Genomic DNA, 57,017 nt, shown 5'->3' on the forward strand with positions numbered 1-57,017 from the left:
CGACTACAAGCCCTACGAGCAGATCCTTCAGGACTCCTTTGACCGCGTGTGCAAGCGGTGGGGGATTGGGCCGACCGAGGGCGCCGGCGCAGAGTTCGCCGAGGCTGTACGCGGCTGGGTTGCCCACGAGGACGTGCCGGCCCCGCTGAAGCTCATGGGCGACAACTACAAGCTGGTGGCACTGTCCAACGCAGACGACAGCTTCCTGGACATCAGCATCCCCAAGCTCGGGGCAGACTTCCACGCCGTGTTGACCGCCGAGCAGGCCCAGGCCTACAAGCCGCGCTACCAGGCCTTCGAGTACATGCTGGACACTTTGAACGCCAAGCCCGAGGACTTCCTGCACGTCGCCTCGCACACACGCTACGACATGCATCCGATGCACGACATGGGCTTCCGGAACCTCATTGTGCTGGACCGTGGCTATGACCCCATTACGGAGGGCTACGACTACACCACCGTGAAGTCCCTGGACGAGATCAACAGGAACCTCGGTCTCTAAACCCGGTTCCTGGGGCGAAGCGGGCATGGCACCTGTCCGACTCCGTCATCGGATTCGAAGCCGCTCCCCCGCCCACGGCCGCTCCGCCGTGGGCGGGGACACCCGCCTCTTCCGCTTGATCTACCGCGGCAACCCCGACTACTACCCCATCCTCGCCCGGCCCCAACGCCTCAACTAACCACAGCCAGGTCTCCTGACTTCTCCTTCAATTCTTGAAAGGATGAGATGAGTCCCTCCTTTGACCCCACGACAATTCACACCGGTCAGGCCCAGGGTATTGGGGCCACGGACCCCGCCCAAGTACCCTTGGCCGTCAGTAGCTACTCTGCTTTTATCGACGCCGTCGCATCAGAGAGTGGTCTCCTGGCAGAGCAGTCTCAGCTCGCTGACTCAACTGTCCTGGAGCTCCTTGAACAGTCCTACGGCCTCAAGGGGACGCTTGTCCGGATTCCCACCGAGAAGGACGAGACTTTCCGCCTCCGGGACGGAGAAGAAACCTATCTGGTGAAGGTGTCCCCACCGGATGAGGATCCGGTGATCGTCCACCTTCAGACGGCGTGCATGGAGCATCTGGAGCGGACCGCCCCTGAACTTCCGGTCCAGCGTCTTGTCAGGAGCCTCGGCGGAGATCCGCAGGTCCTCATCCCGGCCCCTGGTGGACACTTTGATCGGGTACTTCGGGTGATGCGCTTCATGGCTGGAGAATTGCTGGCCACCCACGAGGCCTCGGCCGGTCAGCTTCAGTTGGTCGGCTCAAGCCTTGCCCGTCTGGGCCTTGCTTTGCAGGACTTCGATCATCCCCGTGCCGACCGTTTGCTCCTGTGGGACCTGAAGCACTTTCACCGGATGCGGCCGCTTCTTGACCATGTCGATGAGCAGCAAAAACGCTCCCTGGCCGAAGGCATTTTCGACCGGTTCGACGAGAAAGTCGTTCCGCTTCTCGACATTCTGACCTGCCAGGTCGTCCACGGAGATTTCAGCCCGTTCAATGTCATTGTCAACCCGGACAGGCCGGACTACGTGACCGGGATCATCGACTTCGGAGACGTCGTTCGGACTCCCGTGATCTTCGACCTCAGCGTCACCATGGCCAACCTTCTAGGAGCAGTCCCGGCCAGCCCCTGGGAGCGCGCACTTCAGGTCATGGAGGGCTACCGAAGTATCCGTCCGCTGCCGAACCAGGAGTTGGAGGCTCTGATCATCTCAGCGCAGGCCCGACTGCTCCTGCGGGCCCTGATCACGCAGTGGCGGGCAAGCCAGCTGCCGCAAAGGCGCGATTATCTGCTCTCCCACTCCAAGCCTGACTGGGACCGGCTCGCCTCCACAGCCGCCGCCCCTGCACCAAGACTTCCTTTCACATCCTGAACCAGACTCACAGCCTTCAAGGAGAAACCATGGACACTTCCCAAATCCGCAGGCCATCGCGTGCAATGATCAATGGCTTTGATCCCAACCGCCTCAATGAACTCCCAAACCAGATGCAGAAGAACATCCGGCGCCGGGACAAGAGCCTCGGACCCGGCTACCGGCTCTTCTATGACACGCCCCTGGAAATCGTCCGCGGCAAGGGCGTGACGTTGTTTGACCGCAATGGAAACGACTATCTCGACGTTTACAACAACGTCCCCTCTGTCGGGCACGCCCACCCGAAGGTCATCGCCGCCGTCCACGAACAGATGCAGACGCTGAACACCAACACCCGTTATGTCCAGGAATCCATCCTCGATTACTCCGAGCAGCTCCTTTCCACGTTCCCTGCCGAGCTGGGCCACGTCATGTTCACCTGCACCGGATCCGAAGCCAACGACCTCGCCATGCGCGTCGCCAAATACGCCACCGGAAACCAGGGCATCATCGTCACCTCCGGCGCGTACCACGGACTAACAACCGAAGTAGCGTCCTTCTCACCCTCCCTGGGCATCGGCGTGCCCCTGGGCGCGAACGTCCGGGTCATCGACGCCCCGGACTCCCTGCGATACCCATTGGATCAAGGGTCCCTGGAGGAACATCTGCGGAACCAGGTCCGTGCCGCCATCGCCGACCTTCACCGGCACGGCATCGGAGTGGCGGCGTTCATCGCCGACAGCATCTTCTCCTCCGACGGTGTCTTCGCCGGCCCTCCTGGCTTCCTGCGTCCCATCGTTGAGGAAATCCATGCTGTGGGCGGCCTGTACATCGCCGATGAAGTCCAGCCGGGCTTCGGCCGCACCGGTGAGGAATGGTGGGGCTTCCAACGCCACGGAATCGTCCCGGACATCGTGACCATCGGCAAACCCATGGGTAACGGCATCCCCGTCGCGGCAGCAATCTTCAAACCCGAACTGCTCGTGGAATTCGGAAAGAACATCCGCTACTTCAACACCTTCGGCGGAAACTCAGTAGCCATCGCCGCTGCCCAGGCCGTCCTGGACGTGATCCGCGAGGAATCGCTCATAGACAACGCCCTCAAGGTAGGCGGAAAGATCATCACTGGACTCAGGGACCTCACTCAGGGTCTGGACCAGGTTGCAGAAGTCCGCGGAAGCGGATTCTTTATCGGTGTCGACCTCGTCACGGACCAATCCACGCTCTCACCCGACGGGGAAGCCGCCGCTGGCATCGTGAATGCCCTCCGGCAGGACCGGATCCTCATCTCGGCATGCGGCGCCCAGGGCAATGTCCTGAAACTCCGCCCCCCAATGCCGTTCTCCAGCGATGATGCCGATCGCCTGCTCGAAGCACTGGGCCATGCCTTCAAGGCACTGCGCTAGGCCGAATGGGCCCGGGGGAATCCTGTTGAACAAGCTCACTCATTCTGCGGATTACACCCGCTGAAACGATTTGAAGGATTGCACCATGAAGACCAGAAACAAAATCCAGACGGCGACTGCGGGACTTGCTGTCCTGCTTGCCCTCACCGCCTGTGGCGGTACGGCAACAGGCACTCCGGCGACGGATATCCCGAAGACGCAGAACACCCGTGACATCTCAGAAGGCGTCCAACCGGATGCCGACGCGGTGGCGCTGCTGCCCGGGTCCTATAAAGCCAGGGGTGAGCTGACGGTCGCGATGGATCTGAGTTCCCCGCCGATGACGTTCCTGGCCGAGGACAACACCACCCCCATCGGCGTGAACCCGGACCTCGCCCGCCTGGTAGCCAAAAAGCTGGGGCTGAAGCTGAAGTTCGAGAACACGGCGTTCGACACGATCATTCCCGGCATTGACGGTGGCCGGTACGACTTCACGGCCACTACGATGTCCGCCACCGAGGAGCGGCTCAAGGTCCTGGACATGATCAACTACCTTAAGGGCGGCTCGGCCGTGGCGGTAGCCAAGGGCAACCCGCTCAATCTGACCAACGACACCCTCTGCGGCAAGAACATTGGCGTGACCAAGGGCTCCACCCAGCAGCTGAAGCACCTGCCGAACGTCTCGAAGTGGACCTGTGAGGAAAAGGGCCAGCCGGCCATCAACGCCATCACGCTGCCCAACGTCCAGGAGGCACTGACGCAGCTGGACTCCAAGCGGATCGACGGCGTCTTCTACGACGCCAGCGCCTTGGCCTGGGCCAACGAACAGCAGCCCAACCACTTCACCGTCCTGCAGCCGAGGATGGATACCCGCACGAACACCAACGTCGCCATGGGGCTGAAGAAAGGATCACCGCTGACGCCGGCCCTGCAGAAGGCGATCCAGTCCGTGCTGGAAACCCCGGAATACAAGAAGTCCCTGGAGTACTGGGGCCTGGGCGAATCAGCCATCACCGAGGCCACGATCCGCTAGGACCAGTGGGCGCGCCGACGCCCCAATTGAACCGTACGCCCGGCAGTTTGTTGCCCTGCCGGGCGTACCGCCCGTTGGCCGGAACCGGCGATCGCCGACGAACGCGCAACGAAAGAAGACCAGTAACCCCATCAACGACTACCGGGACAGCCCCTCACGTCCCGGTTTAGGTCGGAACTCTCAATAAGGTTGTGCTATGAGCAGCATCCCCACGGCACGTGACTACACTAAGGCTTCTGTCCTTGATGCGGTCCTTTCAGAGGCGCCCTTGACGCGCACCAGGCTGATCGAATTGACACGTTTGAGTCAGGCGACGGTGTCCCGGAAGGTGGATGAGCTTCTTTTTGACGGTTTCCTCGTTGAGCAGGGAGTCGATGCCGTTGTGCGCCGTGGCCGGCCCTCCACCTATCTGGATGTCCCCGGCACGGCGGGGCACATCGTCGGTATCTCTTTCGGGACGCGAACCACGTGCGTCCTCGTAACTGACCTGAGAGGTCGCGAGATCAGGCACACCATTGTTCCCAGCCTCGAGGGGGGCGATGTTGGAACCACTGCCGAGTGGCTGGTGGACTTGATTGTGGAGACCAGTGATTCCGCAGAGGGACCGTTGCGCCAAATCGTCGCCGCGTTGCCCGGCCGTGTCCCGAATGGCACCAACTGGTCCGGGACACCAGAATCAAGGAAGATTTTCCTGGCTTCACGTCTCCAGAGTGCCATTGAAGAACGGTTGAATGCTCCCGTGACCGTTGAGAGCGATGCCAACGCATCCTTACGGGGGATCCTGAAGGATGATGCGAGCATAGGAAATGCCGCTTTGTTCATGCTCAGTACGGTGCTGAGCTTCGCTGGTTGTACTGATCATGAGATCGCCAAAGGGCGGAGCCCTGCCTTCGGTGATCTGGGTGGTGTTCTCTTCTCCGGCGTCGGCAACGAGACCCTCGACGGACTGTTGAGCACAACGGGCCTCCTCCGATTCGCCCAAGGACGGGGACTGGACCTGGAAGGCATCGAAGCCCTGTGGTCACAGCCGCAGGAAATGGCGTCCCGCGCGGAAGTGGTGGAGGCATTTACGACGGCGATCGTGACGGCAGTCGGTGCCGTTGCCGTTACGCTGGACCCGGAGTCCGTCTATTTTGTGGGTCGCCTGAGTCCGATCGTGGACGAAGTCCTTCCCGAGGCGCGCAGGCGACTGACACAAAGCCTTCCCACCGTCCCGGAGATCAGGGTCGTGCCCCAAGTGATCGGACTATCGGTGGCCCGGGGAGCGGCGCAGGCCGGACTGGCCCTGGCTCAGTCCCGGCTCCGTGAATCGATGCTCGAGGCCCGTAGCGAGGGCCAAAGCCTGTAGCAGGTGACATCTGTCCTTCAGCCCGCCACCCTTCAGCCGGCGCGCGGCCCGGTTCGGGCGGTTGACCTCCAACACCTTCATCCCTGCGCCGCTCAGGATCCTGGCGAGTTCCACCCCCATAGGAGCCTGTTCCCTCGACACCCACGGCTGTGACTGCGCCGTAGTCCGGACCTTGAGCCGGCGGACAGATCGTCGGTTAGACAGTGCCGCGAGGTACGTCAGCTTTTTGCTGGGCCACCCCGGCTCAAGACCTTTTCCAGTATTTCAGCCTTTTTTGGAGCAGGACTTGATCCGCATCACATTATCTATATGATTAACAAGATTCCTATATGATTTTGGCGCCGACTTCTTCGGCGTCTTCCCTCCCGCCGGTGCCCCAGGCACCCGAAGCCATGTTCACGTCGAAGGAGACCGCATGACTGCGCTCGGAAGCAAGACCGCCACCAAATCATCCCCCACACCACCGCGCCTGATGACCCGGAAACGCTGGGTCATCATCTGGCTCGCCTTCATCGGACTCAGCATCAACTACCTTGACCGTTCAAGCCTGAGCGTCGCCCTGCCGTTCATGGGCAAGGACTTCGAGCTCACCGCCACGCAGCAGGGTCTCATCTTTGCCGCCTTCTTCTGGGCCTACGACTTCTGCCAACTCGCCGCGGGCTGGTACGTGGACAAGGTGGGACCGCGCCGCTCATTCTCGCTGGCCGCTGTATGGTGGTCCGTCTTCACCATGGTGACCGCCGCCGCGACGAATTTCTGGTCGCTGTTCGCCGCACGGTTCCTCCTCGGCGTCGGTGAAAGCCCGGCCCCCAGCACCGCAGCCAAGGTGGTTGCCACCTGGTTCCCGGTCCGGGAACGGGCCTTCGCCACCAGCATCTGGGACTCCGGCTCGAGGGTCGGCGCGGTCATCGCACTGCCCATCGTCACCCTGATCGTTGCCCTCACCTCCTGGCACGCGGTCTTCATCATCATCGGCATTGCCGGCATCATCTGGGCCGCGGTGTGGTGGAAGGTGTACCGCAGCCCGCAGGAACACCCGGGGGCCAATGCCGCCGAGGTGGCCTACATCGAGGAAGGCGGCGCCCGCGGTGAGGGAAGCGACGATGCAAACGCAGCAAAGCTGCCATGGCGTGCACTTTTCAAGTACCGCACCATCCTCAGCATGATGTTTGGCTTCTTCTGCCTGAACAGCGCCATCTACTTCTTCATCACCTTCTTCCCGAGCTACCTCGTCAAGGAACGCGGCTTCGACCTCCTCAAGCTCGGCATGTTCGGGGCGATTCCGGGCATCTGCGCCGTGCTCTGCGGCTGGCTCGGCGGCTACCTGGCCGACCGCGCAGTCCGGGCCGGAGTATCCGTTACCAAGGTCCGCAAGACCGCCATTGCCGGCGGGCTGATTGGCGGTTCGGTCATCATGTTCGCCGCACTGGTTCCCGAAGCATGGATGGCCCTGGCGCTGCTGTCCGTGGCGTATTCGAGCCTCACCGTTGCCGCCACCGGCATCTGGTCACTGCCGGCCGACGTCGCACCCAGCTCCCGGCACGTGGGCTCCATTGGCGGCCTGCAGAACTTCGCCTCCAACTTGGCCGGCATTTTCACCCCGATCCTGATCGGCGTGCTGGTGGACCAGACCGGATCGTTCGTGGCGCCGCTGGCCGTCATCGGCGCCGTGTCCCTGATCGGTGCCGCCAACTACCTGTTCGTCCTGGGCAAGGTGGAACCCCTGAAGGTGAAGGAGCCTGTGCCGGCGTCCTGACGCGGCAACCGCCAACAGGGCATTAGGAGTCAACAGGGACGCAGCACAACAAAGCGAAGGCCGCCATCCGGGTCATCCGGATGGCGGCCTTCGCGCGCTGGCGCCTTGAGTAGTTGCGCCCGTTACAGCTCCACCGTGCCGCTTTCGCCGACGCTCATGCGGCTGTGGGTGACCTTGGACTTTACCCACTGCAGCACCGTGGCGGCAGTGCCACCGGGGCTTGCCCAGTATTCCGCGGAGTCCGAGTCGACGCGCAGCAGGACCACCTCGGGGGTGTCGGGCCCGTCCGGGAACCACGCCTCCACCGCCTGGTTCCACAGTTCGCGGATCTTCGACCGGTCCCGGACCACTTCCGCGGTTCCGGCGACGGACACCCATTCCGTGCCCTTGCCGAAGGACACGTTGACCCGCGGGTCCGCGCCGATGTGCGCCACCTGGGAGGTTCCCTCCCCGGTGAAGAACCACATGTCGCCGTCGTCCTTCACATCCTGGACGGCCAGCGGCCGGCTGACCAACGCGCCTTTTTCGTTGATGGTGGTGAACATCCCGATGCGGGAATCGTTGATGATGTCCGTGACTTTGCTGATGTTGGCGGTTTCCGGCATGCTGTCACCTCGTTCTGTTCAAGACGTTCTGTTGTCATTCTGTTCAGCGCGGGAAATCTTCCCCTCGGACCACCCTATTGATAAGTGTGCTTACTTTCTACCCCGCTGCGCTACAGGCCGCGGGCCAGTACCTGCCCTTTGAAAAACTCAGGACGGATCCTGGCCATCACCAGCATGGCCACCACGCCGAGCAGGATCACGCCCATGCCCAGCACAAACACCATGCCGACGCCTCCCACGGACGATCCCGAGCCGTACTCCGGGTCCATGGAGTCGTAGGCCGTCTTGACGAACATGACCAGCAGGATGACCCCGCCGAGCAGCGGTGCCAGGAACTTGAAGAAGAAGGCCCTGGCGTTGCTGAAGGCCACTGCCCTGAAGAACCAGACGCAGGCCAGCGCCGTGATGCCGTAATAGAAGCAGATCATCATGCCCAGCGCCGTGATGGTGTCCCAGAGGGCGTTCTCCGACGTGGTCCGGGTGATGACGTAGAACCCGGCCGCGGCGGCAGCCGCTGCCACCGTGGCGTAGCTCGGCGATTTGAACGCCGGGCTGACCCTGCCGAACCCCGCTGGCAGCGCCTTGTAGTGCCCCATCGCCAGCAGCGTGCGTGCCGGCGAGACAAACGTGGACTGCAGGGAGGCGGCCGAGCTGCTGAGGATGGCCAGCGACATCAGGATGGCGAACGGACCCATCACCGGTCCCGCCAGGACGGCGAAGATACTGGACTGGTTCTCAGGGTTCCCGGCGCCCAGTCCGGTCTCACCCACGCCGGCGAAGGCCAGGGTTGCCAGGGCGACGAGCATGTAGATGGCCACGATCACGACGACGGTCACGGTCGCCGCGCGGCCCGGCGTCTTCTCCGGATTCCTGGTTTCCTCGTTCATCGTCAGGGTCACGTCCCAGCCCCAGTAGATAAAGATCGAGAGCGAGACTCCGGCCGCGAACGAGGAGAACGAGTCCACGGCGAACGGGTTGAACCAGTCGGGCGAGATGGCTGTGGCGTCGAACGCCGAGCCGCTTGCCACATGGACGAACGCGGACACGGCGAACCAGCCCAGCACGAGCAGCTGGAAGCCCACCAGGACATACTGGACGCCTTTGGTGGTTTCCATGCCCCGGTAAGAAACCCAGCACGCAGCGGCGATGAACACCAGGGTGGTGGCGATGTTCAGCGGCAGGTTGGCGGCGAGCTGCGCAAGTTCGGGGTTGCCAAAAAGCTGCGCCAGCATGAGGTAGAAAAAGTCGACGGCGACCGCCGCGAGGTTGGACAGCACGATGATCGTGGCGGCGATCAGCCCCCAGCCGCCCATCCAGCCGACCCACGGGCCGAAGGCGCGCGTCGCCCACGTGAAGGAGGTTCCGGCGTCGGGCATGGCGTTGTTGAGTTCGCGGTACCCCAGCGCCACGAGCAGCATGGGGATGAACCCCACCAGGAAAATGGCCGGCAGGTGCACGCCCACTTCGGAGACCGTAGGCCCGAGTGCCGCGGTCAGCGTGTACGCCGGCGCGATGCACGAAACGCCGATCACCACCGCCCCGAGCAGCCCTACGGAACCGGCCTTCAGGCCCTTTTCACTGAGTTTCTTGTGCGGATCCTGGGCGACAGCGGCCTTGGTGCTCATGGGATGCCTCTCCGGTAGTTCATTCGCCGTTGAATGGGATGGGGGCGGCCGCGTCAGCCGACGGCGGCAGTAGCGGGGGCCAGCGCACGCTCGCCGGCCCCTTCGGTTCCGGCCGCTTTGGTTCCGGCTTCTTCGGTGCCGGCTGCCGAGGTGATGCGGGCAGCGGTGGCCTGCCCCATGCGGACCGCGCCGTCCACATGCTGGTAGCCCTCGGCGGCGAGGTCGGAGGAGCACCAGTAGATGGGCCCCACGGGTGCGTGCTGGTCCTTGCCGTAGCGGTGCAGGCCGCCGAGGTCGTAGCTGGAGGCATACGCGCCGCGGGTCCACTCCTCTGAGCCCCAGTCGGATTCGTAGTAGACCTCCGGCTCCAGGGCCTTGTCACCCAGGAAGCCCGCGATGGATTCCAGGATGGCCCGCTTGCGTGACTCTGCATCCAGCTCGAAGACGGCGTCGGCTTTTTCGTCCGAGACGAAGCCCACCAGCGTGCCGCGGGAGTCGCCGAAGTTGGTGTTGTCATAGACCTCCTGGACCAGGGAGCCGGCACCGAAGCCAGTCCCCGACAGCCCGTCCTCGCGCCAGAACGGCGTGCTGTACACGGCGTGCACCTTGATGACCAGGCCCAGTGACTGGTGCTGGTGCATCTGGTGCTGGCGGCGCGGCAGCGGCGGGTTGAAGGAGACCCGGGAGTACAGGTTGGGCGGAACGGCCATGATCACGAAGCGGGCGTTGACGGTGGCGCGCTCGGACACGGCGGTGACGCGGTAGCCATCTCCGCCGTCGGCCGCCGGCTCCCAGCCGATGGTGCGCACAGGGCTGCTGAGTATCACGTCCTCCCCCAGCTCCGCTGCCTGCAGCAGGGAGACCTGCTGCATCCCGCCAATAACCCGCTTGTCCAGGATGAAGTCCTCGTCCGTCAGGTGGGTGAAGGATCCGGCGGAGGCAGCCATCAGCACAGCCTGCAGCGCGGAGAAGGCGTGGGCGGGCTTGGTGAGCATGCCGCCTGCGATGAACAGGCCGATGTTGTTGCAGGCTTCCTCGTCGCTTGAATGCCGGCGGAGCCAGTGGTGGAACGAAATGGTGTCCAGCTCGCGGGCCTTCGGGTGGGCCCAGGGCTCTGTGGGGCCGGCTTCGGCGGCGAGCGTGTCCAGCAGGCCGATGAGCTTGTCCATTTCCGCAGCGGTTTCCGCGCTGACGGGAAAGGAGTCGCCTGTATAGCGGACGGGCGTGCCGTCGGCGCCGATGTAGACGGACTCGCCCTCCCGGTAGCGGGAGTAGGTTTCCAGGCCCAACTCGTCCAGGAGCGCCAGCAGGGCGGTCTGGTCCGGCGAGACCCACTGTCCGCCGATTTCCAGGGTGGCGCCGTCCACGGTGTCGGTCCAGGTCCGGCCGCCCACGCGGTCGCGGGCCTCGAGCACGGCGACCGTGAGGCCGGCCTTCTTCAGTTCACGGGCCGCCGTGAGCCCGGAGGGGCCGGCGCCCACGATCACGACGTCGCGGTCAAGATTCAGCATGATGTCCTTTCTCTGTGGCCGCGGGTGATGCGCACCACTAAATGAATGCTATTCATTTATGAGAAACTATAGCCGGTCGGTCCGCGGACGGGAAGGGGCTGATGGAATACTGATGAAGACACCGCCTGCAGAAAGGCCAGCCATGCCGGCACCACCCGCCCCGGGAAGCACCGCCACGGGAGAGACTGCCGTGGAAGACCTTGCCCGGCGCCGCGTCGGACGGCCAGTCGGCGGGGTACTCGACAAGTCCCGCATCACCCGCGCCGCGCTCGAACTCGTCGAAAAAAAGGGCTATGACGGCCTCACCATGGCCGCGCTGGCCCGCGCACTGAACGTCGCGCCGTCGGCGCTGTATAACCATGTGAAATCCAAACGCGACGTGCTGCTCCTGGTCGAGGACCACCTCGCAGCACTGGTGGACTTGTCAGCCTTCGATGCCGAACCGTGGGAGGAGGCCGTGCGGAAGTGGGCGTGGAGCTACCGCGACGTGTTTTCCCGTCACACCCCGCTGATCCCGGTCATCGCAGTGCTGCCCGTAACGGACGCCCCGCAGACCCTGGCGATGTACGAGACCGTGAGCGCGGGGTTCCGCGACGCCGGCTTCCCCGAGGAGCGGATCGTCTCCTCCATCGTGGCCCTGGAATCGTTCATTTTCGGTTCGGCCTATGACGTCACCGCACCGGCGGACATCTTCGACCCCGGATCCATGGCCGAGGCGACGCCGAGTTTTACCGCCGCCGTGCGCAGCCTGGCCGAGCAGGGCCATGAGCGGCCGGCCGACGTCGCATTCACCCTGGGTCTCGAGGCGCTGATCTCGGGGCTCGGAGCGCTGCGGAACCAGGTCCACCAGCACTAATGCCCTTGGAGGCACCCACCATGTCAGATTCCGAGCTCGAAGCATTGCGGGAACAAGCGGCCCGCGGGGACGTCGACGCCGTCGGCGAACTGATCGAACGTGCAGCGGAGCGCGAAGACTTCGAAGAACTGCGGCGCCTTGCTGACGGCGGCAGCAGGGACGCTGCGGACCAGCTAGTTGAACTCGCCAGCGAAAAGTCCGACCTGGATGAGCTGAAGCGGCTTGCAGCCAACGGCAACAGCGATGCAGCCGAGGTTCTCGCAGAACTCACCGGCGAAGACTCCACAGACGAGGACGAATGACGCCGAGGCACGGAACGAAACCCTGCGAAGGAGCGGCGTGGACACCCGGAAACTCAAGTACTTTCTTGCCGTAGTCGACCACGACGGCTTCAACCGCGCAGCAGAACATCTGCTCATCGCCCAGCCGTCCCTCTCCCAGACCATCGCTAGCCTGGAGAAGGAGCTCGGTGTCCCGCTGTTCCACCGCATCGGCCGGCGTGCCGTGCTCAGCGAAGCCGGCAGGGAACTCGTAGGCCCCGCCCGCCTGGTGATGCGGGACCTCGACGCCGCACAGTCGGCGGTGCTGGCGCTCCGTGGCGTGCGCAGCGGCAGGCTGGACATCACCACCATGCCCTCCCCCGGCATCGAGCCGCTGACCTCGATGATCGCTGGCTTCACCCGCGACCACCCCTCTGTCCGGCTCAACATCAGTGCCGCGTTCACACCCGAGGAAGTGATCGAATCCGTCCGCAGCGGCAGCACCGAGATCGGACTGGCAGGTTCTTCCAGCGCGATGAAGGTTCCCGGCGTCCAGGTCCTGGAGCTGGAGCGCCAGCCGCTGATCCTGATCGTGAACCCGCACGCCGACACCTTCGGCACCGGGTCAGCGATCCAGCGGGCGGACCTGGGAGGCCACCGGCTGATCGCCAGCCAGCGCGGCTCCCTGATGCGCTGGCTGGTGGACGATGCCCTGGCCCGCGGCGTCAACACCGAAATCGTGGTTGAAGTGGCCCACCGGACCTCGATTCTTCCGCTGGTCTTGGCGGGTGTGGGCCACGCAGTCATGCCTTCCTCCTGGGCGCCGACAGCCCAGAAGGCCGGGCTCCGGACATTGCTCATTGAGCCCGTCTCCTATCTGCACGTGGCCATCCTGAGCCGGAAGGAAGACCTGACGCCGGCAGCCCGGGCATTCCTTGCCGTCGCGGCGCTGCACGCCGCCAAGGGCAAACCCGACGCAGCTGACACATAGGCTGAGCCTATTTGCCGTATCGGATCTTGGTCTTGGACGGGTCCGGGCGCTGTGCCCTCTACTTGAAGAGGAAGGGCAGTGTGACGCTGCTAGCAGACTCAACGAGGAGGTAGGCACATGAGCGCCACCCAGAAATTCACGATCGCATCAATCCCCGCAGACGGCGTCGGCAAAGAGGTCGTCTCCGCAGGCCGCCGCGTCCTGGACGCCCTGGCCGAGAACTCCGGCGGCAAGTTCTCCTTCGAGTGGACCGAGTTCCCCTGGGGCTGCGGCTACTTCGAAAAGACCGGCCAGATGATGGACCCCGAGGGCCTGGAGACCCTGAAGGACTTCGACGCCATCTACTTCGGCGCCGTCGGCTGGGAAAACGTCCCCGACCACATCAGCCTCTGGGGCCTGCGCCTGAACATCACCCAGAACTTCGACCAGTGGGCCAACATCCGCCCGGTCAAGTTCCTCCCGGGTATCCAGTCGCCGCTCCGCAAGGCCGACAACACCGAGCTCGACTGGGTGGTTGTCCGCGAAAACAGCGAAGGCGAATACGCCGGCCTCGGCGGCCGGAACCTCAGCGGCCGCGGCCCGGGCAACGAAGTCGCCCTGCAGACCGCACTGTTCACCGAGAAGGGCTGCGAACGCATCATGCGCTTCGCCTTCGACCTGGCCCGGACCCGCACGGTCAAGAAGGTCTCCTCCGTGACCAAGTCCAACGCCCAGCAGTACGGCATGGTCCTCTGGGACGAAACCTTCCAGCGCGTAGCCCTGGATTACCCGGACGTGGCAACCGAAAGCGTCCTGGTCGACGCGATGAGCGCGAAGTTCATCCTCAAGCCCGAGGACCTCTCCGTCGTCGTCGCCTCGAATCTGAACGCCGACATCCTTTCGGACCTGGGCTCGGCCCTCGCTGGAAGCCTGGGCCTGGCAGCCAGCGCCAACCTCAACCCGGAGCGCCGCTTCCCGTCCATGTTCGAACCGGTCCACGGCTCCGCTCCGGACATTGCGGGCCAGGGCATCAGCAACCCGATCGGTGCGATCGCCAGCGCCGCCCTGATGTTGGACCATTTCGGCCTGCATGAGGAAGCCCGCCGTGTGGAGGCCGCCATCGAGCAGACCACCGCCGCCGGCCACCTGACCCGCGACGTCGGCGGCGATGCAAACACCGACGACGTCACGGACGCCATCATCAAGGCCCTCACGCTGACCCTGGCCGCCGTCTGACACCGCCCCGCCAACCAAACGTCCGACGGCGGTCGCCCGCCGCCGTCGGACGTCGCCCTGTACTCATAAGCGGCGTCCCGAGGGCCCCGACACGAGCTTGCGAGTGTTGGGAAGGGACCTCCGCGCACTCCAGAGACATTCCACAACGAGGTAGGAATCATGGATCACATCACCACCGCCGGGGCGGCAGCTAGCACCCCGGCCCGCAAAACGCCTTTGTACCGGCAGCTGTATTTCTGGGTACTGACCGCCATCGTCATCGGCATTCTCGTCGGCTGGCTCGCGCCAAGTGTCGGCATCGCCATGGAACCCATCGGAACCACCTTCGTTGATGCGATGAAGATGCTCATCGGCCCCATCGTGTTCCTCACGATCGTGGGCGGCATCGCCAGCGTGGCGGACCTCAAGAAGGTCGGCATGACCGGGCTGAAAGCGCTGACGTACTTCCAGGTCGGCACCATCCTGGCCATGATCTTCGGCCTTGTCGCCATCAACATCTTCCGACTGGGCGACGGCGTCAACGCCGACGCGGACAGCATCGAAACTTCCGAGTCCGCGGCAAAACTGATCGACGCCGGAGCAAACCAGGAATGGTGGCAGTTCCTCACCAAGGTCATCCCTGAAAGCATGGTTGCCCCCTTCGCTGAGGGCAACATCCTGCAGATCATCTTCATCGCCGTCATCTTCGGCATCGCTCTGAACGCCATGGGCAAGGTCGGCGCCCCCGTCCTCGACGGCGTGCAGCGCCTCACCGGTGTGATGTTCAAGATCCTCAGTTTCATCATGAAGGCCGCCCCGATCGGCGCTTTCGGCGCCATGGCCTACGCCGTGGGCAAGTTCGGCGTCTCATCCCTGACCAGCATGGGTGGACTCATCGCCCTGTTCTACATCACTTCCATCCTCTTCGTGGTGATCGTGCTCGGCTCCATCATGCTCTTCCTGAAGCTGAACATCTTCACGATGATCCGCCACCTCAAAGAGGAATACATGCTCATCCTCGGCACCTCCACCGCCGAACCGGCCCTGCCCGGCCTGATGCGCAAGCTCGAGCACGCCGGCGTCAAGAAAGAGACCGTCGGCCTGGTTGTCCCCACCGGCTACAGCTTCAACCTCGACGGGGCCGCCATCTACCTCTCCCTTGCCGCCCTCTACATCGCCCAGGCCACCAACACGGACCTGACCCTGGGCGAGCAGCTGGGCCTGCTCGCCGTCATGCTGCTTACCTCCAAGGGCGCAGCAGGCGTCGCCGGCGGTGGCTTCATCGCCCTGACGGCCACGCTGACCACCATCGGCACCATCCCGGCGGCCGGCATCATGCTCATCTTCGGCATCGACAAGTTCATGTCAGAGTGCCGGGCCCTGGTGAACTTCACCGGCAACGCGGTGGCCACGCTGTTCATCGCTTGGTGGGACCGAACCCTGGACGCGGACCGCGCCCGCCGCGTCTTCGCCGGCGAAACCGTTGAGCCGATGCCCAGTGAGGACCCGATCCATCTCAACGAGGTCACGGACATCGACGACGACCTGGCGGAATACGGCCACCACGCCCGTAGGGAAATCAGCCCCAAGCACGACGCGACCGCAGCTGATGCCGGGCACTCCCGGGGCCGCACTCCCGCCTACTCGGAAACCCTCTGACATGCACAACACAGCCGCCCCGAAAACCGTGCGGACCCTCATCGCACCCGACAAATTCAAAGGCAGCCTCACCGCCGGCGAGGTGGCGGCCGCATTGGCCGCGGGGCTCCGCTCCGCAGCCGGTTCCACCGGCCGGGCCGGCGCGGTCCAGTGCGAACTGCTTCCGCTGGCAGACGGGGGTGACGGCAGCGTCGATGCCGCCGTCGCCTCCGGGTTCACCCGGCTAAGCTGCACGGTCGCGGGGCCCACGGGCCAGCACGTCCAGGCAGTCATCGCGTTCGACGGCGACACGGCCGTCGTCGAGGTCGCCAACACCTGCGGCCTCGGGCTCCTCCCGGACGGAAGGCTGCAGCCGCTGAGCGCGTCCAGCCGCGGCTTCGGCGAAGCCATCCTGTTCGCCCTCAGCCTGAAGCCGGCCAGGATCGTCATGGCGCTGGGCGGCAGCGCCAGCACCGACGGCGGCATGGGAATGCTGACCGCCCTGGGTTACAGCTTCCGCGACGCCGGCGGCCGGCAGCTTTACGGCAGCGGCAGTGCCCTGGCGCAGATCCACTCCATCCACCGGACTGACCTTCCGGAACTGGCCGACACGGAACTCATTGTTGCCAGCGACGTCCACAACCCGCTGCTCGGCGCACAGGGGGCACCGGCGGTCTTCGGACCGCAAAAGGGAGCCGGCCCGGAGGACATCGCGGGCCTCGACGAGGGCCTGGAGCACTTCGTTGCCAAGATGGCGGAGGCCGGCTTCGCCGACGCGGCGGCGCTGGCAGGACACGACGGCGCCGGAAGCGCCGGCGGCATCGGCTACGCCTGCCTGCTCCTCGGCGCCAGGCAGGTCTCCGGTGCGGACTACTTCCTGGATTTGCTGGGCTTCAACGCCCGCAAAGACAGCTGCGACGTCGTCATCACCGGCGAAGGCAGCATCGACGAACAGACGCTGTCCGGGAAGCTGCCCGCCGCCGTCGCCCGCCGGTCAGGACGCCGCCCGATCATCGCCGTCGCCGGACGCTCCCTGCTCCCCAGGGAGCGGTGGTCCGAGATATCTCTGACCCGGGTCTACACGCTGGCCGAATACACGGACCAGGACTCGTCGAAGGACTCCCAACTCTCCGCCGCGCTGCTGCGCAGGATCGGACGCGACATCGGAACAAGCCTTCTTGTAGCCGGCTAATCAGCTGCCGCAGGACCATTGCCGACCCGACGGCACACTGCCATTCTTGGTGCATCCGCACTCCCGACCGCGAACAAGAGGACGAGACCATGCCGCTCTACCTGTCGAAGTTCAGCTACACACCGGAGACCTGGGCGAGGCTGGTCAGCAAGCCCGAGGACCGGAGGAAGGCCGCACAGGAATACATCGAATCCGTCGGCGGGAAACTCCACGGATTCTGGTACGCCTTTGGCACCCACGACGGCTACAACTTGTGGGAGGCCCCCGACAACGTCTCCATGGCCGCGGTTGCGGTGGCCATCAGCGGAGGCGGCGCATTGAGCTCAATGGAAACGACCGTACTTCTGAGCGTGGACGAAACCCTGGAAGCCCTCCAGAAAGCCGGCCAGATCAAGTACCGGGTTCCTGGCACGGCCCCTGACGCATAGGTCGCCGGTCCCTCGGCCAATGACGAATAAGGCGCCCATCCTGTGCAGATGGGGGCCTTATTCCATTGCCTTCGGGTTGGGGACCGCTATCCGAGCAGGGTAGTGATGAGGCGCAGGGAGGACGCGATGATGGTGATGAGCCCGATGACACCGAACAGGTTGTGCCACCATCTGTTGCGGAGGCTTCCCATGAGGGAAGCCTTGTTGGCCATAATGACGATCAGGACGCCCAGCATGGGGGCGATGAGCACGGTCAGGGACTGGGCGATGACGATCAGCCCGACGGGTGAGGACTGGAACGCAAGGGTGATCAGCAGCCCAAACGCCAGGATGACGCCGGTGAAAATGCGGGCGGTCGGTGATCCTGCTTTGGCCCCGCGGCCGAGGGCGTCGGAGAACATGGTGCCGCCAGCGGTTGCGTTCGCGATCATGGACGAAAAGGCGGCGCCTGAGAGGCCCAGGGCGAAGAGCATGGAGCCCACAGGCCCTGCGAGCGGCGCGAAGACGGAGGCGAGAGCATTGATTGTCCCGGCCTCCGCGCCCGTCTTGCCGAGCACGGCGGCGGCCACCATGATGACAAGGGCGGTCATGATGCCTGGTGCGACAATGCCTGGGATCGTGTCGACGAGCGTGATGTCGCGGTAGTCGGCGCGGGTGCGGCGGTTTTCCTTGATGCCGTAGGAGGTGTAGAAGGCGGCGTTGATGGAGAAGTTGGTTCCGACCAGCGCCACGATGAGGATTTCGCTTCCGGCCGGCAACTGCGGGACCATGCCTTCCATGGACCGGTACCAGTCGGGCTGGGCGACGACAGCGCTGGCAACGAACGCGACGGCCATGAGCGCGACGATTACCAACAGGGCTTTCTCGACAATGCCGTAGACGTTGCGGAAAGCCAGGACGAAGGCGACCGCGGCGGTGCAGACGACGGTCCAGAGGACCGGGGAGCCGCCGAAAACCAGCGACAGGCCAAGGCCGGATCCGACGGCGTTGCCGACGGAGAACATCAGGGTGATTCCAAAGACACCGAATCCGGCCAGAACTCCCACCCATTTGCCCAGGTGATCCTTGATGGACGTGATCAGGGAGGTGGGCGTGGCGATGCCCAGCCGTACGCTCATGTCGGTGAAGAAGATCATGAGAATTGTGGATACGGCAATGACCCAGACGAGGGTGTAGTCATATCGGCTGCCAGCCTGCACCGCGGTGGTGAGGTTGCCGGGTCCGAACTGCCAGGCTCCGACCACGAAGGCCGGCCCCATGAGCGCGAGGTAACCAAGGAACGTCCGGCGTTTGGTCGGTGCGGCCGGAACGGGGCTGCTTTCGTGGGTGACTGTCTGTCCTCGGTGAGCGTGCGGGGAGGCGATGGTCTTGTTTGGCTCGCTCATGGCGAGTCCTCCTTCTACAGCGTCGCCGCTGTGGGTCGTCGTTGACCTAATTGGAGAATAAGGCATTGGGTAAGGGTGGCGGGCGGGGGCCCGCCACCCTTGAGGGATCCGGAGATCAGGCGGGTACGGTTACGCTGCCCAGGTTGGCGGACTTGAGTGCCAGCGCGATTTCGTCGCCGGCACCCTCAGCAAGCGGAAGCAGCGGCGGGCGGACGGTGGCGTGTTCCAGGATGCCGCGGGCGACGAGGCCTTCCTTGAGGGCGACGGTGCCTTCCATGTGGGACCCGCGGTGGTACACATTTTTCGTCACGGGCAGCAGGCGGTCATGGATGGCGCGGGCGGCGGCGTAGTCCTTGGCCTTGCCGGCCGCGATCAGCTCCACGAGCGGTTCGGGGGCGAGTCCGCCGTAGCCGACGAGTGCACCGTCCACGTCAAACATGGTGTGCAGCAGGTATTCATCGTGGCAGGTCAGGATCTGCAGGTCCGGGAAGGTGGCCCGCAGGACGGGGATTTCAGTGTCCCAGCGCTTCATGTTGCGGACGCCGTTCTTGGTTGCGAACACGCCCTCCTGGCCGGCGATGTCCAACTGGGTTTCCAGGTCGTAGGTGGCCTTGGTGGCATCCGGGTACTGGAAAAGGATCAGCGGCAAGCCGGACGTTTCATAGATTTCCTTGTAGCGGGTCTGGGGTGCGCCCTTCTGGTATCCGAACCGGAGCCAGCCATGGGAGGGGTAGACCAACCCGGCCTCTGCGCCAGCCTCGACCGCGCGCTTGGCTTCCAGGGCCGCGACCGTGTTTCCTTCACCGGTGATGCCGGCGATGATCGGGATCTCGCCGTTGACCGCGTTCTTGAACTCACGGATGACGAGTACCTGCTCATCCTGGGTCAGGAACGTCCCTTCCCCGGCGTGCCCCAGGACCACCAGGCCCTTGACGCCGTCGACGCTGGCCAGCCAGCCTCCGAGGCGGTGGATGGCGTCAACGTCGACGCTGCCGTCCCGGTTGAACGGCGTTACAGGTGCGGGAACCAGCCCGCGGAGGTCGATGGTCATAAGAGCTTCCTCTGTCTTGTTGTCCGAAGTCCCGCTAGGATGTGAGAACGTTTGCGGGAACGTTTTCATTCTGCGATGTGCTCCACCTCACTGTCAAGGGCTGCTTCCGCATGAGGAGGAAATAGAGTGTCTAGTAGGACAATCCCGAACAGGAGAACTCACATGGAACCGGCTGCCCCAGGCTCGAGCGTCACCCTGAGGGACGTTGCTGCGGCCAGCGGGGTGAGTCTTTCCACGGCCAGCCGCGCTTTGGACGAACGGGGCACCGCATCGCGCTCAGCTGCCGCGGCGCACGTCCGCAAAGTGGCCGAGGAACTCGGATACCGCCGCAACTCGTTCGCGTCCAGCCTGCGCAGGGGCGAAACACGGACCCTCGGAGTGCTCGTCCCGCGGCTCAGCGACACGGTGATGGCCCTGATGTTCGAGGAGCTCGAACGCGCCGCCTCGGACCGGGGCTACTTCGCCATGGTTGCCACCAGCGGCGATGATCCTGAAGATGAACGGCGATCCGCAGAGACGCTGCTGGACCGCAATGTGGACGGACTCATCATGGCCACGGCCCGCCTCGACGACGAGCTCCCCCGCCGCTTGCGCGAACGGGGTGTGGCGCACGCGCTGGTGCTGCGCACGGACGGGGTCAGCCCCTCCGCGCTGGGCGACGACGAGGTCGGCGGATACCTGGCCGTCCGGCACCTCATAGATTTGGGCCACCGCGACATTGCTGTGGTGACGGGCCCGTCCTTCACGTCCACGGGAATTTCCAGGCTCGCAGGTGCCCGCAGAGCCTTGGACGAAGCGGGCATTCTGCTGCCGGACGAATGGCAGCTGGCCGTCGGCTACGGCATAGAAAACGGGTTCTCCGCGGGGGAATCCCTGCTGGGCGGCAGCACCGGAAGGCGCCCCAGTGCTGTGTTCGCCGCCAACGACAATCTGGCCATGGGCCTCATCGCAGCGGCCCACCGCTTCCACGTCACTGTCGGAGCAGACCTGGCCCTGGTCGGCTATAACGACATACCCCTCTCGTCCCGGCTCTCAACCCCCCTGACGTCGGTGCACGTGCCTCTGGACCAGATCGCCGGCAACGCGATCGACCTCATCGTGAACCCGGGCAAGGAACCAAGAATCCGGAAATCCATGCCAACACTCATCCCGCGCGAATCGAGTGGCTCCCCCAGGCACTCCTCCACCCCGGAGCACGCATAGACCGGAGCAGCAAGGGCCGCGGCACCATTTGACCTCTCCTGCGGACACGGCGCCGGGCATAGGGTGCCGCAAGGTTTCTGTAGGGCGGCGCTGCCACACTATGGGCATCTGGCCGGAACGGTGAACTTCCGAATGGCTCGGCCAGTCTGCCGGCCTGGCACCGCTCTCCCCAAGGCGATGCCGGGACCGGCAGGTCCTTGTCCGCCCCTGCGGGCGGACAAGGAAACGGGGGTTAGTCTCCGTACCACCTGAGCACGCGCAGCGCCCTGAGGGTGTTCCACCTGCTTGGGTGTCCGTCGCCGTCCTCCATCGCGAAATGGACCCGTCCAGGGTGGGTGTTCTCCAGCAGCCAGGTGCCATCGGGCTGCCGCCTGGAACGGAGCACGCCGATCGCCTCATTCACGCGATCGTCGGGGGGACCGCCGGCTGAACGGAAATACTCGAGCCCGCGGAGCACGTCGTAGAACCAGCGGGTCGGGTGGGAAAAGTGCAGCCAGTCCCCGTTGATCACGTCGCCGGTGGATTTCCTGCGGAGCAGTCCGCGTTCAAGCAGGTACTCCTCGCCGCGTTTCCTGGCCGCAGTAGCAGCCGGTGAGCCGCCCGTCGCGCGTTCGTGCTCCAACAGCCCCTCGAGCACGTTGATGGTGGTCCCGAAGGACGACCGCGTGGAGCCGTTTTCCGCCTCACAGTTCCAGCCGCCGTCGGTCAGTTGATCCCCGAGCAGGTGCGACACCACGCCGTCGACGTCGTGTCCGAAATAGGCTCCGAGGGTGACGGCCATGCCGTTGATGCACGGCTCCACCTCCCCTTCGAAGAAGGGTTGGTCCCCCTCCTCCCACCGGCTGTTCTCCCGGACGAGCGCCACGGCGCGGCGGGCCTGCTCGCTGCGGGGGTCCAGTCCGAATTCACGCAGGAGCAGCAGGCTGTAGGTCGTCGCGGTCCACGGTTGGCCCGGCTCAGCCTCGTCGTACGGCGACGGGTAGTACGTGCCGCCGTCCCATTGCCCGTCCCCACCCTGCAGCGCGAGCAGGCGGGCGCCCCAACCCTCGCTGGCGACGCGGGCGCGTTCTGCGGACACCTCCTCCGGCGGTGCGTCCGTCAGGTCCCGCAGCACCTGCCAGCGGATCGAAGGGTCAGAATCGAGCAGCCAGTCCAGGACCTCCATCCCCTCAAAGTACACCTGACGTGCTTAGAGCCCCAGGCGTCAGGAGAACCGCCCCGGCCGGAACGTGGCCAGCATCGGGTGCCTGTTGCCGGTCAGGATCTCCCCCGCGAGCAGTTCGCCGGCGATGAGCCCCAGGGTAGCGCCGGAATGGGTGAAGGCGACGAAGCAGCCCGGCACCTGGCCCAGTTCGCCGAAGACCGGCTCGCCGTCGCCGGGGATCGGCTTGTACCCGATCTTCCACGACGCCGGCTTCAGCTCGGGGTTTCCGGCGATGAGCTTGGATGCTTCGTCGGCAAGTTCTTGGACAACGTCATCCGGGATGCTGAACGTGCCGTCCGCGTGCTCGGTGATGCGCCCTTCGTACCAGTCGTGGTCCAGCGCAAAGGTGCTGCCCGGGTTGGGCCGCACGGCGGCACGCGGCGTGTTCATCACGGCCCGCACGTCATGGGCCACCGGCTTGGTCACCACCAGCATGGACACGGGGGAACCGTTCGGGATCTCCACTCCCAGGGGCGCGACGACGGCGGGCGTCGCCGCTCCGCAGGCCACGAGCACGGAGTCGGCGTCATACGTCTCCCCCGCCTCCGTCTCGACGCCGACGGCCCGGCCGCCGTCAAGCACCACGGAGGCCTTGCCGGTGTTCAGCACCAGCCGGCCGCCGCGGCTGTGGAACTCCTCCATCAGGAATTCCACGAGGTCCGGCAGGCTGACCCAGCCCTCACCCGGGTTGAAGATGGCATTCTCCGGAACGGCCCCCGCGTCGATTCCGGGCGTCAGCGCGGCGATCTCGTCCGGTGCCAGCAGCTTGGAGTCGTAGCCGACGGACTTCTCGTACGCGTGGCGGGCCTCGGTGACCTCCCGCTGGCCAGCAGCGTTCCACATCAACCCGCCGCCGAACTGCAGCCACTCCCGGCTGGGATCAGCCGCGAAGAGGGTGCGGTACCGGTCCACTCCTGCAAGGCGGAGCTGGTGGTACGGCATGGAGCGCTCTCCGGCGGAGTTGAGCCAGGAGAGCGATCGGCCGGTGGCCTCGCTGGCCAGGCCGCGCTCCGTCAGCAGCGTCACGGACGCGCCTTCGCGGAGCAGGTGGACAGCGGTGGAGACGCCCAGGATGCCGCCGCCGATGATGGCGACGTGCTTGGTGGCGGTGGAGGACATGAGTTCTCCCTTTCTGTGGATTGTGGACACGATTGATGAGGACGCGCAGCCGCGTCCGGAAAATAGGGCCGCCGGAAATACGGCGGCCGGCGCCGCAAATACTGGGTCAGCTACGCGAGGGCGTGGATGCCCTCGATAATCCTGAGGACCTCGAGGGGCCCGGCCGGGTCGACGGGCAGCGGCCCCTCCCTCCGCAGGGCGGCGGCGAGCTGCACGTAAAACTCGGGATAGGCGCCCCGCTCGGCGGGCACGGGCGACGCTGCGCCGTCCACTCCCAGAAGCCCCCAAGACTCCTGGGGGTCAACGCCATAGACGGGGTCCGACGGCGGCATGCCGGCCGCGAGCGCGGGCTCCTGGCCGTCCAGGCCCCATTTGGTGTAGCCGGATTCCGAGCCCAGAACGTGAAAGCGTGGGCCCACCTGGGCAGCCATGCCGTTCATCCACAGCCTGCTGCGGACTCCGGACTCGTGGAGCAGCGACACGAACGCTTCGGTGTCTGCGGCCTCTGGATTGGTTCCGCGGTTGGCCGTCTCGCCGTAGCTCGTCTCCACCGGCCCGAACAGCTGGATGGCCTGGTCGATCAGGTGCGCGCCGAGGTCGTGCAGGATCCCGCCGCCCTCAGCAAGGGAAACGCTGTCCCGCCAGTTCCCGAAGCCCTCGGGCCGCCACCATTCGAACCGCGATTCGAACGTGCGCAGCTCGCCCAACGCCTCCCGCCGCAGCAGATTTTGAAGCGTCAGGAAGTCGGCGTCCCACCGGCGGTTCTGGAAGACCGTGAGCTGTACGCCGCCGTCGGACGCCCGAGCGATGAGCTCCTCCCCCTGGGCTGATGTCGGCACGAAGGGCTTGTCCACCACCACGTGGAGGCCGCGCGCAATGGCCGTGGCCGCGAGGTCGAAGTGGGTGTGCGGCGGGGTGCCCAGGATGACGAGGTCCAGGTCGCCGGCCAGCGCGAACATCTCCTCCGGCGTCGGCACGATGCGCGCGTGCGGGTAGAGCCTGGCCGCCTCGGCGGCCCGTGCCGGGTCCGCCGTCACGATCACATCCAGCGAGTAGTCCGCATCCGCCGCGACCAGCGGCGCGTGGAACACCTTGCCGGAGATCCCGAAGCCGACGACGGCGGTCCGGACGGGTGCCGCTGTGCCCCTGTCCATCACAGCACCTCCGAAAGGAAGCGCTGCAGGCGTTCGCTGCGGGGGTTGTCGAAGAGGTCGGCCGGGGTCCCGGCCTCCACCACTTCGCCCTCGTCCATGAAGACCACCTGGTCCGCGACCTTGCGGGCGAAGCCCATCTCGTGCGTGACCACCAGCATGGTCATGCCGCGGCGGCCGAGCCCGGCCATCAGGTTCAGGACGCCCTTGACCAGTTCGGGGTCCAGCGCGCTGGTGGCCTCGTCGAAGAGCATGACCTCAGGTTCCATGGCCAGCGCCCGGGCAATGGCAACGCGCTGCTGCTGCCCGCCGGACAGGTCCCGGGGCCGGTGGTCGGCGCGTTCGGCCAGCCCCACCTCGGCGAGGCGGCGCCTTGCGCGTTCCATGGCCTCGGCCTTGGGCATGCCCTTGACGCTCCAGAGGGCAAGCGCCACATTTTCCAATGCGGTGTGGTCGGGAAACAGGTTGAAGTGCTGGAAAACCATGCCGATGCGGCGCCGCAGCGTATCCGGTTTGACCTGCAGGGCGCTCTCCCCGGCCAGCAGCACATCGCCGCTCTTGGGTTCATGGAGCCGGTTGACCCCGCGTAGCAGCGTGGACTTTCCGGAGCCGGAGGGCCCGATAATGCAGGTGGTGGTTCCCGGTGCGACGGTGAGGCTGACGTTGCGGAGCACGTCGATGTCGCCGTAGGCCATGGTCAGGTTCTTCAGTTCCAGGCTCGAACCGTGAAACGTCTCGATGTCTGGGGCGGTTGTGTTGCTAGCGACGCTCATGTGTTGCTCCCGGTAATCAGCGGCGAGGCCGCATCGAGTTCCTTGACTTCCTTCAAGCCGCTGCTGGGTGCGGCAGGACGGCGGCGGCCGGTGCGGAACCTGTTGTCGAAGTAGTTGACCAGATGGGTCAGCGGCACCGTGATCACCAGGTAGAAGATGCCCGCCATGACCAGCGGCGAGAGGTTGCCGGACAGTACGGCAGCGTCCTGGCCCACCCGGAACAGTTCGCGCTCACTGACCAGCAGCCCCAGGAAGTAGACCAGGGAGGAGTCTTTGACGATGGCGATGAACTGGTTCACCAGGGCCGGCAGCACGCGGCGGACGCCCTGCGGCACCACCACGAGGGCCATCGACTTGGCGTGGCTCATGCCCAGCGCGCGGCATGCCTCGCCCTGGCCCTTGTCCACACTGAGGATGCCGGCGCGGAAGATCTCCCCGATGTAGGCGCTGGCAATCAGGCTCAGCGCGATAATGCCCAGCGGGTACGGCGACGGTCCGAAAACTGACTGGCTGAACCGGGCGAAGCCTTGGCCGATCAGCAGGATGGTGAGGATGGCGGGCAGGCCGCGGAAGAGGTCGGTGTAGATCCGGGCCGGAACCCGCAGCCATTTGGACGGCGAGATGCCCATGACGGCGATCACCATGCCCAGCACCACGCCCAGGACGGTGGCGGCGACGGAGATGATCAGGGTGTTGAGGAGGCCCACCCCGAGGAGCTGGGGCAGCACTTCGGCCATTGCGCCGAAGTCAAAAAATGTACGGATGATGGTGTTGAGCCAGTCCATGGTTGCTCTCAGACGTAGTTCGCTTGTGGGTTCCGGGCAGGCCGCGGAGGGCGGCCCGCCCGGATCGCCGGTTGAATTGGTTGCCGGAGGGGCTTACTTGCTGGGGGCAGGGGACGCGGTCTGCTCGGCCTTCGGCAGGTATTGCTCCGGCAGCGGCGAACCCGGGAACCACTTCTGGTAGAGCTTCTTCCAGGTGCCGTCTTCCATCGCTGCAGCCAGGCCCTTGTTGAGGGCCTCCTTGAAGGCAGGCTTGTCCTTGGCGATGGCGAAGCCCGCCGGAGCATCGAAGGACGGGATGTCTGCGGCGCTGACCAGGCCATACTGCTCCTGGTATGCCTTGGCTGCCTCGTAGTCCAGGAAGTGGGCGTCCACGGAGCCGCTGTTGACGGCGGAGATGGCCGTGTTGTTGTCCGGGAAGCGCACCAGGTTCGCGGAAGTGAAGTTCTTGACGGCATACGCTTCCTGGAGCGTTCCCTGAACCACGCCCAGGCGCTTTCCGGAAAGGCCGTCAACATCCTTGATGCCCGAGGTCTTGGTGGTGATGACCGTCAGGTAGCCGGCGAGGTAACCCTCGGAGAAGTCGACGGTTTCCTTGCGCTTGTCGGTGATGCCGATCGCGGCCACACCGACGTCGAACTGGCCGTTGGCCACCGCGGCGAGCAGCCCGGAGAAGTCCTGGCCGGTGAAGACAACATTGTCTACGCCTGCCCGGTGGGCCACGTCCTTGAACAGTTCGACGTCGAAGCCGGTGAAGTTGCCCTGCGCGTCGGTGAAGGTGTACGGCTTCGAATCGCCCAGGCTGGCCACGCGGATGGTGCCCGGCTCAATCAGGCCGTATGGGTTCTCGGCGGGGGCTGAGTTGGCCGGCGAGGAGCCGCCGCAGCCGGAGAGGGCGAGGATGGCCGCCAGGGCTGCTGCGGCCACGGCTGCCGGGCGGAAGTTAAGTTTGATCACAGCGTTGTCCAATCGTGGGAGGGAAAGCGGTGCTGTCAGGGCCGCTCAAGGATGTGGTCGATGGGGGGTCTTGCTGAGTCCGGTCTCAGTCCCTACGATTGAGACCGGACTCACATCGATTGATGAAAATGTAGCGGAACTCACAGGCCGCGTCAACAGCCCCTCTGAAAGGTGAACATGAGCAGTGACGGAGCAAGACGGCGCGACGTAACGGTTGCCGACGTCGCAAAAGCTGCCCAGGTGTCCAAGGCACAGGCCGCCCGCGCGCTGGGCAACTACGGCGCTGTCAGCGAGGACGTCCGGGAGCGGGTCCTGGCCGCTGCGGAAGAGCTGGACTACCGGCCCAACGAGCTGGCCCGCAGCATGAACACGGGAAAATCGCACACCATCGGGGTGGTGGTGGGCGACATCGAAAACCCGCACTTCGGACTCGCCACCAGAGGCATCACTGACACCGCCAAGAAGAGCGGGTTCAACGTCATCCTGGTCAACACCGATGAGAACACGGCAGCGGAAGTGGACGCCGTGCGGGTGCTCCTGGACAAGAGGGTCGACGGCCTCATCGTCGCCCCCGCGTCCTCCGTGGAAACCCAGCATTTGCGGCGGGTTCACGATTCCGGGCGTCCGCTGGTCCTGCTGGACCGCTCCGCAGAGGGGCTCGAGGTGGAGACGGTCGCCGTCGATATGGCAGCCATTTCGTACGAGTCCACCCGGTACCTCCTTCAGACCGGACACCGGAGGATCGCCTTCATCTCTACCCTGCGCACCGCCGCCGCCTACACCGCGGGCATGCGGCTGGACTCCTCGCAGATCTCCGATCGCCTGGACGGCATGCGCCGGGCCTTTGCCGACACGGGGTGCGAATTCCCGGAGGATCTCGTGCGGCTCAATGCGGGCGGCGCCGAGTCCATCCGGAACCTCACCCGCGAGGTCCTCCTCGGCAACGACCCGGCCACCGCCGTCGTCGCCTCGGACGGACTCATCGCGCTGAGTGTCGTGGAGGCCATCCAGGAACTGGGCCTGGCCATCCCGGCCGACGTCTCGTTCCTGATGTACGACGATTTCGCCTGGACCCGCCTCACCACACCGCCCCTCACGGTGATCGCGCAGCCGGTGTATGACATGGGAGTGGCTGCGGCGAGCGCCCTCATCCGGCAGATCGAAGGCCGGCCTCCCGCGGCCGCCGCGCCGGAGTTCAGCGCGACACTGGTCCGCCGCGGGTCGGTCGGCATGGTTCCTGCCTCATCAGGGGAGTCCGTCGAGGTGTCGGCACTGTAGGCAAGGCTTCAAAAACTTTTCATGCCCGTGTCGATTCCCGGCAGCCCCGTTCGACGGGATAGTAGAAGGACGCATACGGCGTCCTCATCCAAGGCAAGGAGAGTCCCATGAAGTACATGTTCATCATGCGCGCCACCGACGAGGCAATTGAGGCCTCGAAGCAGGTCCCGTTCGAGGAGATCCTCAACAAGATGGGTGCCTACAACGAATCGCTGATCAAGGCAGGCGTCATGCTGGCCGGCGAGGGCCTCGCTGACGTCTCTGAGGGCACCGCCTTTGTGGTCGACTTCTCCGAGGAGCCGCCCGTGGTGACTGACGGCCCCTACGGCGAAACGCATGAACTGTTCAACGGGTTCTGGATCGTCCAGGTTTCGTCCAAGGAGGAAGCCGCCGAATGGGCCAGCCGCTGCCCGCTCGGACCGGGTTCGAAGCTGGAGGTCCGCCGGGTCGCAGAGGCTGACGACTTCGCAGACTTCGCGGACAACGAGTACATCCAGAAGGAGGCCCTGTGGCGCGAGGAGCTGGGCAAGCCCTGATCCGCGACCGGAACAGCGGTGGTGAGCCGGGAGGCCGCGGTGAGTGAGGCAGCGGCAGCCGACGCAGTTCGGCACCGGATTGATGCGCTGTGGCGCATCGAGGGCCCCCGCATCACCGCGGCCCTCGCCAAGGCCATCCGGGACTTCGGTCTTGCCGAGGACCTGGCCCAGGAGGCCGTGGCGGATGCCCTGGCCCAGTGGCCGGAGGCCGGCGTCCCGCGGAATCCCGCCGCCTGGCTCACCGCCGTCGCCAAGCGCAAGGCGGTCGACGCCTGGCGGCGCGCGGAGATGCTGGACGAGCGGTACCGTACCATCGCCCACGGCCTCGCGGACGATGAGGGCGTGTCATGGGAGCCGGTGGACGACGACGTGCTTCGGCTGGTCTTCACGGCTTGCCATCCCGTCCTCTCCCGCGAGGCGCAGATGTCGCTGACCCTGCGGGTGGTGGGAGGCCTGACCACGGAGGAGATCGCCCGGCTGTTCCTCGTGCCGGTCGCCACAGTGCAGCAGCGGATCGTGCGGGCAAAGAAAACACTGGCGGCGGCACAGGTGCCCTTCGAGGTCCCCGAACCGCATGAATGGGGAAGCAGGCTCAGCGCCGTCCTGGGCGTCGTATACCTCATGTTCACCGAGGGCTATTCGGCCACCTCCGGGGACAGGTGGATCCGGCCCGACCTGGCAAACGAGGCACTGCGCATCGGGCGCGTTCTCGCCGGGCTGGTTCCGCGCGAGCCTGAAGCCCATGCGCTGGTGGCTCTCATGGAGTTCCAGGCCTCACGCTTTGCGGCCCGCACCCGGCCGGATGGAACGCCAATACTGCTGGCAGACCAGGACCGCACCCGGTGGGACCGTGGCCAGATCGGACGCGGCCGTGCGGCCCTGGCCCGGGCCGACGCGTTCGGCCGGGGCCGCCGCAGCTACGCCCTCCAGGCCGCGATCGCCGAATGCCATGCCGTGGCGCCAAGTGTCGAGCAGACGGACTGGGCGCGCATCGTCCTTCTCTACGAGGTGCTCGGCCGCGTGGCGCCCAGTCCCGTCGTGGAGCTCAACCGGGCCGTGGCCGTGTCCATGGCCACGGGCCCGGCCGCCGCCTTGGCGATCGTGGACCGCCTCGCCTCGGTCGGCGCCCTGCGAGGCGGCCATCTGCTGCCCAGCGTCCGCGGCGAACTGCTCGCCCGGCTGGGCCGGAACGATGAAGCCCGTGCGGAATTCACGACGGCGGCCGCCCTCGCCAGGAACGACCGCACCCGCGCCGTCTTGGAAGCGAGGGCCGCGGACCTCTGACCTGCCGGAAGGGAACGGACACCACGCCTAGGCCTTCAGGAGCTAGGCGTCACGCCGGCGTGCGGGGCCTGTCGTCTTTCGGACCACCAGCTGCGGCTGTACGAGCATCGAGACTGCCTCATGCCGCCCCTGAATGCGCTCCACGAGCAGCTTCGCGGCCAGTGAACCCATCTCGACGCCGGACTGGTCCACGGTGGTTAGCGCCACCTGCGGAAGGGATGCCGAAAGGACGTTGTCGTAGCCCACCACGGAGATGTCTTCAGGTACTCCGACGCCAGCGTCATAGAGGCCGGTAAGGACACCGAGGGCCGCCATGTCGGTGCCGGCATGGACTGCGGTCGGTGGATACCTATGCTGCAGCATCGTCTCTGCCGCGCGCCTGCCGCCTTCCTGGTGCCACCTGCCCTCAACGACATCGACCTCGTCCTCCAGCCCATGGCGCACCATCGCGTCGACGTACCCCTGGGCGCGGACCACCTGCGGCATGCCGCTTTCGTTATTCTCCCGGCCGACGTGCATCAGGTGGGCAATGCGCCGGTGGCCCAGGGACACGAGGTGGTCGACAATCAGGGCACTGCCTGCGAGGTCATCACTGGCGACAGTGTCGTACGACTCTCCAGGGCCGTGGCGCCCGAGCACAACCGTGGGAGTGGACTGCCCAATGCCTTCAAGGTCTTGCGCCGTGCCAAACGGCGCAATAAGGACGAGTCCGTCCATTTTGCGGTCAATCATGGCCTCGATCATCTGCCGCTGCTGGGACAGCCCCCTGCTCGCCTCCCCGATCAAGACCTGGTAGCCGCTGGCCTCCGCTTCCGCCCGGATTCCCTCGATGAGGACCGACATGAAAGTGTTCTGCAGGTCCACGACGAAAACGCCCAGGGTAAAACTGCTCCCGCGCATGCCCCGTGCAAGTGCCGACGGGCGGTAGCCCAGGGTCGCCATCGATTCCTCGACCCGCGCCTTCATGGGGCCGCTGACGCCGTATGCGCCCCGCAGCACCTTGGAGACTGCCGCCTTGGACACCCCGGCGTGCCGGGCAACATCGCTGATGGTTGCGCGTTTCACCTGTTCGGACATCACCCTCCCCCCTAGTGCCAGCTATATGCTCAGCTTCTACGAGGAATTGTAGACTGATCTACACGAATCCCTTGCGACCTTCTGTGACATGCCTTACAGTGGAAAGCGTAGACCGATCTACAAATCCCAAACAGCCACGTATTTTGTACTGGCGAAAGAAGTTTTGAAACGTTCCACAGAGCCTGCGGGCCTGCGGGCTTTACGAGGAGGTAAAGAGATGGCCATTACGGGCACACGGCATTGGGCTGCCCTCGCCGGAGGCGTCACTGCGCTGGCGGTAGCACTGACCGGGTGCGCGGGAGGCAGTGCGGGCGGCGGGGGCTCCGAGAAGACCATCACCTGGTTGGTGGACAACACGGAGAACACCGTCGCGTACGCGGAGCAGATCGCCGAAGACTTCACCGCGGCCAACCCGACCATCAAGGTTGAGATCGAGACGCGCCCGCAGGGCGGCGAAGGCGACAACATCGTCAAAACGAGGCTGTCCACCGGAGACATGGCGGACCTCTTCTCCTACAACTCCGGTTCCCTGTTCCACCAGATCTCCCCCGAGCAGAACCTCTTGCCCGTGACCAACGAGCCCTACATGGCCAACGTCTCCGACTCGTTCAAGCCCGTCGTAACGGCCGGCAAGGAGGTCTACGGCGTACCGGTGGGACCCGGCAACGCCGGCGCGGTGCTCTACAACAAGAAGGTCTACGAAAAGCTTGGCCTCTCGATCCCGAAGACGTGGTCCGAGTTCATGGCCAACAGCCGCAAGATCAAGGATGCCGGCGTCGATCCGATCATCCAGACCTATCAGACCACCTGGACTTCCCAGCTGTTCGTCCTCGGTGACTTCGCCAACGTAGCCGCCGCCAATCCCGCCTTCGCCGCCAACTACACATCCAACAAGGCCAAGTACGCCACCGACCCGGCCGCCATCAAGGGCTTCGAACACCTTGAGGAAGCCGCAAAGGCCGGACTTTTCAACAGCGACTATGCCTCCTCCACCTACGCACAGGGGCTGGAAAAGCTCGCCAACGGTGAAGGCGCGCAGTATCCGATCCTGAGCTTTGCCCTGCCCGAACTCAAGGTGACCTTCCCGGACAAGCTCAACGACATTGGGCTGTTCCCCCTCCCGGGTGACGACGCCGCCAAAAGCACCCTCACTGTATGGCTGCCCGGCGGCGTCTACATCCCCAAGTCCACGAAGAACGTGGAGGAGGCCAAGAAGCTCCATGCCTTCATCGCCAGCAAGGAGGGCTGTGAGTCCCAGACCAAGGCGGTCGGCGCCAACGGCCCCTACCTGGTGAAGGGTTGCGACCTCCCAGCCGACGTTGCCCCGGCGGTGGCGGACATGCTCCCCTACTTCGAGGACGAGTCCAAGAACAGCCCGGCCCTGGAATACCTCTCCCCGGTCAAGGGTCCCGCCCTCGAGCAGATCACCGTCGAGGTGGGATCGGGCATCCGCTCCGCCAAGGATGGCGCCGCACTCTATGACGAGGACGTCAAGAAGCAGGCCAAGCAGCTGAACCTGCCGGGCTGGAACTAGCCTCCAAACCCAACCGCCGTCCGGGCTGCCAGCCGGCCCGGACGGCCCCTAGGGAGATTTCCATGACAGTCAACACCGCCCCCACCGTTCCGGCCACCCGGCCGCACCAGGCCATCGGGCGAAAGCGCCGCAAGGCCAAGTCCGCGTACCCCTATTGGTTCTTCCTGCCGGCCGCGGCCATCTTCGCCACGTTGTTCCTGGTCCCCACCTTCGCGTCCTTCTTCTTCAGCTTTACCCGCTGGACGCTCACCGACTTCACCTTCATCGGCCTGGAAAACTTTGCCCAGTTCTTCCAGGAGCCCGCCCTCATCAAGGGCCTGACCAACACCTTCATTTACGCCTTCCTGACCTCCAGCCTCAAGGTTGTCCTGGGCATGCTCCTGGGGATCCTCCTGACGTCGCAGATCATCGCGCGCGGCTACCTCAGGTCCATCATCTTTTTCCCCGTCCTGCTCAGCAGCATCGGCGTAGGCACCGTCTTCACGGCCATGATGGATCCGTCCAAGGGCCTCATCAATGAAGCGCTTGCCGCCATCGGAATCGACGGACCCTCCTGGCTGGTCGATCCGTCACTGGCGCTTGTGTCAGTGGCCCTCGTCGATGTCTGGCAGGGCGTTGGACTCGCCACCGTCATTTACATCGCCGGCATCGTTTCCATCCCGCAGGAGTACTTCGAGGCAGCCAGGGTCGACGGCGCAACCCCTTTCAAGAGCTTCTGGAACATCACCCTCCCGCTCGCCCGTCCGGCGACCACCACCGTGATCATCCTCTCCCTGATCGGCGGGCTCCGGTCCTTCGACCTGATCTGGGCCATGACCAAGGGCGGACCCGGCTTCACCTCCGACGTCATCGCCTCCGTCATCTTCAAGCAGTACCAGGCCGGCTTCTACGGGCTGTCCACCGCCGGCAACGTCGTCCTGTTCCTGATCGTCACCGCGATCATCCTTCCGCTCTCCATCTTCCTGAACCGCAAGGAGGTCGAACAGTGACCACCGCACTCAAGCGCTACGGACTGGGCGTCCTGGCCATCGCCGCCACCGTTGTCCTCTTCATCGTCCCGTTGGCCTTCATGGCGCTCACCGCCGTGAAAGACCGGCGCGAAGCCGCCAAACTCGATTTCTCCTGGCCCACCACGTTCCATTTCGTCGAGAACTTCCAGGATGTCCTGTCCGCGCGCAAATTCATGCTCGTGACTGCCTTCATCAACAGCACCGTCCTCACGATCGTCAGCGTCACGGTCCTGGTGGTCCTGGCCGCCATGGTCGCCTGGGTCCTGCAGCGCCGCCGCAGCCGCTGGAACGGCCTGGCGAACTTCCTCATCCTCTCAGGCCTGATCATTCCCCCGGCCGTTGTCCCCACCATCTGGGTCCTGCAGAGCATGGGCCTGTTCAAGACGCTTCCGGGCCTCATCCTGATCGAAGTGGCCTTCCACCTGTCCTTCTGCGTGATGCTCTTCCGGGCCTTTATCTCCAGCATCCCCCGGGAACTGGATGAGGCAGCCGTGATCGACGGCTGCGGTCCCGTGCGCCTGTTTTTCCGCGTGATCTTCCCGCTGCTGCGATCCGTCATTGTCACGGTGATCGTCGTCCAGTCCGTGGCCATTTTCAACGACTTCCAGAACCCGCTCTACTTCCTGCCCGGCGATGCGAACGCCACCGTGCAGCTGACCCTGTTCAACTTCCAGAGCCAGTTCGCCACGAGTTACAACCTGCTCTTCATGAACATCCTGCTGATCACGATTCCGCCCTTCATCATGTACCTGTTCTTCAACCGCCAGATCGTGGCCGGCATGACCGCAGGCGCCGTCAAGGGCTAACCCGAACCATCCGCCAAGCCCCGTGACCGGACGAGGCCGGAACAAGCCACGGCCGGCCTACCCGCCGAAACACCCGAGAAAGAGACTTCCTCCATGCCTGCCACCGTCCGACCAGTGACCTTTGAACACCTGCCCATCGCCCTCGGCATAGGCACCCCGACGCCCCGGATCTCGTGGAAGACGAGCGCAGCGCCGGGCTGGACGCAGGACGCGTACCAGGTGATGATCACCACCCTGGAGGGCAAGTGGACAAGTGAACGGGTGAATTCACCCGAGTCAGTGCTCGTTCCCTGGCCCTCTGCTCCCCTGGCCTCGGCCAAGCGTGCTGACGTAAGCGTCCGGGTGTGGGGCGGTGGCAAGGCGGAGCCGAGCGCCTGGAGTCCGGCCTCCGCCGTCGAGACCGGCCTGCTCAGTGCCGGGGACTGGAACGCCACGGCAATCGCCCCGGCCTGGGATGAGGACGCCGGATCCGACCGCCGGCCTCCGCTGCTCCGGCGGAGCTTCACACTGGACCGGCCAGTGGCCTCAGCACGGCTTTATGTGACGGCCCACGGCCTGTACGAGGTGGAGATCAACGGCTCCCGCGTCGGCGACGACGCCCTATCGCCGGGCTGGACCGTCTACGGCCAGCGGCTGCGCTACTACACCTACGACGTCACGGACCAGCTCGCCCAGGGCGAGAACGCGGTGGGTGCCTGGCTCGCCGACGGCTGGTACCGCGGCCGCATCGGCTTCAACGGCGGCCACCAGAATCTCTACGGGGACAAGGTCGCGCTGCTGGCACAGCTGCACGTGACGCACGACGACGGTTCCGTCACCATAGTCAGCAGCGACGCGAACTGGAGGGCGTCCTTCGGCCCGATCCTGTTCAGCAGCCTCTACAAGGGCGAAAGTTTCGACGCGCGGGAGCTGCCGGCCGGGTGGACGCAGCCGGGATTCGACGACGCCGCCTGGCAGCCCGTCGTCGGCGTTGAACGGGACCCGGCCACGCTGGTTGCCCCCGAGGGGCCGCCCGTGCGCTGCACCGGAGAGGTACGTCCTGTCAGCGCCTGGACGACGGCGTCCGGGAAGATCCTGCTTGATTTTGGGCAAAACCTCGTGGGCAGGCTGCAGATCACCGTCAGCGGCAGGGCAGGTGCCGTGGTCACCCTCCGCCATGCAGAGGTCATCCAGGACGGCGAGCTCTACACCCGCCCCCTGCGAGAGGCCGATGCCACCGACCGCTACACGCTGGCCGGGCACGGAACAGAAACCTGGGAGCCGCGCTTTACCCTGCACGGCTTCCGCTACGCGGAAATCGACGGCTGGACCGGCGGGGACGTCACTGAGAACGTGGTGGCCCGCGTCTACCACACCGACATGGTGCGCACCGGCTGGTTCGAGTGCTCCGATCCGGACCTGAACCGGCTCCACGACAACGTACTGTGGAGCATGAAGGGCAATTTCGTGGACATCCCCACGGACTGCCCGCAGCGTGACGAGAGGCTGGGCTGGACCGGGGACATCCAGGTTTTCGCGCCCACCGCGAGCTTCCTTTACGACTGCTCGGGCATGCTCGCGTCCTGGCTCAAGGACGTCGCCGCCGAGCAGCTTCCCGACGGCACCGTTCCCTGGTACGTTCCGGTCATTCCCGGAGGCAACTACTGGACCCCGATTCGTCCCGGTGCTGTCTGGGGCGATGTTGCAGCACTCACGCCGTGGACGCTCTACGAGCGGTTCAATGATGCAAAGGTCCTGGCCGACCAGTACGTGAGCGCCAAGGCCTGGGTGGACCTGCTTGACCGCCTCTCAGGCGAGAGCCACCTGTGGAACAAGGGTTTCCAGCTGGGCGACTGGCTCGACCCGGCCGCTCCGCCGGAGGATCCGACCCAGGCGATGACGGACAAGCATCTCGTCGCCACCGCCTACTTCGCATGGTCGGCCAGCCACCTCGCCAAAAGCGCTGCCGTCCTGGGCAAGAGCGACGACGAACTGCATTACCTGGAACTTTCCCGGGCCGTGGCTGAGGCCTTTGCCCGGGAGTACATCCGGCCCGACGGCCGGATGACCAGCGACGCGCAGACCGCCTACGCCCTCGCCATCGTGTTCGGGCTCTACCCGGACAAGGAACGGGCCCGCAGGGGTGGCGAGCGCCTGGCCGAGCTGGTCCGCAAGGGCGGAAACCGCATCGGGACCGGCTTCGCGGGGACACCCGTGATCTCGGATGCGCTGACCGCCGCCGGCGCTGTGGACACCGCCTACGACCTGCTGCTGGAGAAGGAGTGCCCCTCCTGGCTGTATGCGGTGAAGCAGGGCGGAACCACAATTTGGGAGCGGTGGGACTCCATGCTCGCCGACGGCACCGTCAATCCGGGTGAAATGACGTCCTTCAACCACTATGCGCTCGGCGCGGTGGCCGACTGGATGCACCGTGTGGTGGCCGGCATCTCGGCGCTGGAGCCCGGCTACCGCCGGATCCTCTTCCGCCCGCAGCCCGGCGGCGGCCTCACCTCCGCCTCTGCCCGGCACGAGACGCCTTACGGCATGGCCTCCGTTGCGTGGCAGAACACCGACGGCGGACACAGTGTTTCCATCGAAGTGCCCACCGGGGCCACTGCCCGGGTCGAGCTGCCCGGGCAGGAGCCCCGCGAGATCGGATCCGGCCGCTTCGAGTACTCCGTCGCCCGGATTTCCTAGGCTAGGAATCGCCGGGATGAGGTCCTGGCCTCGCGGCGCCGCGCTTTAGGCCGGGGCAGCGGTGGAGGCCCTGATGACCAGTTCCGGCTCCACCAGCTTCGTGTGCACCGGCGTCGCGGGGTCCTTCATGCGCTGCAGAAGGGCCTCCGCGGCGCCGTCTCCGACCTGCCCGTTCCGGCCATCGATTGTGGTGAGCCTCAAAAGGTTGGCCGATGCCAAGGGCGAATTGTCGTAGCCGATGAGGGACAGATCCTCGGGGATGCGCCGTCCCTTGTCCCGGGCCGCGCCCGCTGCGCCGAGTGCCATGGTGTCGTTGGCCGCAAAAATCGCGGTGAGGGACGGGTTTTCTTCCAGCAGCCGCAGTGCGGCCTCGTATCCGTCAGATTCCATCGTGAGTCCCTGGCCCTGGGCAACGTGCGGCCGTAGCCCGCTTCCGCGCATCACGGCGTCGAAACCCTGGGCGCGCAGGCGGGCGGCGCCACCGGCGCCGGTCAGGTGGCCGATTTCCCGGTGTCCGAGTCCGATCAGGTGCTCGGTGGCCAGGCGGCCGCCCATCACGTCGTCATTGGCCACGATGTCAGCCCCAGGGACGACCATGTCACGGTTTCCGGCTACCACCGCGGGGACATCCACCGCGGCGAACATCTCCTCGGTGGGCTCGGTGGCGATCACAACGCCGTCCACGCGCATCGACAGGAGGCCGTCCACGGGCGTCCGGTCAAGGTGCGCATTGAACAAGGGATCGGCCACGGCCACCCGGAATCCGAGGGGTGCGAGCCGATCGTGCAGTCCGGCCAGCAGGTCGACGAACCAGAGGTTCCGGTAGTCATCCAGGACCACGCCGATGGTGCGGGACCTGTTCCCGGCGAGGGTCGCTGCAGCACGGCTGGGACGGTAGTTCAGCCGTTCAATGGCCTCCTCGACGGCGGCCCGACGGGCAGGCGATACCCCGGGCGCACCGCGCAGAACAAGTGAGACCAGGGACTTGGAGACCCCGGCTGCGGAGGCTACGTCGTAAATATTCGGGCGTTTGCCGATTTCCTGCGTCACCCTGCCATTGTGACGCATGCCCGCCCGCAATTGAGATATTGACAGGACAAAGTCCGGCCTCTATCGTGTTTCTGGAGCGCTCCATTTAATCTGACCCCCATTTCAGCGGCTGAGTCCGCGCAGCTTCGGCTGAGTTCGAAGGAGAACACCAATGCCCAAAGATATCGGCGTCGCCGTCATAGGGGCCGGCATGGCCGGCAAGGCCCACGCCGCGGCCTTCCGGACAGCGTCCGCACTGTACAACCCGGTTCTTCCGCCGGTCCGGCTGGTCTCCATTGGTGATGTGAATCCGCAGTTCGGCTCCATCGCCGCGCAGCGGTTCGGATATGAACGCAACGACACCTCATGGCAGGCCATCGCCGAAGCCGATGACATCGACGTCGTCAGCGTCGTGATCGCCAACTCACTGCACCGTGAAGTCGTCGAGGGCCTCCTCGCCGCCGGCAAACACGTGCTGTGCGAAAAGCCGCTCAGCGACACCCTGGAAGACGCCCGGGCCATGGCCGAAGCCGCCCGGAACGCGTCCTCGATCGCCCGGATCGGGTTCACCTTCCGCCGCACGCCCGGCATCGCCTACATCCGGGACCTGATCCGGAACGGAACCCTCGGAAAGGTGCTGCACTTCAGCGGCCGCTACTGGACGGACTACGGCTTCAGCCCCGACGCGCCCATGAGCTGGCGGTACAAGGGCGCACCCGGCTCCGGCGCCCTGGCCGACGTCGGATCCCACCTGACGTACGTCGCTGAATTCCTGTGCGGCGACATCCGCTCCATCAGTGGCGGACGCTTCAGCACCGCCATCAACAAGCGCCCGCTCCCGCTGGGCGCCGTCATGGGCCACGACCACGCGGCCGTCAGCGACGTCTTCGAAACCGTCGAAAACGACGACTATGCAGCGTTCTCGGCCGAGTTCGACCACGGCTCCGGAGGCTTCGAGGTCTCCCGCGTCGCCGCCGGACACGCGAACAGCCTCATCTTCGAGGTTTTCTGCGAAAACGGCGCGGCACGGTTCGACCAGCGCCGCCCGGCCGAAATCGAGCTCTTCCTCAACTCCGGCCCCTCCTCGGAGAACGGCTACCGCCAGGTCATCCTCGGCCCCGAACACCCCTACCTCTCCGGCGGGCTGGCCATGGACGCGCCGAGCGTCGGCTTCGGCCAGAACGACGCCTTCGGCTACCAGGCCCGGGCCTTCCTCGAAGAAGTCGCAGGACTGGACGAAGCAACATCACTCCCCCGCTGCGCCACGTTTGACGAAGGCGTACACAACATGGAACTCCTCGCCGCAGTCGCAGAATCAGCGCTCGGCTCCGGAAAGAAGGTAACCCTGTGAAACTCGGCGTCTACAACGCGATCCTGCACGACCGGCCGCTCCCCGAAGCCCTGAAAGTCATCGCCGGCCTCGGCCTGACCGGCATCGAAATCAACTCCGGCGGCTTCCTGCCGGCCGTGCACATCCCCACCTTCGACGACATCCTCGAAAGCGACGGGGCCCGCGACGACTACCTTGCCATCTTCGAAGGCACCGGGGTCTCCATCGCAGGACTGAACTGCAACGGCAACCCCCTGCACCCCAACCGGACTATCGGTGACAAGCATGCCGAGGACATCCGCCGCTCCATCCGCCTCGCGCACCGGCTGGGACAGAACCGTGTGGTGACGATGTCCGGACTTCCCGGCGGGGAACCCGGAGCCACCGTGCCGAACTGGATCGTCAACGCCTGGAACTCCGCCGCCCTGGACGTCCTGGACTACCAGTGGGGAATCGCCGCGGACTTCTGGAAGGAGACCGACCGGCTGGCACGGGACCTGGACGTCAAGGTCGCCCTCGAACTGCACCCGCAGAACCTCGTCTTCAACCCGGCCGACGTGTACAAACTCGTCGAACTGACCGGAGCCACCCACGTCGGCGTTGAACTCGACGCCTCCCACCTGTTCTGGCAGCAGATGGACCCGGTCGCCGTCGTCCGTGAACTGGGCCCGCTGGTCTTCCAGGCCGCGGCCAAGGATGTGCGCGTCAACAAGGAGACAGCCGCCATCTACGGCGTCCTGGACAACCGCTTCCGCCGGCTGTCCCCCGAGGAGAACCGCACCAACCTCGGCGGCGACGAGTGGGCCAACGAATGGCCCAAGCCCGCCGCCTGGGACTTCGTCGCCCTCGGCAAGGGCCACGACACTGCGTACTGGACCGAGTTCCTGCGCGCCCTCCACGAAGTGGACCCCGACATGCTCGTCAACATCGAACACGAAGACGTCGAGCTGGGCCGCATCGAGGGCCTCGAGGTCGCAGCCAAGGTTCTGAAGGACGCAGACGCAGCCCTGAGCGTCTCAGCCTAAGGCGTTGGGCCGCCGCTCCGGCGGCCCAACGCCTTCAGAATTCAGCTGCAGAACTTGCTGTACGTGCTGCCCGCCTCCTGGTAGGCGGCAGTAAGCTCGGTGAGCTTAGCGTTGTCGGGGTGCTCTTTCACGGACTCGTCCGCGTAATCCAGGATTGCCTGCAGGGCGGGCTTCAGGTCGTCCGAGGACACTGCCTCGATCGGCCGGATCTGGTTGGCAAGCTTGATCATGCCGGTCTTGCCCATGTTTCCTGTGGGACTGGAAACGACGGTCCTCACCCGGTCGCAGGTTTCCGCAGTGGAAAGCTGCGGTGAGGCGCAGGCTGAAGCGGACAGGAGAAGCCCGGCAGCCAGCAGGGCAGTGGTGAGTTTCTTCATGATTTCCTCAGTAGTTGACTACTGTCGATTCTAAGCCGACGGTGCCGGCATGGTGTGCCGGTTCCAGCAAGCGAGGATAGTTGGATGGCATGACAGTCACCTACAGGTACAACGTGGAGGTCCTGCACCTGCTCGTGTCGCCGGCGCACGCGTACTTTGGCCGCGCCCGTGAGGGGGCGGCAGACGTCCCCACCACCGACGCCGACCGGGCGGAGCTGGTAGCCGGCAAGGGCATTGTGGGTGACCGGTTCTTCGGCAAGGCCGCGCACATGGATGCCGCAGTGACACTGATCGCGGCCGAGGCTCTCGAAGCCATCGCCGCGGAGCTGGGGGCCGCCCCGTTTGACCCGCTGCTGACACGGCGCAATGTCGTCCTCAGAGGTGCCCATCTGGCTCCGCTGCTTGGCGGGGAGTTCGCGCTGGAATCGCACGGGAATCTGGTGCGGTTCCGGGCAGGGCGCCCTGCCCATCCCTGTGCCTGGATGGACCAGATGCTGGCCCCCGGCGCACACAAGGCCATGCGCGGCCGGGGCGGCATACGCTGCGAACCACTTTCGGACGGCATCCTGCACCGCGGTCCGGCTGTGCTGATCAGCCCCGTACAGCTCGACCCGGAACGCGCGGGTGCCCCCACGCTGCTGCGTCCGGCCCGGCTGCCTTAGCCGTTGCTTCCCTTAGAGCTGATCGAGCAGCCGGGCCCGCTCGGCGTCGAACTCCTCCGCGCTGATCAGACCCTCGCGGTGCCGACGCTCCAAATCCTCGATCTGTGTCGCCACGGACGGCGCCGCCTCAACGGCGGAGTACCTGTTGATCGAGACAACCCGGATGACGACCGCGGTCAGGACCACCACGATGCCCGCCGCAATCAGCATCCAGGTCGGTGCCGCAGCGGCGTCGATTCTCCGATAGCACTCCCCCGCCACGCGTGAGCCCGACCGGAGTGCGTCGAAAATTTCAGCCTGCCGGCTTTGCGGAATCAACGGGCTCCCGCACAGCGGGCCCGCCTTCTGCAGGCCGGCTATGATGCCGGCAACCGAGACGGCGAATCCGGCAACAATGAGCCAGATCCAGCCGCGCCGGGTTCTGGGGTCGTGCAGCGCGGTACCCTCCATGCCTCCCCCTTGGAATAACGCCAGTAACTGAGGGAAATCATATCGGTCCGGGCGCCGGGCGCCGGGGCTAGTAGCTCTTCGGAAGGTCCCGGTAGCTGTTCTGGCACAGGAGCCTGCCGTCCATGTCCCGGATGAGGTGATCCACCCTGTCCCGCACCGCGGCACGCCTCCCGGCATCCAACGCCTCAGACTGACTGGTGCTCACCACGAGGGATTGCGCACTTCCTTCACGGCGCGTCTTCCACAGCAGGTCTTCGTAGAACGTCTCGACATTGCTTCCGGTCATCACAGATCCTTCCCCAAGAATCGTTCACGCTTATGCCGGCCGCGACGCAGCTGCACCGCCGCCGCTCACAGTCTCACCCCAGAGGCTCAAGGCCCGGGCAGCGCAAACGCAAGATCTGCTCAAGAAAAGTGAGGCCGACCACGAGCGCCCGCCAAGAGCTGCGGCTAGCATGAATGCCATCGACAACACGACCGTATGCGCCGGGTTGATGTGGGCCCACGACCATAGGAGTGACTATGAGCGACTCATCCACGCAAGGAATCAAGACCGTGCTGCATCCAGTGTCCGACCTCGCTGCGGCCAAGACCATGTACACGGCCCTGCTCGGCGTGCCTCCGCAGGCCGACGGACCCTACTACGTCGGATTCGACGTCGCGGGCCAGCACATCGGGCTCGTGCCGGGCGGTGGGCCGCAGGGCATGACGTCACCCGTGGCCTACTGGCATGTGCCGGACATCGAAGCCAAGCTGGCCGAGGTCACCGCCGCGGGCGCCACAGTGAAGGAGCCTGTGCATGACGTCGGTGGCGGCCGCCTGGTTGCCACCGTCGCCGACCCCGACGGCAACATCCTGGGGCTGCTTCAGGACCGCTGAGCGCCAACCCGCTCCGGATTCCTGTGCCGTTACGACGATTGCCGCCCCGATCAACAGATGGAGACACGATGAGCATGGCCACCAGTATGGACACGCAGGCGCCCGCGCAGCACGTCGCCGACACCCACGACCTGATCCGCGTGCACGGCGCGCGTGAGAACAACCTCAAGGACATCAACGTGGAGATCCCCAAACGCCGGCTGACGGTGTTCACGGGCGTTTCCGGCTCGGGCAAAAGCTCGCTGGTGTTTGCCACCATCGCGGCGGAGTCGCAGCGCATGATCAACGAGACCTACAGCGCCTTCGTGCAGGGCTTCATGCCGACGCTGGCGCGGCCGGACGTCGACCTGCTTGAAGGCCTGACGACGGCGATCATCGTCGACCAGGAGCGGATGGGCTCCAACCCGCGCTCCACCGTGGGCACCGCCACTGACGCCAATGCGATGCTGCGCATCCTCTTCAGCCGGTTGGGGCAGCCGCACATTGGCTCGCCCAACGCCTACTCGTTCAACATCCCTACGGTGAGGGCCAGCGGTGCCATCACCGTCGAGCGCGGCAACAAAACCCAGGCTGAGAAGGCCACCTTCAACCGGCTCGGCGGCATGTGCCCGCGCTGCGAGGGCATGGGCAGCGTCAACGACTTCGACCTCACGGCGCTGTACGACGACAGCAAGTCGCTGGGCGAGGGCGCGCTCACCATTCCGGGCTATAGCATGGACGGGTGGTACGGCCGCATCTTCAGCGGAGCAGGCTTCAACATGGATAAGCCGATCAGCAAGTTCACCAAGAAGGAACTCCACGACCTGCTCTACAAGGAACCCACCAAGATCAAGGTCGAGGGCATCAACCTGACCTACGAGGGCATCATCCCGAAGATCCAGAAGTCGATGCTGTCCAAGGACGTCGACGCGTTGCAACCACACGTCCGCGCCTTCGTGGAGCGGGCCATCACCTTCACCACGTGCCCTGAGTGCGACGGAACCCGGCTCGGCCCCGAGGCCCGCTCCTCGAAAATCAAGGGGAAGAACATCGCCGACGTCTGCGCCATGCAGATCAGCGACCTCGCCGTGTGGGTCCGGGACCTGAATGAGCCGTCGGTTGCCCCGCTCCTCGCGGGCCTGCAGCACCTCCTCGATTCGTTCGCCGAAATCGGCCTTGGCTACCTCTCGCTGGACCGGCCGGCAGGCACCCTGTCCGGCGGCGAGGCGCAGCGCACCAAGATGATCCGCCACCTCGGCTCCTCGCTCACCGACGTCACCTACGTCTTCGACGAGCCGACGATCGGCCTGCACCCGCACGACATCGAGCGGATGAACCAGTTGCTGCTGCAGCTCCGGGACAAGGGCAACACCGTCCTCGTCGTGGAGCACAAGCCGGAAACCATCGCCATCGCCGACCACGTCATCGACCTCGGCCCGGGCGCCGGCACCGGCGGCGGCACCGTCTGCTTCGAGGGCAGCGTCGACGGACTGCAGGGAAGCGACACCATCACCGGCCGCCATCTCGGCGACCGCGCGTCCCTCAAAGAATCGGTGCGTTCCGCCGTCGGCGCGCTGGAAGTGCGGGGCGCGTCCACGAACAACCTCCGGGACGTCGACGTCGACGTCCCGCTCGGGGTGCTCTGCGTGCTCACCGGCGTCGCCGGCTCCGGGAAGAGCTCGCTGATTCAAGGCTCCGTGGCCAAGCGCGAGGGCGTGGTGGTGATCGACCAGAGTGCCATCCGCGGATCCCGTCGGAGCAACCCGGCCACGTATACCGGGCTGCTCGAGCCGATCCGCAAGGCGTTCGCAAAGGAGAACGGGGTCAAGCCCGCGCTCTTCAGCTCAAACTCCGAGGGCGCCTGCCCCACATGCAACGGCGCCGGCGTCATTTACACCGATCTGGGTGTCATGGCCACGGTCGAGTCCACCTGCGAGGACTGCGAGGGCAAGAGGTTCCAGGCCGCAGTCCTTGAGTACACGCTCGGCGGCAAGAACATCGCCGAGGTGCTCGCGATGTCAGTCACCGAGGCCGAGGACTTCTTCGGCGACGGCGAAGCGAAGACGCCGGCCGCGCACAAGATCCTCGACCGGCTCGAGGACGTCGGACTCGGCTACCTCACGCTGGGCCAGCCGCTCACCACCCTGTCGGGCGGCGAACGCCAGCGGCTCAAGCTTGCCGCGCAAATGTCCGAGAAGGGGGACATCTACATCCTCGACGAGCCGACCACCGGCCTGCACCTGGCCGACGTCGAAAACCTGCTCGGCCTGCTCGACCGCCTGGTCAACTCCGGCAAGTCCGTCATCGCCATCGAGCACCACCAGGCGGTGATGGCACACGCCGACTGGATCATCGATCTCGGCCCCGGCGCCGGCCATGACGGCGGCCGGATCGTCTTCGAAGGCACCCCCGCCGAGCTCGTAGACACCCGTTCCACCCTCACCGGCGAGCACCTGGCGGCCTACGTCGGCAGCTGACCGAGGCGCCGGTGAGTGATTCCGTGCACCAACAGAGGCGGGCCGGAACCCCGTGGGGGTTCCCGGCCCGCCTCGTGCGGTGCTGTTGGGGATGACTAGAAGTGGCCGTCGCCCGCCTTGACGGCAAGCACGGGACGGTCGGCCTGCATCAGGATCCGCTGCGCGTGGCTGCCGAGGATGAACTTGCCCACCTGCGACCGGTGCCGGAGACCAATGACGATCAGCGAGGCGTTGGCTTCGCGGGCGACCTCGAGGAATTCGTCCGCCAGATCGTGCTGGTACGGCGGCTGGATCACCGTCGCCTTCACCCCTGCTTCCTCGGCCTGCCGTGAGGCCCGTGCAAGTACGTCTTCCGCGGCCACGGCCTTATCCACCAGCGCCCCTTCGCGGGCGGAGTTGACGATCACCAGGTCCTGCTTCCGAAGCTGCGCTTCGGCGATGCCTGCGCTCAGCGCCGCCTCGCCGGCGGGCGTGGGAACGAAACCGACGATGATGCTCATACCTTCTCCTTGATTTGTACGGTACCGGGCTCTGCAACAGCAGACGCCTTGCGCTTTGCCAGCATGCTGCGGATCCCCGGCAGCACGGCCACCAGGACGAACACAGCGAGCAGCGTTGCCGAGATCGGCCGGCCGAAGAAGCCCATCGGATCCCCGCCGAAGACCAGCAGGGAGCGGCGGAGCGAGCTCTCCAGCAGCGAACCCAGCACGAACGCCAGGACCAGCGGGCCGGGCTCGAAGCCGAACTTCTTCATCAGGTAGCCGATGACGCCGAACACCACCACAAGCGTGACATCGAACATGCTGTTGTTGATCGTGTAGGCACCGAGCAGGGTAATCAGTGCCGTGACGGGGGCCAGGATCGCGGCGCGGACGCGCAGGATCTTCACGAACAGGCCGACGAGCGGCAGGCTCATGATCAGCAGCAGGATGTTGCCGATGTACATCGAGTTCACCACGCCCCAGAAGAGGTCCGGGTTCTCCTCGACCAACTGCGGGCCAGGGGTCACACCCTGGATGAGAAGCGCCCCGAACATCAGTGCCATGGTGGCGTTGGCCGGGATCCCCAGCGTGAGCAGCGGGATGAAGGAGGACGTGGCGGCCGCGTTGTTCGCCGTCTCGGGCCCGGCGACGCCCTCGGGTGCTCCCTTGCCGAACCGTTCGGGCTGCTTGGCCCGCTTCTTTTCCATGGCGTAGGAGGCCATGGACGAAATCGTGGCGCCGCCGCCCGGCAGGATGCCAAGGAAGAAGCCCAGGATGGAGCCTCGTCCGATCGAGCCGGCGGCCTGCTTCAGGTCGCCGCGTGACGGCCACACGTTGGCGACCTTCGACGGCGCTTTGGCGGCACGGTGGCGTTCCTCGAGGTTGTACAGAATCTCGCCAAGTCCGAAGATGCCCATGGCGATCGGCACGAAGTCGATCCCGTCGGCGAGCTCCAGGCTGCCAAACGTGAAGCGGCTCTCGCCGGTGAAGACGTCCCGGCCCACGGTGGCGAGCAGCAGCCCGAGGGCCGCGGCGATGAGCGCCTTGGTTTTCGCGCCGCTGCTGATCGTTGCCACCAGCAGGATGCCCAGCAGTGCGAGGGCGGAGTACTCCGGTGCGCCGAAGTCCAGGGCAAAGCCCGCCACGATGGGGGCGAGGAAGGTCAGGCCGATGATGGAGGCAGTGCCGCCGACGAAGGACCCGATCGAAGCCAGTCCCAGCGCGGTCCCGGCCTTCCCCTGCCGTGCCATCTGATAGCCGTCGAAGACGGTCACCACCGAGGACGCCTCGCCGGGAAGCCGGAGCAGCACCGAGGTGATGGTTCCGCCGTACTGCGCGCCGTAGAAGATGCCGGCCAGCATGATGATGGCGGTCACCGGCTCCACGTTGTAGGTCAGCGGGAGAAGGATGGCAATGGTGGCGGCCGGGCCGAGCCCTGGCAGCACACCGATGAGCATGCCGATCACGACGCCGACCAGGCAGTACAGGAGGTTTGTCGGCTCCAGGACAACCGCAAATCCGTTGATCACGGGATTTAGAAAATCCACGGGTGTCTCCTAGAAGAGGTGGGGGATGGAAGTGTTGAGCGCCAGGACAAAGAGCCCGTAAAACGCGCCGACGACGACGGCACTCACCACGAGCGTGGAGCGCCAGGTTTCGCTGCCCAGGAACCGCATCCAGACGATGCACAGCGCCAAGGCCGGCAGTTCGAATCCGATCGTCGGCATCAGCGCCACCATGAGGGCCAGGGTCACCAGGCCGGTCAGGGGCGCCATGGACATGCGGGTGAACTTCTCCGCGTCCCGGTTGTGCCGGCCGATGACCAGCTGAAAGAGGCCCAGCACCACCATCACGCAGCTGATCATGAAAGGCCAGAGTCCGGGCTGCGGGGCCGCCGGGGTACCCAGGCCCATTGCCAGCGACAGGATCACTGCACCAACGCCGACGCCGAGAACCACCAGCGAGGAGGCCGCATTGGCCAGCGCCCCGGCAGCCGGCGGCTTTTCCTCTTCCCAGCGTGCCGCCAACTGTTCCGGCGTGAGGTCGTCCAGGTCGCCGTCGGGAAGTGCGGGCACTGCAGGTGCTGGCTTCACAGGAATCACTTCGTTCCGCTGAGGCTGATGCTGTGCTTCTCCACCAGGGCCTTGTACTTCGCGGCGTATTCCTTCCACTGCGTGACAACTTCCTCACCGGAGATTTCCTTCGGCGTCAGCAGGTTCTGCTCGTTGAATGCCTTGTACGCGTCCGACTTGAAGGTCTCCTGCAATGCTGCCACCAGCTTGTCCTTGACCTCCTGCGGCGTGCCCTTGGGTGCGGCGACTGCCCGGTACTGTGCGACCGGAACGTCGTAGCCCGATTCCTTCGCGGTGGGCGTGTCCGGCAGGAAGCTGTTGCGCTCCTCGGAGAAGACCAGCAGCGGGGCAACCTTGCCGGCCTTGATCTGTGGCATTGCCTCACCGAGCTGGATGGTTGCCAGTTCCACCTGGTTGCCCAGCACGGCGGTCAGTGCCGGCTTGCCGCTGTCGAAGGGAACATCGGTGCCCTTAACATTGGCCTGCTTGAAAAGCACGGTCTGGGCGAGCTGGCTGCCGGTGCCCACGCCGGTGGTGCCGAACGTGATGTTGCGGCCGGCGCCTGTCACATCCTTGATGGTCTTGAAGCCGGACTTGTCGCTGGCAATCAGCACGTAGTCATCCTGGGACAAGCCGGCGATGACGTCGAAATCATCAATGTTGACCGCCTCGTCTGCGGTCACGGCCAGCGGAGTGATGGTGATCAGGGAGGCGTTGAGCAGTACCAGGTTCTGGCCGTCGGCCGGCTTGCCCGCCACCTCCTTGGAGGCCAGGGCGCCGTTGGCACCGGGCTTGTTCACCACGGGCATCGGAGCGCCGAGGGTCTTGGACGCGCCTTCGGAAATGGCGCGGGCAATAAGGTCGGTGCTGCCGCCGGGAGCCTGGCCCACCGTCAGGTTAACCGGACCGCTCGGGTACTTCGATGAATCCGTGCCGCCGCCCGCGACATTGCCGCAGGCAGTCAGGGCCAGAAGCGCGACGGCGGATGCTGCTCCGAGAATGGAACGGCGGGAGGGGAAGTGCGTCATTGAAACTCCTCGTTTGCACTGCGGGGCGGGGGGTTGCCCGATCAGTAGGTGTGAACCGGGTCACTGCCGGTTCGCTTTCTCGAGTGTAGGGAGCCGGTATGATGCATGTCTAAGCCCAAATGTGCATCGGGTGATACCGGGAAGGCATCATGTTTACATTCGACCAGCTGGCAGGCTTCATTGCCGTCGCCGAGGAACTGCACTTCGGCCGCGCAGCCGAGCGGCTCAACATGACGCAACCGCCCCTCAGCCGGCAGATCCAAAAACTAGAAAAAACAGTGGGCGCCGAACTGCTTGAGCGCGACAACCGGAAGGTTGAACTGACGCCGGCAGGCCGGGCCTTCCTGGACGAGGCCCGGCGGCTGATCGCCTTGGCGGAACGGGCACCTGTCACGGCCCGGCGGATAGCGTCAGGCCGGTCAGGGCACCTCCGGATCGGATTTACCGCCGCGAGCGGGTTCAGCATCCTGGGGCCGTTGCTCGAGGAAGCCGCGGAAATCCTTCCCGACGTCGACATCGACCTCCAGGAGCTTGTCACCGGTGAGCAGATCATGGGGCTTCAGACCGGCGAACTGGACCTTGGCCTTGCCCGCCCTCCCTTCGACAGCGAGATTTTCGATTCCCACCTGCTGTACCGGGAAGCCATGGTGCTGGCCGTCCCCTCGGGCCACCCGCTGGCGGACCTGGACCGGGACATCACCAACGAGGACCTCAAGAACGAACCCCTGATCATGCACTCGCCAACCAAGGCCCGGTACTTCTATGACCTGGTGGTCCGCATGGTGCCCGTACAGCACGCGAACGTGATCCATACGGTCAGCCAGATCCTCACCATGGTCTCGCTGGTCGCCGCAAAACGAGGCGTGGCCTTCGTCCCGCACTCCGCAACCCTGCTGGGAATCCAGGGAGTCGAGTTCCTGCCGCTGAAAAGCAGCGTGGCGGATCCCGTGGAACTACACGCCATCTGGAACCGCACCATCCGGAACCCTGCCCTGGCCCGCCTGCTGCGGGCACTGGAATTCGGAGACAACTGAGTCGAGGTTCGGAAGCTATACGGGCGATGCCAGGACGGTATCAATGCATACAAAAATGAACTTAGACAGGCATCAAAAGCCTCCCTAGTGTGGAAGGAACGAACTCACTCGCCGTACCGAAGCGGCACCGACATGGAGGACCACACCGTGGCCAAATACTCGCCCCAGGAACTTGCCGACACTCTCAAGAACGGGCTGCTCTCCTTCCCGGTCACGTCATTCGACGCACAGCTGCAGTTCGACGAGGAAAACTACCGCAAGCATCTCGCGTGGCAGGCCAGCTACCCGGTGGCCGGTCTCTTCGCCGCCGGCGGCACCGGCGAAGGCTTCTCCCTCACGCCTGCCGAGTCGGCGCGAGTCGTCCGTGCCGCCGTCGAGGAAGTCGGCAACACCGTGCCGGTGCTGGCGTCGGCCGGCGGTTCGACCGCCCAGGCCATTGAGAATGCGAAGGCTGCTGAAGCCGCCGGCGCCGAGGGCATCCTGCTCCTCCCGCCGTACCTCACCGAGGCGGACCAGGGCGGCCTGGTCGACCACGTCAGCGCCGTCTGCAGCGCCACGTCGCTGGGCGTCATCATCTACAACCGCGCCAACGCGATCTATAAGGACACCACCGTGGCCACCCTGGCCGACCGCCACGAAAACCTGATCGGCTTCAAGGACGGTGTGGGCGACCTCGAGCACGATGCCCGAGTCTACGCCAAGCTCGGCGACCGCCTGTTCTACCTCGGCGGCCTGCCCACCGCGGAGACCTTCGCCCTTCCGCTGCTGCAGCTCGGCATGAGCACCTACTCCAGCGCCATGTACAACTTCGTCCCGCAGTTCGCCCTCGACTTCTACCAGGACGTGCGCAACCATGACCGGGTCGCCGTCAACAAGAAGCTCAACGACTTCGTGATCCCGTACCTGGACATCCGCGACCGGGTAAAGGGCTACTCCGTCTCCATCGTCAAGGGCGGCCTGGACGCCATCGGCCGCTCGGCGGGTGGAGTCCGCCCGCCGCTGCAGAACCTGGCTCCCCAGGATCTCGCCGACCTCAAAGCCCTCATCGCCACCGTCTCCTAGGAGCAACCATGACACTCAACGGACATTCACTGATCGCCGGACAGCACGTCGCCGGCGAGGGGAAGACTGCCTTCGGCTTCAACCCGGCCACGAACGAACAGCTCGAACCGGCCTACACGCTGATCACCGAAGACCAGCTCACCGCAGCCACCGCCGCAGCCGCCGAGGCATACCTGTCCTTCAGCACGCTGGATCCCGAAACGCACGCCGGGTTCCTGGACGCGATCGCGGACAACATCGAGGCCATCGGCGAGGAACTCATCACCCGCGCCGGCCAGGAAACCGGCCTGCCCACCGCCCGGCTGCAGGGCGAACGCGCCCGCACCACCGGCCAGCTACGCCTCTTCGCCTCCGTGATCCGCCAGGGCGACTTCCGCGGCGTCCGCATCGACCCCGCACTCCCGGACCGCACGCCGCTGCCCCGCGCCGACATCCGCCAGCGCCAGATCCCGCTCGGCCCCGTCGCCGTGTTCGGCGCCAGCAACTTCCCGCTGGCCTTCTCCACCGCCGGCGGGGACACCGCCTCGGCCCTCGCCGCCGGCTGCCCGGTGGTCTTCAAGGCCCACAACGCCCACCCCGGCACCAGCGAACTCGTCGGCCACGCCATCATCAAAGCCGTCCGCGACGCCGGGCTGCACCCCGGCGTGTTCTCCCTCATCTACGGCCCCGGCGCCAGCATCGGCCAGGCCCTCGTCTCCGACCCGGCCATCAAAGCCGTCGGCTTCACCGGCTCCCAGGCCGCCGGCATCGCCCTGATGCGCACCGCCGCCGCCCGCCCCGAACCCATCCCCGTGTACGCGGAAATGTCCTCGCTGAACCCGGTCTTCGTCTTCGAGGGCGCCCTGACCGGCTCCGCCGAAGACATTGATGCCCTCGCCCAGCAATACGTCACCGCCGTCACCGGCAGCTCCGGACAGCTCTGCACCTCCCCCGGCCTGCTCTTCGCCCCCGCCGGCGAGGCAGGCGACAAACTCGCCGCCGCCGTCGGCCGCGCCGTCTCCGCCTGCACCGGGCAGACCATGCTCACCGCAGGCATCGCCGGGTCCTGGAACGCCGGCGCCGAAGCGCTCGGCAACGCAGCCGGCGTCGACGTCGTCGGGAAAGGCACCGAAGGTGCAACGAAGAACGCGCCTGCTCCCACGATCTTCGGCACCCAGGTCCGCGACTTCGTCACCAACCAGGTCCTCCACCAGGAGATCTTCGGCGCCGCGTCCCTGGTCATCCGCTACACCACCACCGACGAACTCCTCGACGCCATCCACCGCCTCGAAGGCCAGCTCACCGCGACCCTGCAACTCACCGCAGAGGACTACCCCACCGCCGCGCCCCTCATCCCAGCGCTCGAGCAAAAGGTCGGCCGGATCATCGTCAACGGCTGGCCCACCGGCGTCGAAGTCGGCCACGCCATGGTCCACGGCGGCCCCTTCCCCGCCACCTCCGACACCAAAACCACCTCCGTCGGAACCCTCGCCATCAACCGCTTCCTCCGGCCCGTCGCCTACCAAAACATGCCCCAGGAACTCCTGCCCACACCACTGCAGGACACCAACCCCTGGCACCTCAACCGCCGCATCGACGGCACGGTTGTCCAGGCCGATGCCGAAGAAAAAGAAGAGGTCAACGCATGAGCGCCCAGCCAACCGTCGCCCGCGTGGAGGTCGTTCCGGTCGCGGGCCACGACAGCATGCTGATGAACCTCAGCGGTGCCCACGGGCCGTTCTTCACCCGCAACGTGGTCATCGTGACCGATTCGGATGGCCGCACCGGCCTTGGCGAGGTCCCCGGCGGCGAGAAGATCCGCACCACCATCGAGGAAGCCGGAACCCTCATCACCGGCAAGCCGGTGGCCCGCTACCGGTCCCTGCTGCGGGAGATCGCCGCGGAGTTTGCCGACCGCGACGCAGGCGGCCGCGGGCTGCAGACCTTCGACCTCCGCACCACCGTCCACGCCGTCACCGCGGTCGAATCGGCCCTGCTGGACCTCCACGGCCAGTTCCTCGGAGTCCCGGTCGCGGAGCTGCTCGGCGACGGACAGCAGCGCAGCTCGGTCCCGATGCTCGGCTACCTGTTTTTCGTCGGCGACCGGCGCCGGACGGACCTGCCGTACCTGGTCGAGGATGCACCGGCTGACCGCTGGGAGCGGCTGCGCCGGCAGGAGGCCATGACCCCCGCAGCGGTGGTTGCCCTGGCCGAAGCCGCCCAGGAGCGCTACGGGTTCAGCGATTTCAAGCTCAAGGGCGGCGTGCTGTCCGGCGACGACGAAGTGGACGTTGCTACGGCACTCGCCAAGCGCTTCCCCGAAGCCCGCGTCACCCTTGATCCGAACGGCGGCTGGCTCCTTGAGGAGGCCATCAGGCTCGGCAAGCGGATGCAGGGAGTGGTGGCATACGCCGAGGATCCCTGCGGGGCGGAAGGGCGCTTCTCGGGGCGCGAAGTCATGGCGGAATTCCGCCGTGCCACCGGCCTGAAGACGGCCACCAACATGATCGCCACGGACTGGCGCGAAATGTCGCACGCAATCCGCAGCAACGCCGTCGACATCCCACTGGCAGACCCGCACTTCTGGACCATGCACGGTTCTGTGAGGGTTGCGCAGCTGTGCAACGAGTTCGGCCTCACGTGGGGCTCGCACTCTAACAACCACTTCGACATCTCACTTGCCATGTTCACGCACACCGGCGCGGCCGCACCGGGCGAGATCACGGCGCTGGACACGCACTGGATCTGGCAGGACGGCCAAGGCCTCACCAAGGACCCGCTGCAGATCAGGAACGGCGCCATCGAGGTTCCCGATGCACCAGGTCTCGGCATCGAACTGGACCGGGACGCCCTGGGCAAGGCACACGAGCTGTATCTGCAGCACGGCCTCGACGCCCGCGACGACAGCATCGGCATGCAGTACTACATCGACGGCTGGTCCTTCGACCCGAAGCGCCCCTGCTTGGTGCGCTAACACCATCTTCCGCACGGCCGGACCTCCCCCGCAACAGGAGCCGGCCGTGCGGAACCCGGCAATACTTTTGAATAGAAGGGCTCAGGCTTGGGCGGCGTCGTCTCCGGAATACTCATAGTTTCCGCCGTCATAGCCGTTGGCTACATCGCGGCCCGCCTGAGGATTCTGGGACCGGAAGTCCAGGGTGCTCTGACCCGCACCGCGTTCTACGTCACCAACCCGGCCCTGCTCTTCACCGTAGTGGCTGGGAGTGACATCCGGGCAGCTCTCGGAACGGATGCCCCACTCGCGCTCCTGTCGGCAGCGATTGTGGGGCTTCTCTATTGCCTCATGAGCTTCCTGTTTTTCCGCCGGCCTGTCGCGGAAACTGCGGTGGGTGCCATGGCCAGCAGCTATGCCAACGCCAACAACATCGGCATTCCGGTCTCGCTGTACGCCGTGGGAACGGCCCAGCACGTGGCTCCTGTTCTGCTGGTGCAGATCCTGGTTCTGGCTCCGTTCTACTTGACGGTTCTGGGGCTGTCCGCCGGAGCCAGGATTTCGTGGAAAAGGATGCTGGTCCAACCGTTCGCCAACCCGATGATCATCGCCTCCGCACTCGGCGCAGTTGTTGCCCTGACCGGCTGGAGCGCCCCGGACCTCCTGCAGAAGCCCATCGACATGCTCGCCGGTGGCGCGGTTCCCATGGTGCTGCTGGCCTTTGGCCTCTCCCTGGCCGGGAAAGCACCCCTGCAAGAGGGCGATGGGCGCGTTGAAACCATCGTGGCGACGTTCCTGAAGATCGCTGGCATGCCGCTGGTCGTTTGGGTGCTGGGCAAGTTCGTTTTCGGCCTCGAAGGCCAGCACCTCCTGGCGAGCGTCATCATGGCCGCCCTCCCGACAGCCCAGAACGTGTTCCTCTTCGCTTCCCCGTATGGCAGGGGCATGACGGTGGCCAGGGACGTGATCCTCTGCACCACGCTGCTCAGCGTCGGGGCGCTGCTAGTGGTCGCCTGGGCGGTCGGGTAGCTCATAATGTCAGCCCCCTTTGGCAGAGTTTAGCCATGGAAGCGATGGGGGAAGATGCGGCAGGAGGCGCAGGGCCGTGGGCGGTGTTGCCCGGTGCCGCTGTTCTTCCCGAAGCGCGCTTCCGCGGGCTCCGTAGTGTCCCCGCCGGGACGGCGCAGTTAGCTGGGTTGGCGGCTGCTTTCGGGTCTGACTTAGCGGCCGACGGCGGCGGTTCCGGTGGTCTTGCCCGGGGCCTTGAGCTGTTGCAGGGTGTGTGTTCGACGGCGGCCGCGGACGCCGCGCTGATGGGTTTCCGTGAGGCCGCTGACTTCGCCGCCAAGGTGGAGGACGCCTCCCGCGCTGTTGAGTATTTGCAGGTGGTCGCGGCCGGGGCGGTGAACCGGAGCCGACGAGATGCGACACTGGCTGCGCGGTCTGGCTCGGGCTCCGGTGCCGCGGTTGGCTGGGTCACCGGTTGGGGCGCGGAAGCGGTCGAAAGTGCCCCAAATGCGAACGGCTGGCCGGCCGCGGCCGAACCGGATCCGGCTGATGACGGGTTCCGGAACGCGGAGGAGTTCCTGCGGGGCAGGCTGCGGATCAGCAGCCGGGAGGCGCGGCGCCGGATCGCCCTCGCCGACTCGGTGCTGCCCCGGACCGGGTTCACCGGCCACACCGAACCGGCCGAACGCGAAGAACTCGGCGCAGCCCTGGCTGCCGGGACCATCGCCTCCCAACCCGCCACCATCATCACCCTCGCCTTGGACCAGGTCCGGCACCACGCCCCGGACGAAGCCGTGGCTCGGATGGAACACGTCCTGACCCGCACCGCGGCCGAGAACGACACCGACTACCTGTCCAAAATCGCCCGGCGCTGGATCAACGGGCTCGACCAGGACGGGCCCGAACCCAGCGAAGAAGAGCTCCGCCGCCGGCAAGGCGCCTTCATTCGGCCGACCCGGCACGGGCTCCACCACCTGGAAATCTTCGCCACCCCCGATCAGTTCGAACCCCTCCTGACCGTGATGAACACCGCCACCAACCCCCGTACCAGCACCGCCGGCTGGGATTCGCCGGCGGACGTTGACCTGGACCGCCGGACCCGCCCGCAACGGCACCTGGACGGACTGGTCGGCGCCTGCAAAGCAGCCCTCACCACCGATGCACTCCCCACGGCCGGCGGGCTCCGGCCCCAGGTCATGGTCACCATCGACTATCTCGACCTCCTGGACCGCCTCGAACGCGAAACGAGCCAAGGACCCTGCCACCGCACCACCGACCGCAGCACTGCATCGAACCGACCCACGGCCGCAGCCGCCGGCGGGCACGGCGCCCAGGGCGGCACCGGGTCGTTCACGTTCACCGGACCCATCAACGCCGCCACCGTACGCAAAATCGCCTGCGACGCGGACATCATCCCGGTCCTGCTCGGCAGCGAAGGACGCATCCTGGACGTCGGCCGCACTACCCGGATCTTCCCGCCGCACATCCGCAAAGCCATTACCGCCCGCGACCAAGGCTGCGCATTCCCCAACTGCACCATCCCCGCACCGTGGTGCGAAGCCCACCACACCACCTACTGGTCACACGGCGGCACCACCAGCACCGACAACGGGACCTTGCTCTGCTCCGCCCACCACCACCTCATCCACAAGGAACAGTGGCACATCCAGGTCAAGAACGGTGTGCCCTGGTTCAAA

53 protein-coding genes (1 of these 53 running past the window's edge) are annotated in these 57,017 nt (G+C 65.6%); 33 read left to right on the forward strand and 20 right to left on the reverse strand.

Features of this window, described 5'->3' with window-relative positions:
- The 7 genes from AC3A3W_RS07280 to AC3A3W_RS07310 form a co-directional block, all read left to right on the forward strand.
- Positions 1–502: HAD family hydrolase (locus AC3A3W_RS07280; RefSeq protein ID WP_487441521.1), on the forward strand; the 502-nt coding region annotated here is incomplete at its 5' end.
- Positions 503–527: 25 nt separating this feature from the next.
- Positions 528–680 carry a hypothetical protein gene (locus tag AC3A3W_RS07285; RefSeq protein WP_487441522.1) on the forward strand — a complete coding sequence of 51 codons (153 nt, stop codon included), beginning with the start codon at positions 528–530 and terminating at the stop codon, positions 678–680.
- A 47-nt stretch (positions 681–727) separates the two neighbouring features.
- A complete protein-coding gene (locus tag AC3A3W_RS07290) occupies positions 728–1,867 on the forward strand; it encodes a phosphotransferase (RefSeq protein ID WP_487441523.1) in 1,140 nt (379 codons plus the stop codon).
- Between the two features lie 29 nt (positions 1,868–1,896).
- Complete coding sequence (locus AC3A3W_RS07295; RefSeq protein WP_487441525.1) at positions 1,897–3,252, forward strand: aspartate aminotransferase family protein; 1,356 nt, start codon at positions 1,897–1,899, stop codon at positions 3,250–3,252.
- Between the two features lie 85 nt (positions 3,253–3,337).
- Positions 3,338–4,264, forward strand: coding sequence for an ABC transporter substrate-binding protein (locus AC3A3W_RS07300; RefSeq protein WP_487441526.1), 927 nt, complete (start codon positions 3,338–3,340; stop codon positions 4,262–4,264).
- A gap of 292 nt (positions 4,265–4,556) precedes the next feature.
- The gene (locus AC3A3W_RS07305; RefSeq protein ID WP_487441528.1) at positions 4,557–5,612 is read left to right on the forward strand and encodes an ROK family protein; all 1,056 of its coding nucleotides are present in this window, start codon (positions 4,557–4,559) and stop codon (positions 5,610–5,612) included.
- Positions 5,613–6,027: 415 nt separating this feature from the next.
- Positions 6,028–7,368: an MFS transporter gene (locus AC3A3W_RS07310; protein WP_487441530.1), complete on the forward strand. Its 1,341-nt coding sequence runs from the start codon at positions 6,028–6,030 to the stop codon at positions 7,366–7,368.
- 122 nt (positions 7,369–7,490) lie between these two features.
- Here AC3A3W_RS07310 and AC3A3W_RS07315 read toward each other — a convergent pair whose 3' ends face one another.
- The 3 genes from AC3A3W_RS07315 to AC3A3W_RS07325 all read right to left on the reverse strand — a co-directional run bounded on the left by AC3A3W_RS07315 (position 7,491) and on the right by AC3A3W_RS07325 (position 11,109).
- Positions 7,491–7,973: a pyridoxamine 5'-phosphate oxidase family protein gene (locus AC3A3W_RS07315; protein WP_487441531.1), complete on the reverse strand. Its 483-nt coding sequence runs from the start codon at positions 7,971–7,973 to the stop codon at positions 7,491–7,493.
- A gap of 110 nt (positions 7,974–8,083) precedes the next feature.
- Positions 8,084–9,598, reverse strand: coding sequence for an APC family permease (locus AC3A3W_RS07320; RefSeq protein WP_487441533.1), 1,515 nt, complete (start codon positions 9,596–9,598; stop codon positions 8,084–8,086).
- Between the two features lie 53 nt (positions 9,599–9,651).
- Positions 9,652–11,109, reverse strand: a complete 1,458-nt coding sequence (locus AC3A3W_RS07325) for a flavin monoamine oxidase family protein (RefSeq protein ID WP_487441535.1) — start codon at positions 11,107–11,109, stop codon at positions 9,652–9,654.
- A gap of 112 nt (positions 11,110–11,221) precedes the next feature.
- Here AC3A3W_RS07325 and AC3A3W_RS07330 point away from each other — a divergent pair, with 112 nt between their 5' ends.
- The 7 genes from AC3A3W_RS07330 to AC3A3W_RS07360 all read left to right on the forward strand — a co-directional run bounded on the left by AC3A3W_RS07330 (position 11,222) and on the right by AC3A3W_RS07360 (position 17,668).
- Positions 11,222–11,965 (forward strand): TetR/AcrR family transcriptional regulator, encoded by a 744-nt coding sequence (locus AC3A3W_RS07330; protein ID WP_487441537.1) that lies wholly within the window; start codon positions 11,222–11,224, stop codon positions 11,963–11,965.
- Positions 11,966–11,985: 20 nt separating this feature from the next.
- Positions 11,986–12,267 (forward strand): hypothetical protein, encoded by a 282-nt coding sequence (locus tag AC3A3W_RS07335; protein WP_487441538.1) that lies wholly within the window; start codon positions 11,986–11,988, stop codon positions 12,265–12,267.
- A 37-nt stretch (positions 12,268–12,304) separates the two neighbouring features.
- Entirely contained in the window at positions 12,305–13,216 is a 912-nt protein-coding gene (locus tag AC3A3W_RS07340; RefSeq protein ID WP_487441539.1) for a LysR family transcriptional regulator, read from the forward strand.
- 117 nt (positions 13,217–13,333) lie between these two features.
- Positions 13,334–14,431, forward strand: a complete 1,098-nt coding sequence (locus AC3A3W_RS07345) for a tartrate dehydrogenase (protein ID WP_487441541.1) — start codon at positions 13,334–13,336, stop codon at positions 14,429–14,431.
- A gap of 159 nt (positions 14,432–14,590) precedes the next feature.
- Positions 14,591–16,069 (forward strand): C4-dicarboxylate transporter DctA, encoded by a 1,479-nt coding sequence (dctA, locus tag AC3A3W_RS07350; protein WP_487441543.1) that lies wholly within the window; start codon positions 14,591–14,593, stop codon positions 16,067–16,069.
- 1 nt (position 16,070) lies between these two features.
- Positions 16,071–17,240, forward strand: a complete 1,170-nt coding sequence (locus AC3A3W_RS07355; protein ID WP_487441545.1) for a glycerate kinase — start codon at positions 16,071–16,073, stop codon at positions 17,238–17,240.
- An 89-nt stretch (positions 17,241–17,329) separates the two neighbouring features.
- Positions 17,330–17,668 (forward strand): GYD domain-containing protein, encoded by a 339-nt coding sequence (locus tag AC3A3W_RS07360; protein ID WP_205654813.1) that lies wholly within the window; start codon positions 17,330–17,332, stop codon positions 17,666–17,668.
- An 86-nt stretch (positions 17,669–17,754) separates the two neighbouring features.
- Here AC3A3W_RS07360 and AC3A3W_RS07365 read toward each other — a convergent pair whose 3' ends face one another.
- Both AC3A3W_RS07365 and AC3A3W_RS07370 read right to left on the reverse strand, forming a co-directional pair.
- Positions 17,755–19,053: an Nramp family divalent metal transporter gene (locus tag AC3A3W_RS07365; protein WP_487441547.1), complete on the reverse strand. Its 1,299-nt coding sequence runs from the start codon at positions 19,051–19,053 to the stop codon at positions 17,755–17,757.
- A gap of 115 nt (positions 19,054–19,168) precedes the next feature.
- Positions 19,169–20,104 (reverse strand): dihydrodipicolinate synthase family protein, encoded by a 936-nt coding sequence (locus AC3A3W_RS07370; RefSeq protein WP_487441549.1) that lies wholly within the window; start codon positions 20,102–20,104, stop codon positions 19,169–19,171.
- Between the two features lie 162 nt (positions 20,105–20,266).
- Between AC3A3W_RS07370 and AC3A3W_RS07375 the strand changes: the two genes are divergently transcribed.
- Positions 20,267–21,307 (forward strand): LacI family DNA-binding transcriptional regulator, encoded by a 1,041-nt coding sequence (locus AC3A3W_RS07375; protein ID WP_487441551.1) that lies wholly within the window; start codon positions 20,267–20,269, stop codon positions 21,305–21,307.
- A gap of 232 nt (positions 21,308–21,539) precedes the next feature.
- On the opposite strand, the gene AC3A3W_RS07380 is transcribed toward AC3A3W_RS07375, so the two are convergent.
- From AC3A3W_RS07380 to AC3A3W_RS07405, 6 genes are all read right to left on the reverse strand, one after another.
- Complete coding sequence (locus tag AC3A3W_RS07380; protein WP_487441552.1) at positions 21,540–22,472, reverse strand: hypothetical protein; 933 nt, start codon at positions 22,470–22,472, stop codon at positions 21,540–21,542.
- A gap of 39 nt (positions 22,473–22,511) precedes the next feature.
- Positions 22,512–23,630, reverse strand: coding sequence for an NAD(P)/FAD-dependent oxidoreductase (locus tag AC3A3W_RS07385; protein ID WP_487441554.1), 1,119 nt, complete (start codon positions 23,628–23,630; stop codon positions 22,512–22,514).
- A gap of 110 nt (positions 23,631–23,740) precedes the next feature.
- Positions 23,741–24,784: a Gfo/Idh/MocA family protein gene (locus AC3A3W_RS07390; protein ID WP_487441556.1), complete on the reverse strand. Its 1,044-nt coding sequence runs from the start codon at positions 24,782–24,784 to the stop codon at positions 23,741–23,743.
- The gene (locus tag AC3A3W_RS07395) at positions 24,784–25,554 is read right to left on the reverse strand and encodes an amino acid ABC transporter ATP-binding protein (protein ID WP_487441558.1); all 771 of its coding nucleotides are present in this window, start codon (positions 25,552–25,554) and stop codon (positions 24,784–24,786) included. Before AC3A3W_RS07395 ends, AC3A3W_RS07390 begins: the two co-directional genes overlap by 1 nt.
- Positions 25,551–26,339, reverse strand: a complete 789-nt coding sequence (locus tag AC3A3W_RS07400; RefSeq protein WP_487441560.1) for an amino acid ABC transporter permease — start codon at positions 26,337–26,339, stop codon at positions 25,551–25,553. The genes AC3A3W_RS07395 and AC3A3W_RS07400 overlap by 4 nt, the downstream gene beginning before the upstream one ends.
- A gap of 93 nt (positions 26,340–26,432) precedes the next feature.
- Positions 26,433–27,293 (reverse strand): ABC transporter substrate-binding protein, encoded by an 861-nt coding sequence (locus AC3A3W_RS07405; protein ID WP_487441562.1) that lies wholly within the window; start codon positions 27,291–27,293, stop codon positions 26,433–26,435.
- A 177-nt stretch (positions 27,294–27,470) separates the two neighbouring features.
- Between AC3A3W_RS07405 and AC3A3W_RS07410 the strand changes: the two genes are divergently transcribed.
- The 3 genes from AC3A3W_RS07410 to AC3A3W_RS07420 all read left to right on the forward strand — a co-directional run bounded on the left by AC3A3W_RS07410 (position 27,471) and on the right by AC3A3W_RS07420 (position 30,391).
- On the forward strand, positions 27,471–28,571 hold the full coding sequence (locus AC3A3W_RS07410; RefSeq protein WP_487441564.1) for a LacI family DNA-binding transcriptional regulator: 1,101 nt from the start codon (positions 27,471–27,473) through the stop codon (positions 28,569–28,571).
- 107 nt (positions 28,572–28,678) lie between these two features.
- Positions 28,679–29,107, forward strand: coding sequence for a YciI family protein (locus AC3A3W_RS07415; protein WP_487441566.1), 429 nt, complete (start codon positions 28,679–28,681; stop codon positions 29,105–29,107).
- 39 nt (positions 29,108–29,146) lie between these two features.
- The gene (locus AC3A3W_RS07420) at positions 29,147–30,391 is read left to right on the forward strand and encodes an RNA polymerase sigma factor (RefSeq protein ID WP_487441568.1); all 1,245 of its coding nucleotides are present in this window, start codon (positions 29,147–29,149) and stop codon (positions 30,389–30,391) included.
- Between the two features lie 42 nt (positions 30,392–30,433).
- Here the strand turns inward: AC3A3W_RS07420 and AC3A3W_RS07425 are convergent, their stop codons facing one another.
- Positions 30,434–31,468, reverse strand: a complete 1,035-nt coding sequence (locus tag AC3A3W_RS07425) for a LacI family DNA-binding transcriptional regulator (RefSeq protein ID WP_487441570.1) — start codon at positions 31,466–31,468, stop codon at positions 30,434–30,436.
- Between the two features lie 217 nt (positions 31,469–31,685).
- Between AC3A3W_RS07425 and AC3A3W_RS07430 the strand changes: the two genes are divergently transcribed.
- From AC3A3W_RS07430 to AC3A3W_RS07445, 4 genes are all read left to right on the forward strand, one after another.
- Positions 31,686–33,002: an ABC transporter substrate-binding protein gene (locus tag AC3A3W_RS07430; RefSeq protein ID WP_487441572.1), complete on the forward strand. Its 1,317-nt coding sequence runs from the start codon at positions 31,686–31,688 to the stop codon at positions 33,000–33,002.
- A gap of 62 nt (positions 33,003–33,064) precedes the next feature.
- Positions 33,065–33,991 (forward strand): carbohydrate ABC transporter permease, encoded by a 927-nt coding sequence (locus AC3A3W_RS07435; protein ID WP_487441573.1) that lies wholly within the window; start codon positions 33,065–33,067, stop codon positions 33,989–33,991.
- Positions 33,988–34,818 (forward strand): carbohydrate ABC transporter permease, encoded by an 831-nt coding sequence (locus tag AC3A3W_RS07440; RefSeq protein WP_487441575.1) that lies wholly within the window; start codon positions 33,988–33,990, stop codon positions 34,816–34,818. The genes AC3A3W_RS07435 and AC3A3W_RS07440 overlap by 4 nt, the downstream gene beginning before the upstream one ends.
- A 93-nt stretch (positions 34,819–34,911) precedes the next feature.
- Positions 34,912–37,494 carry a family 78 glycoside hydrolase catalytic domain gene (locus tag AC3A3W_RS07445; RefSeq protein WP_487441577.1) on the forward strand — a complete coding sequence of 861 codons (2,583 nt, stop codon included), beginning with the start codon at positions 34,912–34,914 and terminating at the stop codon, positions 37,492–37,494.
- 45 nt (positions 37,495–37,539) lie between these two features.
- Here AC3A3W_RS07445 and AC3A3W_RS07450 read toward each other — a convergent pair whose 3' ends face one another.
- Positions 37,540–38,544 (reverse strand): LacI family DNA-binding transcriptional regulator, encoded by a 1,005-nt coding sequence (locus AC3A3W_RS07450; protein WP_487441579.1) that lies wholly within the window; start codon positions 38,542–38,544, stop codon positions 37,540–37,542.
- Positions 38,545–38,695: 151 nt separating this feature from the next.
- On the opposite strand from AC3A3W_RS07450, the gene AC3A3W_RS07455 reads away from it, so the two are divergent.
- Both AC3A3W_RS07455 and AC3A3W_RS07460 read left to right on the forward strand, forming a co-directional pair.
- Entirely contained in the window at positions 38,696–39,874 is a 1,179-nt protein-coding gene (locus AC3A3W_RS07455; RefSeq protein ID WP_487441581.1) for a Gfo/Idh/MocA family protein, read from the forward strand.
- Positions 39,871–40,878 carry a sugar phosphate isomerase/epimerase family protein gene (locus AC3A3W_RS07460; RefSeq protein ID WP_487441582.1) on the forward strand — a complete coding sequence of 336 codons (1,008 nt, stop codon included), beginning with the start codon at positions 39,871–39,873 and terminating at the stop codon, positions 40,876–40,878. The genes AC3A3W_RS07455 and AC3A3W_RS07460 overlap by 4 nt, the downstream gene beginning before the upstream one ends.
- Before the next feature lie 41 nt (positions 40,879–40,919).
- Here the strand turns inward: AC3A3W_RS07460 and AC3A3W_RS07465 are convergent, their stop codons facing one another.
- Entirely contained in the window at positions 40,920–41,255 is a 336-nt protein-coding gene (locus tag AC3A3W_RS07465; protein WP_487441584.1) for a hypothetical protein, read from the reverse strand.
- Positions 41,256–41,344: 89 nt separating this feature from the next.
- On the opposite strand from AC3A3W_RS07465, the gene AC3A3W_RS07470 reads away from it, so the two are divergent.
- Complete coding sequence (locus tag AC3A3W_RS07470) at positions 41,345–41,917, forward strand: MOSC domain-containing protein (RefSeq protein WP_487441586.1); 573 nt, start codon at positions 41,345–41,347, stop codon at positions 41,915–41,917.
- A 12-nt stretch (positions 41,918–41,929) separates the two neighbouring features.
- Here AC3A3W_RS07470 and AC3A3W_RS07475 read toward each other — a convergent pair whose 3' ends face one another.
- Positions 41,930–42,367 carry an SHOCT domain-containing protein gene (locus AC3A3W_RS07475; RefSeq protein ID WP_487441587.1) on the reverse strand — a complete coding sequence of 146 codons (438 nt, stop codon included), beginning with the start codon at positions 42,365–42,367 and terminating at the stop codon, positions 41,930–41,932.
- 67 nt (positions 42,368–42,434) lie between these two features.
- The gene (locus AC3A3W_RS07480) at positions 42,435–42,653 is read right to left on the reverse strand and encodes a DUF2188 domain-containing protein (RefSeq protein WP_487441589.1); all 219 of its coding nucleotides are present in this window, start codon (positions 42,651–42,653) and stop codon (positions 42,435–42,437) included.
- 236 nt (positions 42,654–42,889) lie between these two features.
- Here AC3A3W_RS07480 and AC3A3W_RS07485 point away from each other — a divergent pair, with 236 nt between their 5' ends.
- Both AC3A3W_RS07485 and AC3A3W_RS07490 read left to right on the forward strand, forming a co-directional pair.
- The gene (locus tag AC3A3W_RS07485) at positions 42,890–43,246 is read left to right on the forward strand and encodes a VOC family protein (protein ID WP_487441591.1); all 357 of its coding nucleotides are present in this window, start codon (positions 42,890–42,892) and stop codon (positions 43,244–43,246) included.
- Positions 43,247–43,314: 68 nt separating this feature from the next.
- Positions 43,315–45,702, forward strand: a complete 2,388-nt coding sequence (locus AC3A3W_RS07490) for an ATP-binding cassette domain-containing protein (protein WP_487441592.1) — start codon at positions 43,315–43,317, stop codon at positions 45,700–45,702.
- A gap of 95 nt (positions 45,703–45,797) precedes the next feature.
- Here the strand turns inward: AC3A3W_RS07490 and AC3A3W_RS07495 are convergent, their stop codons facing one another.
- Genes AC3A3W_RS07495 through AC3A3W_RS07510 form a run of 4 tightly spaced genes read right to left on the reverse strand, consistent with a single transcriptional unit; the run spans position 45,798 to position 49,284 of the window.
- Positions 45,798–46,202: a universal stress protein gene (locus AC3A3W_RS07495; RefSeq protein WP_487441593.1), complete on the reverse strand. Its 405-nt coding sequence runs from the start codon at positions 46,200–46,202 to the stop codon at positions 45,798–45,800.
- On the reverse strand, positions 46,199–47,731 hold the full coding sequence (locus AC3A3W_RS07500) for a tripartite tricarboxylate transporter permease (RefSeq protein ID WP_487441595.1): 1,533 nt from the start codon (positions 47,729–47,731) through the stop codon (positions 46,199–46,201). The genes AC3A3W_RS07495 and AC3A3W_RS07500 overlap by 4 nt, the downstream gene beginning before the upstream one ends.
- Before the next feature lie 9 nt (positions 47,732–47,740).
- Positions 47,741–48,277 carry a tripartite tricarboxylate transporter TctB family protein gene (locus AC3A3W_RS07505; RefSeq protein WP_487441597.1) on the reverse strand — a complete coding sequence of 179 codons (537 nt, stop codon included), beginning with the start codon at positions 48,275–48,277 and terminating at the stop codon, positions 47,741–47,743.
- A gap of 5 nt (positions 48,278–48,282) precedes the next feature.
- A complete protein-coding gene (locus AC3A3W_RS07510) occupies positions 48,283–49,284 on the reverse strand; it encodes a tripartite tricarboxylate transporter substrate binding protein (RefSeq protein WP_487441599.1) in 1,002 nt (333 codons plus the stop codon).
- A 149-nt stretch (positions 49,285–49,433) separates the two neighbouring features.
- On the opposite strand from AC3A3W_RS07510, the gene AC3A3W_RS07515 reads away from it, so the two are divergent.
- From AC3A3W_RS07515 to AC3A3W_RS07540, 6 genes are all read left to right on the forward strand, one after another.
- On the forward strand, positions 49,434–50,318 hold the full coding sequence (locus tag AC3A3W_RS07515; protein ID WP_487441601.1) for a LysR family transcriptional regulator: 885 nt from the start codon (positions 49,434–49,436) through the stop codon (positions 50,316–50,318).
- A 147-nt stretch (positions 50,319–50,465) separates the two neighbouring features.
- Entirely contained in the window at positions 50,466–51,380 is a 915-nt protein-coding gene (gene kdgD, locus AC3A3W_RS07520) for a 5-dehydro-4-deoxyglucarate dehydratase (RefSeq protein WP_487441642.1), read from the forward strand.
- An 8-nt stretch (positions 51,381–51,388) separates the two neighbouring features.
- The gene (locus AC3A3W_RS07525) at positions 51,389–53,008 is read left to right on the forward strand and encodes an aldehyde dehydrogenase (NADP(+)) (protein WP_487441602.1); all 1,620 of its coding nucleotides are present in this window, start codon (positions 51,389–51,391) and stop codon (positions 53,006–53,008) included.
- Positions 53,005–54,333 carry an enolase C-terminal domain-like protein gene (locus tag AC3A3W_RS07530; RefSeq protein ID WP_487441604.1) on the forward strand — a complete coding sequence of 443 codons (1,329 nt, stop codon included), beginning with the start codon at positions 53,005–53,007 and terminating at the stop codon, positions 54,331–54,333. The genes AC3A3W_RS07525 and AC3A3W_RS07530 overlap by 4 nt, the downstream gene beginning before the upstream one ends.
- Before the next feature lie 87 nt (positions 54,334–54,420).
- On the forward strand, positions 54,421–55,341 hold the full coding sequence (locus AC3A3W_RS07535) for an AEC family transporter (RefSeq protein WP_487441605.1): 921 nt from the start codon (positions 54,421–54,423) through the stop codon (positions 55,339–55,341).
- Between the two features lie 35 nt (positions 55,342–55,376).
- Positions 55,377–57,017: the 5' portion of an HNH endonuclease signature motif containing protein gene (locus AC3A3W_RS07540; RefSeq protein ID WP_487441607.1), read on the forward strand. It continues 60 nt past the right edge of the window; 1,641 of the gene's 1,701 nt are visible here — the first part of the coding sequence; it begins with the start codon at positions 55,377–55,379; its stop codon lies off the right edge, out of view.

It is taken from the genome of Arthrobacter sp. Soil_N43 (assembly GCF_057655195.1).

Bases quoted from the DNA above. Each gene is read 5' to 3' on its own strand.
- AC3A3W_RS07285 (WP_487441522.1), top strand. From the start codon at position 528: ATGGCACCTGTCCGACTCCGTCATCGGATTCGAAGCCGCTCCCCCGCC.
- AC3A3W_RS07290 (WP_487441523.1), top strand. From the start codon at position 728: ATGAGTCCCTCCTTTGACCCCACGACAATTCACACCGGTCAGGCCCAG.
- AC3A3W_RS07295 (WP_487441525.1), top strand. From the start codon at position 1,897: ATGGACACTTCCCAAATCCGCAGGCCATCGCGTGCAATGATCAATGGC.
- AC3A3W_RS07300 (WP_487441526.1), top strand. From the start codon at position 3,338: ATGAAGACCAGAAACAAAATCCAGACGGCGACTGCGGGACTTGCTGTC.
- AC3A3W_RS07310 (WP_487441530.1), top strand. From the start codon at position 6,028: ATGACTGCGCTCGGAAGCAAGACCGCCACCAAATCATCCCCCACACCA.
- AC3A3W_RS07315 (WP_487441531.1), bottom strand. From the start codon at position 7,973: ATGCCGGAAACCGCCAACATCAGCAAAGTCACGGACATCATCAACGAT.
- AC3A3W_RS07320 (WP_487441533.1), bottom strand. From the start codon at position 9,598: ATGAGCACCAAGGCCGCTGTCGCCCAGGATCCGCACAAGAAACTCAGT.
- AC3A3W_RS07325 (WP_487441535.1), bottom strand. From the start codon at position 11,109: ATGCTGAATCTTGACCGCGACGTCGTGATCGTGGGCGCCGGCCCCTCC.
- AC3A3W_RS07330 (WP_487441537.1), top strand. From the start codon at position 11,222: ATGAAGACACCGCCTGCAGAAAGGCCAGCCATGCCGGCACCACCCGCC.
- AC3A3W_RS07335 (WP_487441538.1), top strand. From the start codon at position 11,986: ATGTCAGATTCCGAGCTCGAAGCATTGCGGGAACAAGCGGCCCGCGGG.
- AC3A3W_RS07345 (WP_487441541.1), top strand. From the start codon at position 13,334: ATGAGCGCCACCCAGAAATTCACGATCGCATCAATCCCCGCAGACGGC.
- dctA (WP_487441543.1), top strand. From the start codon at position 14,591: ATGGATCACATCACCACCGCCGGGGCGGCAGCTAGCACCCCGGCCCGC.
- AC3A3W_RS07355 (WP_487441545.1), top strand. From the start codon at position 16,071: ATGCACAACACAGCCGCCCCGAAAACCGTGCGGACCCTCATCGCACCC.
- AC3A3W_RS07360 (WP_205654813.1), top strand. From the start codon at position 17,330: ATGCCGCTCTACCTGTCGAAGTTCAGCTACACACCGGAGACCTGGGCG.
- AC3A3W_RS07365 (WP_487441547.1), bottom strand. From the start codon at position 19,053: ATGAGCGAGCCAAACAAGACCATCGCCTCCCCGCACGCTCACCGAGGA.
- AC3A3W_RS07370 (WP_487441549.1), bottom strand. From the start codon at position 20,104: ATGACCATCGACCTCCGCGGGCTGGTTCCCGCACCTGTAACGCCGTTC.
- AC3A3W_RS07375 (WP_487441551.1), top strand. From the start codon at position 20,267: ATGGAACCGGCTGCCCCAGGCTCGAGCGTCACCCTGAGGGACGTTGCT.
- AC3A3W_RS07380 (WP_487441552.1), bottom strand. From the start codon at position 22,472: ATGGAGGTCCTGGACTGGCTGCTCGATTCTGACCCTTCGATCCGCTGG.
- AC3A3W_RS07385 (WP_487441554.1), bottom strand. From the start codon at position 23,630: ATGTCCTCCACCGCCACCAAGCACGTCGCCATCATCGGCGGCGGCATC.
- AC3A3W_RS07390 (WP_487441556.1), bottom strand. From the start codon at position 24,784: ATGGACAGGGGCACAGCGGCACCCGTCCGGACCGCCGTCGTCGGCTTC.
- AC3A3W_RS07395 (WP_487441558.1), bottom strand. From the start codon at position 25,554: ATGAGCGTCGCTAGCAACACAACCGCCCCAGACATCGAGACGTTTCAC.
- AC3A3W_RS07400 (WP_487441560.1), bottom strand. From the start codon at position 26,339: ATGGACTGGCTCAACACCATCATCCGTACATTTTTTGACTTCGGCGCA.
- AC3A3W_RS07410 (WP_487441564.1), top strand. From the start codon at position 27,471: ATGAGCAGTGACGGAGCAAGACGGCGCGACGTAACGGTTGCCGACGTC.
- AC3A3W_RS07415 (WP_487441566.1), top strand. From the start codon at position 28,679: ATGAAGTACATGTTCATCATGCGCGCCACCGACGAGGCAATTGAGGCC.
- AC3A3W_RS07425 (WP_487441570.1), bottom strand. From the start codon at position 31,468: ATGTCCGAACAGGTGAAACGCGCAACCATCAGCGATGTTGCCCGGCAC.
- AC3A3W_RS07430 (WP_487441572.1), top strand. From the start codon at position 31,686: ATGGCCATTACGGGCACACGGCATTGGGCTGCCCTCGCCGGAGGCGTC.
- AC3A3W_RS07435 (WP_487441573.1), top strand. From the start codon at position 33,065: ATGACAGTCAACACCGCCCCCACCGTTCCGGCCACCCGGCCGCACCAG.
- AC3A3W_RS07445 (WP_487441577.1), top strand. From the start codon at position 34,912: ATGCCTGCCACCGTCCGACCAGTGACCTTTGAACACCTGCCCATCGCC.
- AC3A3W_RS07455 (WP_487441581.1), top strand. From the start codon at position 38,696: ATGCCCAAAGATATCGGCGTCGCCGTCATAGGGGCCGGCATGGCCGGC.
- AC3A3W_RS07465 (WP_487441584.1), bottom strand. From the start codon at position 41,255: ATGAAGAAACTCACCACTGCCCTGCTGGCTGCCGGGCTTCTCCTGTCC.
- AC3A3W_RS07470 (WP_487441586.1), top strand. From the start codon at position 41,345: ATGACAGTCACCTACAGGTACAACGTGGAGGTCCTGCACCTGCTCGTG.
- AC3A3W_RS07475 (WP_487441587.1), bottom strand. From the start codon at position 42,367: ATGGAGGGTACCGCGCTGCACGACCCCAGAACCCGGCGCGGCTGGATC.
- AC3A3W_RS07480 (WP_487441589.1), bottom strand. From the start codon at position 42,653: ATGACCGGAAGCAATGTCGAGACGTTCTACGAAGACCTGCTGTGGAAG.
- AC3A3W_RS07485 (WP_487441591.1), top strand. From the start codon at position 42,890: ATGAGCGACTCATCCACGCAAGGAATCAAGACCGTGCTGCATCCAGTG.
- AC3A3W_RS07490 (WP_487441592.1), top strand. From the start codon at position 43,315: ATGAGCATGGCCACCAGTATGGACACGCAGGCGCCCGCGCAGCACGTC.
- AC3A3W_RS07495 (WP_487441593.1), bottom strand. From the start codon at position 46,202: ATGAGCATCATCGTCGGTTTCGTTCCCACGCCCGCCGGCGAGGCGGCG.
- AC3A3W_RS07510 (WP_487441599.1), bottom strand. From the start codon at position 49,284: ATGACGCACTTCCCCTCCCGCCGTTCCATTCTCGGAGCAGCATCCGCC.
- AC3A3W_RS07515 (WP_487441601.1), top strand. From the start codon at position 49,434: ATGTTTACATTCGACCAGCTGGCAGGCTTCATTGCCGTCGCCGAGGAA.
- AC3A3W_RS07525 (WP_487441602.1), top strand. From the start codon at position 51,389: ATGACACTCAACGGACATTCACTGATCGCCGGACAGCACGTCGCCGGC.
- AC3A3W_RS07530 (WP_487441604.1), top strand. From the start codon at position 53,005: ATGAGCGCCCAGCCAACCGTCGCCCGCGTGGAGGTCGTTCCGGTCGCG.